The sequence below is a fragment of the Streptomyces sp. NPDC001858 genome (genome assembly GCF_053594615.1).
The window spans coordinates 276,241-323,637 of the sequence record NZ_JBSFEV010000008.1 but is presented as its reverse complement, the minus strand read 5'-3'; the positions used below and the strand labels follow the sequence as shown (position 1 = coordinate 323,637).

Genomic DNA, 47,397 nt, shown 5'->3' with positions numbered 1-47,397 from the left:
CAATGTCAAAAGCAACCGTCGTCACCGCCAACAAACGGTCAGACCCCACCAGCCCACAACACTCCCCCACCCCCACCAGGAAACCCACCAACGCCCCATGCCCCACCACCACACCCTTCGGCCGCCCCGTCGACCCAGAGGTGTAGATCACATACGCCGGATGCTCCAACACCAGCCCACCCAGCCGATCAGCGTCCACCAGATCACCGGCCGCCTGACCGGCCACCGCGCCCGCAACAGCCGGCTCGTCCAGCACCACACAACCCGCCACCGCAGGCAACGCCGACACCGTCACAGAGTCCGTGACCACCAGGACCGGATCCGCATCCTCAAGCATGTACGCGATGCGGTCCACCGGATACTCCGGATCCACCGGCACATACCCCGCGCCCGACTTCAACACCGCCAGCAACGCCACCACGAGCTCCACCGACCGCGGCAACGCCACCGCCACCAACCGCTCCGGACCCGCACCCCGACCCACCAGATACCGCGCCAGCCGATTCGCCCGCGCGTTCAACTCGCCATACGACAGCTCCACGCCATTGCTCACCACGGCGGTCGCCCCGGGAGTCCGCGCCACCTGCGCCTCGAACAACTCCGGAACCGTCACCCCCGGCACCTCACGAGCAGTGTCATTCCACTCCACCAACACCCGCCGACGCTCATCAGCACCCAGCACATCAATCTGACGCACCGGCTCATCGGGACGGGCAGTCACCGCTTCCAGCACCCGCACCAAACGGTCCGCCAGACCCCGAACCGTCTCCTCGGCGAACAGGTCAGTGCGGTAATCCACCCGACCGTCCAGTCCGGCAGCCACCCCGTCGACATGGGTCTCGCCCAAACTGAAGGACAGATCGAACTTCGCCACCGCGTCCTGACTGGGTTCCAGTGCCACCCTCAGGCCGGGCAACACCACCTCTGCGTCAGCGTTGTTCTGGAAGGCGAGCATCACCTGGAACAGCGGATGCCGGGCCATCGACCGGGCGGGATTGAGCACCTCCACCAGATGCTCGAAGGGGACGTCCTGATGCGCGAACGCCGCCAGATCCGCCTCCCGCACCCGCTCCAGGATCTGCCGGAAGCTCGGGTCACCCGACACATCCGTGCGCAGCACCAGCGTGTTCACGAAGAAGCCGACGAGTTCGTCCAGCGCATCGTCGGTGCGGCCGGCCACCGCAGTACCCAGCGGGATGTCCTCACCCGCGCCCATCTTCGACAGCAACACCGCCAGCGCAGCCTGCACCGCCATGAACACACTCACGCCGCACCCACGCGAGACCTCAACCAACCGCGCATGCACCCCAGCCGGCACACACAGCGCCACCGAACCACCCACATGCGACGCCACCGCCGGACGCGCGAAGTCCACCGGCAACTCCAACTGCTCCGGCAGCCCCTCCAACGCCTCACGCCAGTAGGCCACTTGACCGGAGATCACACTCTCCGGATCGTCCTCACTGCCCAACACCTCACGCTGCCACAACGTGTAATCCGCATACTGCACCGGCAACGGCAACCAGGCAGGCACACGCCCCTCAGACCGCGCCGCATACGCAACGGACAGATCGCGAGCCAGCGGAGCCATCGACCAACCATCGGCCGCGATGTGATGCACCACCATCACCAACACCCACTCACCGGAGCCCTCCACCTCCAGCAACCGCACCCGCCACGGCAGATCCGACTCCAGATCAAACCCCGCACCAGCAACACCCGCCACCACCCCGGCAACCCGCTCCGCCGCCACCGACTCGACGACGACATCAGGCACACCCGCCCGACCCTCAACGACCACCTGCCGCGGCTCACCATCCACCTGCGGAAACACCGTCCGCAGACTCTCATGCCGACCCGCCACATCACCCAACGCCGCCCGCAACGCCCCCACATCCAGCGCACCCGACAACCGCAGCACCAACGGGATGTTGTACGTCGCCGACAGTCCCTCCAACTGCCCCAAGAACCACAGCCGACGCTGCGCGAACGACACCGGCAACCACTCCGGACGCTCCCACACCCCCAACCTCTCCCGAACCCGACCACCCACACCGAGCCGATCGAACAACCCGGCGACGGTCGGCGCCTCGAACAACGCGCGGATACTCACCTCCACACCCAGCACGGACCGGACACGGCTCACCAGTCGCGTGGCAAGGAGCGAGTGACCTCCGAGGTCGAAGAAACTGTCATCGATCGACACCGCGCCGACACCCAGCACCTCCGCGAACAGCCCGCACAGGACCTCCTCACGGGGCGTGCGGGGAGCCCGCCCGACGGCCTGCGGGGTGAAGTCCGGGGCGGGCAGGGCCCGCCGGTCCAGCTTCCCGTTCGGCGTCAGCGGCAGCCCGTCCAGGACCACGAACGCCAACGGAACCATGTAGTCCGGCAACCGCTGAGCCAGGTAGCCGCGCAGGCCGGCCGGATCCATGGTGGCGTTCGCCGTGGGGACGACGTAGGCCACCAGGCGCTTGTCACCCGGCTGGTCCTCACGCACCACCACCACAGCCTGGGCCACGTCCTCGTGACCGATCAGCGCCGCCTCGATCTCACCCAACTCGATACGGAAACCCCGCACCTTCACCTGAGCGTCCGCACGCCCCACAAACTCCAGAACACCATCGGCACTCCACCTCACCAGGTCCCCGGTCCGGTACATCCGCGCCCCCGACGGACCGAACGGATCCGCGACGAACCGCTCCGCCGTCAACCCCGCACGACCCACATACCCCCGAGCAACACCGGCGCCCGCCACATACAACTCACCCGCAACACCCACCGGCACCGGACCCAACCCGGCATCCAAGACGTAGGCCTGGGTGTTCCACACCGGCCGGCCGATCGGCACGGGGCCGTCCGCCACCACCTGACCCGGCTCCAGCAGCTGCTCAACCGCCGTCACCGTCGTCTCCGTCGGACCATAGGCGTTGATCACCCGCACACCCGGATGCGACGCACGCCACCGCTGCAGCGCCTCCCCATGCAGCGTCTCCCCCGCCACCAGCAAGGTGCCCGACGGCGAGGCCTGCTCCGGCAGGGTCTCCAGCAGCCCCAGATGGGACGGTGTCACCTTCATCAGCGACGGCCGCGGCGCCGAATCCGACTCCGACTCAGCCACCTGTTCGTCCAAGTCCGCCACCCGCACCGCACCGCCCGCAACCAGCGGCGTCCACAACGCGGTCACCGTCAGGTCAAAGGCCACCGACGAATGCAGCAGCGACACCCCGCCGGCATCCGCATACGTCTCCCGTGCCCGGACCAAATAGCCGCCCAGCGAGCGATGTTCGACCACCACGCCCTTCGGCCGCCCGGTCGACCCCGACGTGAAAATCACATACGCCGGCGCCGCCAACCCCACCGCAGGCAGGTTCCCAGCGGCATACCCCGATGAGTCCGCCCCGGCCAGCCACTCCGCATCCACCACCAGCGTGGGCTGGGTGTCGGCCAGCATCCGTGCGATCCGCTCGGCCGGATACTCCGGGTCCACCGGCACATACGCCGCCCCCGACTTCGCCACCGCCAGCAACACCGCCAGCAGCTCGGCCGAGCGCGGCAGCTTCACCGCAACGAACCGCTCAGCACCCGCACCCCGCTCAACCAGCAGCCGTGCCAAACGGTTCGCCCGCGCGTTCAACTCCGCATACGACAGCACGACGCCGTCCTCGAACACCGCCGGAGCATCCGGGGTGCGCGCCGCCTGTGCCTCGAACAACTCCGGCAGGGACACCTCCGGCACCTCACGGGCAGTGTCGTTCCACTCCACCAGCACCCGCCGACGCTCACCGGCGCCCAGCACATCAATCTCACGCACCGGCCGATCCGGATGGGTGACCAGCGCTTCCAGCACCCGTACCAACCGATCCGCCAAACTCCGAACCGTCTCCTCGGTGAAAAGGTCGGTCCGGTAGTCCAGCTGCCCCTCGAGCCCAGCAGGAGCACCGACTTCCGTATGGTCTTCCCTCAGCCTGACCGAGAGATCGAACCTCGCCACCGCATCCTCAATGGGCTCCAGTCCCACCCTCAGGCCGGGCAACGCCATCTCTGCGTCAGCGTTGTTCTGGAAGGCCAGCATCACCTGGAACAGCGGATGCCGAGCCATCGAGCGCGCCGGGTTGAGGATCTCCACCAACCGCTCGAAGGGGACGTCCTGATGCGCGAATGCCGCCAGATCCCGCTCCCTGACCCGCCCCACCACGTCACGGAACGACGGATCCCCCGACACATCCGTGCGCAGCACCAGCGTGTTCACGAAGAACCCGACCAGCTCGTCCAGCGCATCATCCGTGCGGCCTGCCACCGCAGTACCCAGCGGAATGTCCTCGCCCGCGCCCATCTTGGACAGCAACACCGCCAACGCGGCCTGCACCGCCATGAACACACTCGCCCCGCACCCGCGCGAGACCTCAACCAACCGCGCATGCACCTCAGCCGGGACCGACAACGGCACCGAACCACCCACATGCGACGCCACCGCCGGACGCGCGAAGTCCACCGGCAACTCCAACTGCTCCGGCAGACCCTCCAACGCCTCCCGCCAATAGGCGACCTGTCCGGCGATCACACTGTCCGGATCATTCTCACTGCCCAGCACCTCACGCTGCCACAACGTGTAATCCGCATACTGCACCGGCAGCTCACGCCACCCCGGGGCCCGCCCCTCACACCGCGCCGCATACGCGATCGACAAATCCCTCGCCAGCGGAGCCATCGACCAACCATCCGCTGCGATGTGATGGCCCACCATCACCAACACCCACTCACCGGAGCCCGAGCCCGAACCCTCCACCTCCAGCAACCGCACCCGCCACGGCAGATCCCGCTCCAGGTCAAACGCCGAAGACACCACCGCCGAGACCACGGCAGCAACCTCACGCTCCGCGACCTTCTCGATCACGCACTCCGGCACCGCCTCGTCGCCGTCCAGGACCTTCTGCCACGGCTGCCCATCCACCTGCGGGAACACCGTCCGCAGACTCTCGTGCCGACCCGCCACATCACCCAGCGCCGCCCGCAGCGCCTCCACGTCCAGTGCACCCGACAACCGCAGCACCAGCGGAACGTTGTAGGTCGCGGACGGGCCCTCCAACTGCCCCAGGAACCACAACCGACGCTGCGCGAACGACACCGGCAACCGCTCCGGACGCTCACGCACCCCCAACCGCTCCCGCACCCGACCACCCTCACCGAGCCGGTCGGCCAGGGCAGCCACACTCGGCGCCTCGAACAGGGCCCGGATGCTGACCTCCACACCCAGCGTCGAGCGGATACGGCTCACCAACCGTGTGGCGAGGAGCGAGTGACCGCCGAGGTCGAAGAAACTGTCGTCGATCGACACCGCGTCGACACCCAACGCCTCGGCGAACAGCCCGCACAGGACCTCCTCGCGCGCAGACCTCGGCGCCCGACCGGACCCGCTCACGGCAGACTCCGGGGCGGGCAGCGCCCGCCGGTCCAGCTTCCCGTTCACCGTCAACGGCAAGCCGTCGAGCACCACGAACGCCGACGGAACCATGTAATCCGGCAAGCGCTCCGCCGCATGGCCACGCAGCGCACGAACATCGAGATCATCGCCAGGCGCATCCGCGCCAGGCACGACATACGCCACCAGACGCTTGTCACCCGACTGGTCTTCACGCAGGATCACTGCGGCTTCGCCCACCTGCTCGTGGCCGGTCAGCACCGCCTCGATCTCACCCGGTTCGATCCGGAAGCCCCGCACCTTGACCTGGTCATCGACCCGGCCAACGAATTCCATCGTGCCGTCGACCAGCCAGCGGACCACGTCTCCCGTGCGGTAGATCCTCGTGCCGGGCCGTCCGAACGGGTTGGCCACGAAGCGGTCTGCGGTCAGTTCGGGTCGGTTCAGATAGCCCCGAGCGAGGCCGTCACCGCCGATGTAGAGCTCGCCGCTCACGCCTGTGGGGACCGGCCGCATCGCGTCGTCGAGAACGTACAGCTGTGTGTTCCACAGGGGACGCCCGATGGGCACGGCGTTCTGGGGGACCTCCGCCGGGTCACGGAGGGGATTGACTGCGGAGAAGACGGTGGTTTCCGTCGGGCCGTACTCGTTTGCCACGACCGTGCCCGGGCAGGCCTGGAGGACCCGGCGGACGGCAGCGGGCGAGACGACGTCACCGCCCGCCCAGATCTCGCGTACGCCACGGAAGCAGGCGGGGTGTTCCTCGGCGAGCACCCGGAACAGGCCGGCGCTCACGAAAAGACCCGTCACCTCCTGCTCGGTGATCACCTGGGCGAGGTCGGCGGCATCGAGCGGGCCGGCCGGTGCCACCACGACGCGACCGCCCGTCAGCAGCGGTGTCCAGATCTCGAAGGTGGACGCGTCGAAGGCGTACGGAGAATGCATGAGCACGCGCTCGTGGCGGCCCGAGCGCCAGTAGCTGTCCGCGGCCAGATGCACGACGTTGCGGTGTGTATTGGCGACGCCCTTGGGCTTGCCGGTGGACCCGGATGTGTACATCACGTACACCAGTTGCTCGGGATCCACCGTCGCGGCCGAACGACCCTCCGTCGGTTCGGTGTCGACCTCAGCCTCGGCCTCGGCCTCGCCCCCGACTTCAACCTCGACCCTGACCCCGGCAGCCTCGCCTCCCAGCGACACCCGGATCACAGGAAGGTCGACCGTGAACGGGATGTCCTCGGGGTCCCGGTCGGTGAGCAACGCGATCGCCGATGTGTCGCTCAGGATGAACTCGGATCGTGCGGCGGGCTGGTTGGCGTCGATGGGGACGTACGCACCACCGGCCTTCAGTACCGCCAGGGAGGAGACCACGACGCCTACGGAACGCGATTGGAGGACCGCGACTCGGCTCTCGGCCTCCACACCGCAACGCAGCAGCTGGGAGGCCAGGCGATCGGCCCGGGCATTCAGTTCGGCGTAGGTCAGGACGCCGTCGTCGCCGGTGACGGCCACGTCGTCAGGGGTCTGCGCCACTTGCCTTTCGAAGAGTTCATGGACTGCCACGTTCTGCGGATAGTCGACGCCGGTGTCGTTCCAGCGGACGAGGATCTGTTCCCGCTCATCGGATCCCACCAAGTCGGCCTGGCGCAGGGCGGCCTCGGGGTTCTCGATCAGCTGGTCCAGCAGGCGGCGGAAACGGGCCTGGTGTCCGGCGAGTTCGGTGCGGTCGTACAGGTCGGAGTTTCCGTCGAAGTCGAAAGTCAGGCCCTGGCCTCCCGGCGTGTCCCGAACGACGATGCACAGGTCCGCGACGGGCCCGTTGGAGAGGTTGTGCGGTACACCGTGGACGTCGCCGAGGGTGATTCCATCGTTGAAGGAGATGATGTTGACAACCACGTTCCAGATACGCTGGGTCTGGTTTCCCGCGCGAATTTCGCGAATCAGATCCTCGGAGCGGAAGCGTTGGTGTCTGAGCGCCTGGTTGACCTCGGCGGTGGTCAAATTCAGCAGTTGAGCGAAGGATTCCTCGCCGGATACGCGCAGACGGAGGGGCAGCACATCCGAGAGCATGGCGGGAATGCGCCTGGCCTGGGCCGACTTCCGGCTCATGACCGGAAGTCCGAGGACAATGTCCTGTTCACCCGTCATACGGCTCAGGTAGACAAAGGCGGCTGCTATGAGGACGGCCGAGCGGGTGGTGCGGTGGGCGTGCGCCAGGTCGTCCAGTTTGTCGCGGTCGTCGTCGGCCAGTTCGGTGGTCACGCGGCCGAATCGGCCGTTGATCTGGGGTTCGCGTCCGACGAGGGTGGTCGGATGCGGGCGATCGGCGAACTTGCCGAGCCAGTACTCGCGGTCGGCGGAGTACCTCGGCGAGGCCAGGTATTCCTGGTACTCCTCGAAGAGCGGGGCGAGGTTCTTCGGGCTCGTCGTCACGGCCGGCTCCCGGCCGGCCAGCGCTGACGTTCCTTCGTGACCCTCGTGGCCCTCGTGGCCCTCACGGCCTTCGCGGCTTTCGTGGAAGGCCGTGTACAGCTCTCCCACCCGTTGTTGGAACAAGGCGCCGCCATAGGCGTCGACAAGGATGTGGTGGAAACGGACGTACCAGAAGTAGCGCTTGCTCGATATCTCGATGAGGGCGAAGGCCGAGAGTGGATCGGTGAGGAGGTCGACACGCCGGAACAGATCGGCGTGCATCCAATCGTGGGCCGCGGCTTCGGGGTCGGACTCGCCGGACATGTCGAGGAACTGAATACGCGGAACGGTGTCCGTGGCGACGCTCTGTCGTATGTCGCCGCCCAGGTCACTGAATCGCAGGTTGAGCGCCTCGCACTCGTGGAACGCCTGAGTGCAGGCTTCCTGGAGAAGAACGGGGTCGATCTCTCCATGGAATTCCACGTATTCGGCGATGTTGTACGCATGGCCCGACGGGTCCAGCTGATGACCGAACCAGATGCCCGTCTGAGCAACGGACAATTCCCTGTGTGCGCTCTGACCCTCAGACACAGTAATCACCTTGATCTCGAAGCTCTTATCAGGAGCAGACAGCGAATCGGGCCCGGCACATCAGGCGTGGACGGCACGCGCCTCGATCACGCTGTAGAAAGACTCGGCAAGCGGAGTGACGTTCGAAATCTCCAAGCCGGCGGGCCAAAGGAGGGTGCGGTACTGGGCGAGGGTGCGCTCTCGGCCTCCCAGGAGGACCATCATTCCGAGATCGCTCCAGCGTGCCGGATGGGGTTCACTCGACTCGGGGGTGATCATTTCGCAGATCAGTACCCGGCCTTCGGCAGCCAGTGCTTCCCGGCTTCTGCGCAGGATTTCGACTGCTTCATGGTCCTCCCAGTCATGCAGGACGCTGCACATCAGATGTGCGTCCGCACCGGTGGGGAGTTCATGGAAGAAGTCGCCCGAAGCCGTGCTGCAACGGTCCCGCAGCGAAGTGGGAAAGCCTGCCTTCTCCGTTCGCTCCACGACCGCGGGGCGGTCGAAGAGGATGCCCCTGAGATGGGGATTCGCTTCGAGCACCGAGGTGAGGACCGCGCCCTTGCCTCCGCCGATGTCGAGTACACGGCGTATGCCCTGCCAGGCCGGAAGCGTGGCGAGGCCGCCGTACAGACGGGTCGCCCGTTCCTGCATGCGTTGGTCGAACGACGCGCCGACCTGGTCGTCGCCTTCCTTGTGGACGAAGAACTTCGTTCCGAACTCGCTGTCGAAGGCGGGCCGGCCCGTGGCGATGGTGTCGACCGCGCCGAGCCAGGCGCGGTAGGAATCGACGTTGCTGAGGGTTTCCCGCATGGATACCGAGGAATCGCTCAGCAGCAGTTGACCCAGCTCGGTGAGAGCGAACCAGCCCTCGTTCTCCTCCTGGAAGAAGCCGCAGCCGGCGAGCGCGCGCAGCAGTCGTTCGAGCGCCCCGGGCGCCACGTTGAGCACCCGGGCCAAGTCCTTGACGCTTCGTGCGGAGTCGGAGCACTCGTCCGCGATCGCCAGCCGCGCTGCTGCCGACAGCGCGTACGGCAGGACGGCGACGATGCTGTCGTCGGCCATGCGGAGGAAGTCACGGACCACTGGGTCGGTCGCGGTGGCTATGACGCGCTCTCTGTCCGTACTCACCGCGGGTTCGCCCTTCGTTCGCGTCGTCAAATGATCGGGGTGGGAAGCAGCTTGGTCAGGAACCGGCTTCGCTCATGGCGTCCACCAGACTCTTCGGACGCATGTCCACCCAGTTCTCGTTGATGTAGTCGAGACAGGCCTGGCGGGTGTCCTTGTCGTGGGCGACGGCCCATCCGGCCGGCACGAGGGCGAAGGCAGGCCAGAGCGAATGCTGACCCTCGTCGTTCACCAGAACGAGATAGGTGGCCTCGGGGTCCTCGAAGGGGTTGGTCATGAGTCGGCTTCCTTCCGTGTTGTGGATGCTTGTGCGGGTGCCTGTCGAGCCGGCTGCGGGATGCGGAGCACGGCGCTGGCCACTCCTCCGTCGGGATCGGCGGCGGTGACGACCGCGATGCGGTCATGGTCAGCGGGGGTGCTCCCGGCCGTGCTCAGCAGTGCGGCGATCTCGAAGACGGAGGCCGCTGCGGAGGTGTCTCCGATCAGCGCGGCGACGTCGGGTCGGGACACGGCCGCCGCGCCGAAGGTGTCGTGCAGCAGCCGGCTCTCCTCGGACCTCGGTGTCTCGCGGCTGCCGCTCGGCATGGCGGCCCATACATCCGCCGCCGATACTTGGGCCGCCTCCAAGGAGGCCGCCAGGCAGGCGTGGAGGGCGGCGCTGGGTTCGCCGTCCACGTCGATGCGCGAGGAGATCGACAGGAGCTCGGCCAGGACCGTACGTCCGCCGGACACCGACTCCGGTCGCTCCAGCAAGAGCACGGCGCTGCCTTCCCCGAGTCCTCTGTCGACGTGCTTCCCGAGCCTTCTGTGGTGCTCGATCCAGGAGCGGGCCTGGGAGTACTCCTCGGTGCCGCCGACCACCACGCGGTCCGCTCGGCGCTGGGCCAGCAGCCGTCGGCCGTAGGCCAGACACATCAGTCCCGATACCCGTCCTGCGGCGATGGTGCTGTTGGGCCCCCGCAGCCCGTGCCAGATGGCACTGGCCGAAGTCGCCCTGTTCATCGCCATGTTGGGGACGGCCACGGGTGGCACGTCCTGCGGGCGGCGGCCTTCGAAGGAGGCGCGGGTCACGTCCGCGTATCCCTGCGCGCTGTGTGTCGTGGTGCCCAGCACGAGTGCGGTGGTCAGGCCGTGGTCGGCGGCGAGGTCAGGTGCGTAGTCCAGCAGGTCTCGCACGGCGGTGATCGTCAAGCCGGTGGCCCGGTCGAGCCCTCTGGTGCCGGTCCTGCCCAGGGTCTCCCGGACGTCGAAGCCCGGGACCAGGTGGGCGCGGCCGTCGGCGACGACGCCCCAGCGCGTGGTGTCGGGGCTATGCGCGGTCTCATGCCCGGAGAGGAGTCCTTGTTCGAAGGCCTCGCGGCCGACGCCGAAGGGTGACACCGCCGACCAGGCGGTGATGACCGGGTGCTTCGTGCGCTCCGCGGTGGTGGTGGGCATGCCTGCTCCTCTCTGGCGTCGATGTGGATGTCGGTGTCATGGCTGTGCTGGGTGCTTGTCGGCGGGCCGCTAGGCGCGGTGCCTCCCGAGCACGAGGACGGCGTTGTTGCCGCCGAATGCCAGTGCGTTGTTCTGCACGATCCGCACGTCGGCTTCCAGTGCACGGTTGGGTACGCAGTCGACGGGGCATTCGGGGTCGGTCTGCCGGTGATTGGCGGTGGGCGGGATGAACCCGTGCCTGATGGCAAGGACGCTCGCCACCGCGCCGAGCGCGCTGGCGGCTCCCATGGTGTGTCCGATCATGGACTTGATGGCCGTGGTGCGTGGCATCGCGTCGCCGAACACATCGCGCAGGGCCTGGACTTCGGTGATGTCGTTGGTCGGCGTGCCGGTGCCGTGGGCGGACACGAGATCGACGTCCTCGGGCTTGACTCCGGCGTCGTCGAGAGCCAGTCGTATGCATCGGGCCACGCTGTCCCGCTCGGGTGCCACCGGGTGGTGGGCGTCGCAGTTCAGGCCGTAGCCGAGGACTTCCGCGTACACGTGCGCTCCCCGAGCGAGCGCGGACTGTTCGTCCTCCAGGACGAGCATGGCGGCGCCCTCGCCGACGAGCAGGCCGTCGCGTTCCGTGTCGAACGGGCGGCACTCCTCGGCGGCGACCAGCCTCAGCCTGGTGAAGCCGACGAGGGTCTTGCGGCAGAGTGCGTCGGCTCCGCCCACCAGGGCGTAGTCGCTCTCGCCGGACCTGACGGCGTCGAATCCGTTGCCGATCGCGTAGTTGCCGGCCGCGCAAGCCGTGGCGATGGTCGTCGCTTCGACATCGTCGAGGCGCAGTTCGCGTGCCACGTGCACCGAGAGTTGTGCGGCGGAGACCCTGCGCGCCGGCAGCGCCGGCATGTCCTCGAGACCGCCCGGCAGAACGGTCTCCACGATGCGGTCGAGGTCGGGCACTCCGCCGTCGGTCGTGCCGACGGTGATGACACCACGGCGTGCGGCCGGTCCGGGGCTGTCCAGCCCGGCATCCCGGAGGGCCATGCGGGTTGCTGCGATGGCGAATTGGGACGCCCGTCCCACGTCTTCGAGCGGCAGGCGCCGGACCCAGGCCTCGGGGGTGAAGTCCCGTACCTGATGTCCGCGTCGGTGCGGGAAGCCCTCGACGTCGAACTGTGTGATCTCAGCAGTGCCGGTACGGCCCGCCCGTAGCGCATCGGTGAAGCATTCGACGCCGTTGCCGATGCTGGACAGGACGCCGATGCCGGTGATGACCACCCGCCGACGGTCGCCCGAGAGCGCCTCCCCCATGAATGCGTTCACCTTGCCTTGGCCGTTTCCAGCACTTGGAGAACCGTCCGCAGGTCGACCATGCGATTCAGTTCCCTTCGTTCGATCTCGACGCCCAGGCCTGTCTCGATATTGCTCAGGATTTCGATCGCGTTCATGGAGTCGGCGCCGTACTCGTCCCCGAACCTGGCGTCGAGAGTCAGCTCGCTGTCGTCCAGTTCGAGGACTTCGCAGATGATTTCACGAACTCTTGCCTCGCGCTCGGCAGGAAGCACTGTCTCTCCTTTTTCTCACGGCCCCGGGCAGATCGCTTGCGATGGAATATCACTTGCGGCGGAAGGCGCTTTCGTAGGCGTCGCTGTGCAGACCGTGCCGATAGGTTTCCACCCTCAACAGCTCTTCCAGCCGTACGTTGCCCAGAGCCACCTCGGATCCGAAGTGGTCGAGCAGCGCGAACTGACTGGGCTTGGTCGGCGCTTCAAAAATCAGGCGATGCAAGCCGAATTCATCGGCGAGCGTATCGGCAAGGGCGCCGTTGAGACAGCCGTCGGCGTCGAAGAGACCTACGTCGGCCGCGTTCTCTCTTCCTTCGACGACCAGGTGCGTGGCGCCTTCGTTGAGCCACTGCCCGCCGAGCGCCACAAGCTCCTTGGTCGTCGTCTCGTCAAAAGGTCCGTCGTGCTTCCCGCCTATTTCATAGATGACGGTGAGACTGCGTGCGCTCGCGGCTTCCATCACCCGCCCCGGGTGCAGATCCGAGCGGGTGAAACCCTGGCCGGCTTCGATTCCTGTCACGCCCAGCCGCCGGCACAGATCAAAGTATTCTTCGAGAAGCCCCTGATCCGCAGCTATTTCGAACATCCCACCGCCGACGGTGACCGCCAGGTCGTGGTCCCTCGCGGTGTGAACCTTCTCCCGCAGGCTGCCGTCCTCGATCAGGAGCCAGGTAGCCATGGAAAGCTTGAATCCCGCCATCAGGGAATGACTCTGTCTGATGTGGCTTGCCACCGTCGCCACATCGTAGCCGGGATCGAAGGGGTAGGTTCGGGGGGATTGTCGGACAACGCCAAGAGATTCCAGGAAGTCCCATTGCGGGGATGCCGCTTTGCTCTCTTCGGACACTGATAGTCTTTCCGTCACAGAAAAGGGCTACCTTTCCAGGTGTATTCCTGCTCCTTGCTCGACCGCCCGTCGATAGACGGCGGCAGCGCAGGCGATATCTCCGATGGCTTGCCCGATGGGATTGAAGAAGATGGTCTCTTCGGACGACTCCCGTCCCGGACGGGATCCGGTGACCAGATCCGAGAGATCGGCATGGCAGCGGTCAGGCCCGAACGTGCCTTGCTCGGCCATGCTGTGCAGCAGCTTCCCCGGCCGCATCACCTGCTCGTAGCAGTCGACGACGATCTTGTCGCTGGCGAGGACGACGTCCGGCATCGGATCGGCGAGGGAGACGTTCAGGAAGAGGGACCCGCGTGGAACCCACCGCGCCGGGATCCATGGCTCCGGCGCCGTGGTGACCGCGAGGATCACCGTTGCGTTGCGCAGGCATGCGGCCGGGTCGGTGTGCACGGTGACCGGCAGTCCGTGCTCGCCGCCGGCCCATCGGGCGAACGCGTCCGCCTGCCGTGCGTCGATGTCGAAGACGTCGAGGCTCTCGGGTCTGCCCCATGACGTGCAGAGGAGCGAGACATGGGTCCTGGCGAGCAGTCCGGCTCCCAGGACGGCCAGGCGTCGGCCGGCCGGCGCCAGGAACCGGCAGGCCAAGGCGGAGACGGCTGCGGTGCGCCAGGCGCTCACGACGGAACCGTCCATGAGGACGAGGGGGTAGGCGCTGTCCGCGTCGTTCAGCACGATGACCGCCGAGGCCCTGGGCAGGCCGCGCGCCTCCTGGTTGTCGTGCGCGCTGCCGATCCACTTGACGCCGGAGAGCCTGACGTCACCGCCGACGTAGGCCGGCATGGCGATGATGCGATCGGTGGGGTGGGGCCGCTCCGGTCGTCTCAGATAGGGCTTGAGCGGCTGCACGACGTCGCCCTTGGCCTGCGCGCGTAACGCGGACTCCAGTGCTTCGACGAAGAAGGCGTGCTCCGCACCGACGAGCCCTTCGACGTCGGCGGCCGATAAGTACAGCAGGGAAGAATTCCCAGCGGAACCCGACGTGTTCAAGATTCCTCCTGCACCCGGCTCGGTGACAGATGACCCGTCTGGTCATGGACGCTCGGATTCACCTGTGGAACGGTGGACGCATCGCTGGCGGCCAGCCAGCCAAGGGTACGAATCAACTCGCGCGCAAAATCATCCTCATGTTCAGCCAGATAGAAATGGCCGCCGGGGAGAGTACGCGATCTATACGCTCCCCTTGTGGCATGAAGCCAACCGTCCACCTTCTCCGAAGGGACATCGGAATCGTCTGCCCCACGTAAGGACACAATGGGCACAGAAACCCTTCGAAGGGGCCGTGGCGAATATTCCTTGACAAGTCGGAAGTCGGCTCGGATGGCAGGCATGACGAGTTCTCTGAGTTCTGGTCGCTCTATGGACTCGATATCCATGCTGCCGATCCTGTGCAGTTGTGCGATCAGTTCCTCATCACTGCCGGTCGACCATTCTCTCTCGGCCGGCAGGTGAGGTGCGATCTGCCCGGACACGATCAGCCCGAGCGGTTGGCGGGCGAAATAGGACTCCAGGTAGCGGGCGACTTCGAAGGCCACCCAGGCGCCCATGCTGTGACCGAAGAGGACAAGAGGGGTCGGACCACTCAGATGCTGTCGTAGCGCCTCGGCCACTTTCGGAGCCAGCTCGTCCATCCGGGAGACACAGGGGTCACCGATGCGATCCTGCCGACCCGGATACTGGATGGCCAGCAGCTCAATCCCGTCGGGCAGCCACTTGGCCCAAGAATAGTAAGAACTGGCCGCACCGCCGGCGTGCGGAAGACACACCAGGCGAATGCGTGCTTGCTGACACCGCTTGATGCAGCGGACCCACTCGGCAGGTGCAGTGACAAGGTCAGGTGAACGCACGCCCACCGCCAAGACTCACGCGGGTACATCGATATGCGGAGAGCAACTCATCCGCACCTTCGGCGTGCCCCTTTCCTGACTCCGCGCGATGAGACATGCCAGTACTTGCCCAGCAGAAAACCACGCCATTCACCCCCGTGACGAATCAGCGTTTGCAATGTTAGTAGCCCGTGCCCACGACGGTTGAGGCAGTTCCGTCCAGCGGTGCCGGCGACGGCCAGTCACGGCTCGCCGGGCCCCCGCCTTCGTGCCGCCCTGCACACATGGAGAAGGCCAAGGCTCAGGCCGCCGACGCGACGACCGCGGAGACTCGCATGATCATTCTTGTGGACATGTCGGTGAGGCCCCTCTGCTTCGCGTAGGTGTTCCCGTCGGCCGGATGACTGGATCAGTATGCGAGCGACTGGTGGGGCTGTCGTTAGCAGTGAGTCCACAGTGACACTTGACGGTGCGTCTACTCCCGCAGGAACAGCGCCTGATGCCGAGGCCGTTGCGCCAGCTCATGGACGCCTGCTGCCGGGCCCGGCCGGTCACCCACTTCGTTGCTCGCACCGGCCGAGACCGTGCCATCGGGACGACTCAGGCAGGAGACCGTCGGCGAACTGTGGGCCTCCTACGAGTCCCGACGCCCACCGTGACGCCATCGAATACGTCAGTGACTCGCCCTTGCCGACCCACCCTTGACCATCCGGCGAACCGTGGGTCAACGTTGGGGTGCTCCGGTGGCGACCAGTTCCCAGTTGCCCAGGCGTCTGCCTTCCAAGACATGACAGCCGGCCCATGACTTGACATGGCACATAAGGGCCGCACCGTACACGACGAAACAACACCCTTTTATCGGGCGTTCCGGGCGCGACATGCCTCGACAGGCGACCCGGTCGCGGTCAGGCCGGTCATGAATCCGCCTCTTGTCGGTTGTGATGTCGGCCTGTTTCTGTGATCACTTGCAAAATGCCTCGACCCCAGTCCAAATCAAGGAGCTATGGTGCGATCGGCTACGGGGGCATGCCAAGGGGGCCGATCCGATGTGACTTGCCGGAGCACCACAGGGGGAATCGGGGAAAAGGTGGATCAAAGCAGCAGACAGCTGGGGGAAGCATCGGCTCCGATACATCACGGTGAGGTATTGCAGGGATTGTTCCGTGATGCCGGAACGCTGCGCAGAGCGCTCGTCACCCTTCCTTGTCCCCTGCACTCCGTCCATGCGACCTACACCACGAACGGCCGCTCCGAAGTTTCCGTCTCGCCGACCTGGAAGACCAAGGCGCAGACAGCCGCCTGCCTTACCCTGTCCTTGTTCGATCTTCCCGTGGGCGGACACCTGGAGATATCGAGCAGCGTACCTCTCTCGCGCGGCTTCGGGTCTTCAACGAGCGATGTATTAGCGGCCATAGGCGCGATCCAGGACAGATTCTCCCTACCGTTGTCCGCGGAGACGGCCGCCCACTTGGCTGTTCGCGCCGAGATCGCTTCGGACTCCCTGATGTTCCGCTCCACTGCCGTTCTCTTCGCGCATCGGGACGGCGAAGTGATCGAAGACTTCGGCTATCCTCTGCCGTCGGTTCACGTGCTGGGTTTCGGGTCCAGACCCAGTCAGGGCGGCCGCGGTGTGGAAACCCTGAACCTGACGCCCGCCCGCTACACGCACGACGAGATCCGACAGTTCGACGAACTGCGCAGCATGCTCCGCGAGGCGGTCCTGCACAAGGACGTCAACCTGTTCGGCCAGGTAGCCACCGCCAGTACCAAGCTCAACCAGCGCCACCTCCCGATCCCGCATCTCGACCGCATTCTGGCGATCGTCGGGGAATCCCAGGCTGTTGGCCTTCAGATATCGCACAGCGGTGATATCGCGGGGCTCCTCTTCGACCGGGACGACCCTGCCCTGGATGCCCGCACGACCTACGCTGAGGAGTTGCTGCGCCACACCGGGATAGTCGAGTTGTGGGAGTTCGCTACAAATGAATGAACGGGGATATGTCAATCCAGCAGTCGAGCATCTATCCGTCGATCATCGAAGCGATCGAGCTACCCCGAATCATCCACATCGGCGAGAACCTCTACGCTGCCGCCTTCACCCTGATGAAGCTGTTGCCTGCCCGCTACATCATCGACAAGGCCATCGCCGCCGGTGAGCTCACCCCCGGCACTCCGGTCATCGAGACGTCCTCCGGTACGTTCGCGCTCGGGCTCGCCATGGTCTGCCGGCAGCGGGGGCTCCCCCTCACGATCGTCGGTGACCGGTCCATCGACGACGACCTGCGGAACCGCCTTGCCATGCTCGGCGCACAGGTCGAGGTCGTCGAGGACCGGGGTCAGCCCGGTGGCATCCAGGGAGCACGCCTGGCAAGGGTCGAGGAGTTGCGGCGTGCCCGTCCGGAGAGCTTCGTCCCCGAGCAGTACACCAACCCCGACAATCCGGCGGCCTATGCGACCGTGGGCCAGCTCGTCTCCCAGGTACTGGGGAGGGTCGACTGTCTGGTGGGCCCGGTCGGCTCGGGCGGCTCCACGGGCGGCATCGCGTCCTGTCTGCGGACCGACAACCCCGATGTGCAGTTGGTCGGAGTGGACACGCACGGCTCCATCATCTTCAAGGCGCCGGAAGGACCGAGGCTGCTGCGTGGTCTGGGCAGCAGCATCATCCCCGGGAACGTGACGCACTCGGCCTACGACGAGGTCCATTGGGTGACACCCGGTGCGGTGTTCCACGCCACCCACGAGCTGTACTGCCGTCACAACCTCTTCATGGGGCCGACCAGTGGCGCGTCCTTCCTGGTCGCCGCCTGGTGGGCCGGGCAGCATCCCGAAAGCAATGTGCTGATGGTGCTGCCGGACGAGGGCTACCGCTATCAGTCGACCGTCTACAACGAAGCCTGGCTGCGCGAGCAGGGTGCCGAGCCGGCACCTGCCCTCGATGGCCCGCGGCTCGTCGAACGACCCGGCGAGGCCGAAGGAAGCTGGTCGAGGCTCCGGTGGGCCCGGCGGAAGTACGAGGATGTCGCCGGCTTCACCGCCGCGGACATCGAGGAGACGGTCACATGACGCACCTCATGCTGCTTCTGGTCGAGAGCAACACGACCGGAACCGGCCGGCAGTTCGTCCAGCGCGCCCGAAGTCTGGGCATCGAACCCGTCCTCCTCACCGCGGACGCGAGCCGCTATCCCTACGTCGCTCAGGACGGGGTGCGGACGGAGGTCGTCGACACCGCGGACGACAGCGCGGTTCTCGGCGTCGCCCGGCGACTCCTGAAGGACGGCAGCGTAGCCGGGGTCACCTCCAGCTCGGAGTACTACGTCGCCACCGCAGCCGCCACCGCATGCGCTCTCGGACTTCCCGGACCCGACGCCGCCGCCGTACGCGACTGCCGGGACAAGGCGCGCCAGCGACGCCTGCTGCGTGCCGGACAGGTTGCCGTCCCTGAGCACAAGCTGGTGCACAGTGTGGAGGAGGCGCTGGCCGCGGCCGAGAGCATCGGTTACCCGGTCGTCCTCAAACCGGTCCAGGGATCGGGGAGTTCGGGGGTACGACTGTGTGAGGGCGCCGACGCGACGGCCGCGCAAGCCGCCGCTCTGGCGACCGCAACCGTGAACGAGCGGGGCGTTCGGGTGCCGTCCGGCTTCCTGGTGGAGGAGTACGTGCGCGGCGCCGAATACTCCGTGGAGGTGTTCGGCCACAGGGTCGTGGCCGTCATCGCGAAGCGTCTTGGGCCGCTGCCGGACTTCGTCGAGCTGGGTCATGACCTCCCGGCCGAGCTGTCGCCGGCCGATGCCTCCCGCTTGCAGGAGCAGGCCGTGCGGGCGGTCGAAGCCCTGGGGCTGGGCTGGGGCGCTGCGCACGTCGAGCTGCGCATGGACCACGAGGACGTCCGCGTCATCGAGGTCAACCCCCGGTTGGCCGGGGGCATGATCCCGGAGCTGATCAGGCATGCCATGGACGTCGATCTCGTGGGCGGTCAGGTGCGGGCAGCTGTCGGGCTGGATCCGGGCATCGAGTCGACGAAGGCCACCAGGTCTGCGGCCATCCGCTTCCTCACCGTGGATCGCCGGGGCCGCCTCGGCGACCAGGCGCGCACCGAGAGAGCGCTGGCCACGGCTCTGGACACGCCGAACGTGGAGTCGGCCACGCTCTACCGCGCTCCCCACGAGCCGGTAGAGCCCGCACGCGACTTCCGCGGCCGCCTCGGCCATGTCATCGCAGCGGCAGAGGACGCGGCCGTCGTCGGCCGGTCGGCCACCGCCGCTCTGCACGCGCTGGCCGCAGCGATCCGCCCGACGACCGGGAGGTCACCGTCATGAGCAGTCAGTCTTCGCCCGGTGCGGCCGAGGTCCCGGCGGACGCCGGTGTGAACACCGGGCGTCTGCGCACCGGCCTGGATCCCGAGGCTCACGCGATCGTCTACGACCAGTACCTGCCCGAGGCGCACGAGTCCAGGGAACCGGGCGAAGAGCTTCGGCTCATCAGCGAGGTGGACCGGGCCCATCTGGTGATGCTCGCCGAGCGTGGCATTGTCGCCTCCCGGCATTCGGCGGCCTTGCTTCGTGCCATCGACGAACTGCGGAAGGTGGACTTCGCACCGGTGCGGGCCCGACCGATGCCCCGCGGTGTGTATCTCGCCTACGAAGGCACGCTGACCGAGCAACTCGGCGAGGAGATCGGCGGGGTGCTGCACACGGGTCGTTCCCGCAACGACCTCAATGCGACCACGGCCCGGCTTCGGGGGCGGCGGCACTTCCTGCGGCTGGCCGAGGCCGCCGAGACGCTCGCCGTCGTCCTCCTCGACAAGGCCGAGGAGCATCGGGCGGTCACCATGCCCGCGTACACGCACGGTCAGCCGGCGGTTCCCATCACCTACGGCCATTACCTGGTGGGAGTGGGCTGCTCCGTCGTCCGTGCGCTCGCCGACCTCCTGCATGCCGGGCGGGAGCTGGACGTCAATCCGTTGGGCGCCGGAGCCGTGGGCGGCACCTCGGTGGCCATCGACACCGCGCGCACAAGCGCCCTGCTCGGCTTCGCCGCCCCCGCTGCCAACTCGGTGGATGCCGTCGCGTCGCGAGACTTCGGGCTCCGGCTCCTCGCCGCTTCGATCACGCTGGGCGTCACCGCCGCACGTGTCGCTCGCGACTTCTCCTTCTGGACCTCCGAGGAGGCCGCGCTCGTCCGCCTCGACGACGATCTGGTGGGGTCCAGCTCGATGATGCCGCAGAAACGGAACCCGTTCCTGCTGGAGCACGTTCAGGGCCGGGCGACCGCCGGTCTCGGCGCTTTCACGGCCGCCGCCTCGTCGATGGTGACCGCGTCCTACACCAACGCCATCGCGGTCGGCAACGAGGCACTGCGACACGTGTGGCCCGGACTGCGCACGACCGCGGACGCGGTGACACTGCTGCGTCTCGTCATCCAAGGCGCCGCACCGGAGACGGAGCGTATGGTGCAGCGCGCCGTCGACGGCTTCACCCCGGCCACCTATATGGCAGAGCGGCTCGTGGCCGCGGGTATGCCGTTCCGCAGCGCGCACCATCTGGTGGGCACCACGGTGTTGCACGCCCTCGACACCTCCCGGTCCCTGGCCGCAGCAGCTCGGGACGTCCCGGAAATCGCGGCCATCGGCCGCAGTGACCTCCTCGTCGACGACGAGGAGGCGGACTGGCTGAACCCGACGGCCGTAGCACAGGCCTGCGCCTACGGCGGCGGACCCGGCGGTGACTCCCTCTCCAGCGCGCTGGCGGAGTTGCGCGCAGACCTCCAGGACGCTCAGGCAGAGCTGGAGCAGCGCCGGGCACGTTGGGCTTCCGGCGCAGTGGCACTGGACCGAGCCGTGCAACGACTGGTGACCAGCTCCTCGGGCACGCCATCGACGGGGAACGTGTGACTGCGCCCATGATCAGCACGACAGATCTCACCAAGTCGTACGACGGCGTGCACGCCCTGCGTGGAGTGAGCCTCGATGTGGCGGAAGGCACCGTACTGGGGTTGCTCGGCCACAACGGTGCGGGAAAGACGACCCTGGTGAACATCCTCGCCACCCTGTTGCCTCCGACCGGAGGAAGGGCGGTCGTGGCGGGCCATGACGTGGTCCGAGCGGGCCAGGCGGTGCGCCACCACATCGGCCTCACCGGCCAGTTCGCCACGGTCGACGAGAAGCTGTCGGGCTTCGACAACCTGGTCCTCATCGCACGGCTGCTCGGCGCCACCCGACAGCAGGCAAGGAACCGGGCCGGCGAACTGCTCGACGCATTCGACCTCGCCGCAGCGGCCGGCCGGCCCTGTCGGACGTACTCGGGCGGGATGCGGCGACGGCTCGATCTGGCAGCGAGCCTGGTGGGCCGTCCCCGGGTGATCTTCCTCGACGAGCCGTCCAGTGGCCTGGATCCGGCCAGCCGCCTGTCCCTGTGGGAGACCGTCGAGGCTCTGGTCGCCGAAGGCACCACGGTGCTGCTGACCACGCAGTACTTGGAAGAGGCGGAGCGGCTCGCCGACACCGTGGCCGTCCTGTCCGAGGGCGTCGTGGTGGCCGCCGGCACCCCGGCGGAGCTGAAGTCCCGCGTCGGCGAACGCCGTGCGCATCTGTCGGTGACCCGCCGTGCGGACGCGGCGAAGGTCGCCGAGGCGCTCCGCCGATACGGGCTGACTGCGGTGGAGACACCCGAAGAGGGCACGGTGAGCGTGCCGGTGACCGGGTTCGGTGATTTCGCGCAGGTCGTCCGCGCTGTCGAGGAAGCGGCGGTACTCGTCTCCGGACTGACCTTGTCGGAGCCCTCGTTGGACGACGTCTATCTGTCGCTGGCCACCAAAGCGGCTGACTCCGCAGCCCGTTGAATCGAGGAGCGAGCACCATGACTGTCACCGTCCCCGCCGGCCGCACCGGATCCACCGTGCCCGATGCCGCGCGCTGGAAGCCGGCCGGGCCCGGGGCGCAGTTCGCCATCTTGATGGAACGCAGCCTGCGCGGGCTGGTCGCCGACCGCAGAATGGTCCTGCTCGCGCTGGCTCAGCCGCTGATCCTGCTGGTCATCTTCAGCCAAGTGTTCGGCAGCCTGGCCGGCCCCGACCGCATTCCGGCAGGCGTGAACTACATCGACTACCTGATGCCCGCCATCTTGGTCACCAGCGGGATCACCTCAGCGGTCAGCTCCGGCTCGGAGCTGATCCGGGACATGGACAACGGGGTGCTGACCCGCTTTCGTGCCCTGCCGGTGGGGCTGCACTGGATACTCGTCGCCCGCGCCGTCGCGGATGTGCTGCGCAGCGCGGTCCAGACGGTGCTGCTCCTGGTGTGCTCCGCGCTGTTCTTCGGCTTCGACCCTGCGGGTGGTCTCCTGGGCGTCACAGCGGCCCTGGCGCTGGCGCTCCTCGTCGTCGCCTCGCTGACATGGGTCTTCATCGCCCTGAGCGCCTGGGTGCGCAGCGCGCGGGTCATGCAGAGCATCAGCGGGCTGACGCTCTTCCCTCTGATGTTCGCCTCCAGCGCGTACGTCCCCCTGGACGCGCTTCCCGCCTGGCTACGGGCGGTAGCGGTGGTGAACCCCGTTTCGTATGCGGTGGATGCCACACGGGCGCTCGCGTTGGACTGGCCGACGGACGGCGATGTGCTCGGTGCGGTCGCCACGAGCCTGCTCATCATGGCTGTCGCGCTGTGGGCGGCCATCGCCGGCTTCCGCAGGCCGCTCACCCGCTGACCACTCCGGCCCCTGACGGGGAGAGACGAAGGTCACGAATACGTATCGGACATTTGGCCCTTCAATCTTCACATCAGTCACACATGTTGGCTAGGTTGACGCCTAGCCGTTTTGATTGCCCTTCAGGGCACGGGGCTTGGGGCACCCGCACCAGGGGTCGCCCGGATTCCGCCGCCGACAGGCGGCGGAGCACGGAAGGAGTACGTCTTCCATGGCGACGGATCGCAGCCCGCGTTCCCCAGGCAGCAGCGACGAGCCGAGCCGGGCGGAGATCCAACAGCGGGTCAGTTCCCTCTACGACCGCGCCGAAACCGACACGGGCACCTTCAACGCGACGCGCGCCGCGTCGAGTCGTTCCCGCAAGGGCGGCGGGCGCGGGACGGGCGATCAGTCCCTCGAAGCGGTGGCCAAGCAGTGGTTCGACTCGGCGCGCAGCAAGGTCGGTCCGATCACGCCCGCCGTGCTGCCGGCCGATCGTCAGCCCGCGCGACCGGCCCGGACCGAACGCCCGGCGACCGCACCGGAGCGTTCGGCCGACAACCCCGTGGTGCGGGAGTTGGAGGCCGCCACCCGGCGGAGTCCCGAGGCGACCGGCCGGGCCATCGCCGCCCTGCCCGCCGTGCCCCAGCAGCGCCGCGACGAGCCGAAGGCCCTCGCGCCCGCCGCCCTCGCCCTTCCCGCCGCCCCTGCCGCGCCCGCATCACCGGCCTCGCCCGCCGCCGCTCCCGCGAACCGGCAGGCCGCGCTCAAGAACAGCAAGGAACAGAACGGCCGGAAGCTCGCCACGGCCCGGGAGGTACTGGCCCGCGCCCTCGCGCAACCGACGCAGCCCCAAGCCATGCAGGCCCAGCCCCTGCAAACCCAGGCCATGCAGACCCAGGCCATGCCGACCCCACCGATGGCGTCTCAACCCATGCAGGCCCAGGCCATGCAAACCCAGGTCATGGCGTCCCAACCCATGCAGGCTCAAGCCATGCAGACCCAGGCCATGCAGCCCCAAGCCATGCAGGCTCAGCTGATGCAGACCCAGGCCATGCAGACGCTGCCCGCGTCGGCCATGCCCACGGCTGTCCTGCCGGTGGTAGAGGCGCAGCCCGCCCAGGCGCAGCGGCAGCCGGCCGAGCCGCAGCCGGTGCAGCAGCCCTGGGACACGGCGGAACAGCAGGCGTTCCGGGCGGAGATCACGGCCGCCTGGGCGGGACGGCCGACCGGCGCGGCGTCCGGCACGGCGGCTCCGGGCGACACGGGGAGCTTCCGTACGACCGGTGAACTCGGCTTCGCCACACCGGCGTCGGGCTTCGCGACCCCCGAAGTCGCGGTCCCGGCACCCGCACCGGCACCCGCTCCCACTCCTGTACCTGACTACCGTGCGTCGGAACCCGCCTTCGGCACACCGCCGTTCGGGCTGCCGATACCCGAACTCGGCCTGGCCGCCCCGGGTATCGCCTTCCCGCCGCCGGGTGCGGGCCCCGCCCCCTCCGGCTATCAGCAGTCCGAGCCCAACGGGTTCACGCCGCCCCACGGGTTCGCGATGCCCGAGCAACTCCCCTTCATGGCACCGGAGTCCGGCTTCGCGGCGGCGCCCACCGGATACGCCTCCGGTTACCAGACGTCCGAACTCGGCGTGATGGCACCGGCGTCGCACCTCGGGACGAACGGCGCCGGTTTCCAGGCCGTTCCCGTGCTCCCCGCCGAGCCGGTCCTCCCGGCCGCCGTTCCCCAAGCCGCCGCTCCGCAGGCCGCCGCTCCCCCGGTCGCGGTCCCCACCGACGTCACCGCCAGCACGACCGGCACCGCCTACCTCGGGAAGGCGGACAAGGCGCTCGCCTTCGCCCGGGCCCAGATCGGCCGGCCGTGCGTGTGGGGAGCGACGGGGCCGGAGTCCTACGACTGCTCCAGCCTCACGCAGGCCGCCTGGAAGACCGCCGGGGTGACCCTGCCGCGGGCCGCCATCGACCAGGCCCGGGACTTCACCCGGATCAGCCTGGCCGAGCTGCGCCCGGGCGATCTCGTCTTCTTCTTCGACGACCTCAGCCACACCGGGCTGTGCACGGGCAACGGCATGATGATCCACGCGCCGGGACCGGGCTCGTACATCCGCGAGGAGGCGATCCTCCCGTTCGGCGAGGGCGCGCTGCGGGGCGCCGTCCGCCCCTTGTGAGGGTGCACGCGCGCGAGGGTGCGCGTGGCCGGTTTTCGCGCATCGCGGGAGCGGGCGTCGCGGGGAGACTTGGCGTCCGGTGCTGCGAAGCGGAGGACGCCCGATGGGGGACTCGCCGGAAAGCGTGCGGAAGGTCGAGCGGGGGACCGCCCGGCCGGGCTGCCCGGTGCGCCGCGCGGCGGACGGGACCTGGGAGGTCCGGGGCTACGCGGCCGCCCGTGAGGTGCTGCGCGGCGCCGAGACGGTGCAGGCCGGTCTCGGGATCGAGACGGTGGAGAAGATGCCGTCCCGCATCCGCCGCCCCGTGCTCTACCAGGACGGCCCCGGACACCGTGAGCAGCGGCGGCAGACCGCCCGCTTCTTCACGCCCCGGCGGGTGGACGAGCACTACCGCGAGCTGATGACGCGCGTCGCCGAGGAGCAGGTGGCGAAGGTCCGGGCCGCCGGTACGGCGCAGCTGTCGGAGCTGAGCTTCACCATGGCGATCGAGGTGGTGAGCGACATCCTCGGGCTGACGCACAGCCGTCCGGGGCTGAAGTCCAGGCTGGAGCGGTTCTTCCCGGAGGAGTTCGGTCAGCCGGGGCTGACCAGCCTGCGGGGCCTGTACTGGCTGGTGCGCCAGCACGCGAACTGGCTGCGCATCCATCTCGCCGACGTCCGCCCCGCGATCCGTGCGCACCGCCGTCGGGAGCGGGACGACCTGATCTCCCATCTGCTGGCCGAGGGGTGCTCGGACGCGGAGATCCTCGGCGAGTGCCTGACGTACGCGGCGGCGGGCATGGTGACCACCCGTGAGTTCATCTGCGTCGCCGCCTGGCATCTGTTCGACGATCCGCGGCTCCTGGAGCGGTATCGCGCGGCCGAGGAGCCGGAGCGGCTGGAGCTGCTGCGGGAGATCCTGCGGCTGGAACCGGTCGTGGGACGGCTGTCCCGGCGGGCGACCGGGCCGCTGCGGGTCGGGGAGGCGTCGGTCGCCCCGGGTGAGCTGATCACCGTCTTCGTCGACGAGGCCAACGCGGACCCGGACGTCGTGGGCCGCGCCCCGGGCCGCCTGCGTCCGGGGCGGGTGCTCACGCAGGGTGCCGGGGCGGCCGGGCTCGCCTTCGGGGACGGCGCTCATCGCTGTCCCGGCGCCGGGGTCGCCGTCCTGGAGGCGGACGTCCTGCTGAGCCGGCTCTTCGCGCTCGACGGTCTGCGGATGACCGGCCGACCGCGGGTCTCGTTCAAGGACGAGATCGGCGGCTACGAGATCCGGAACCTGACGGTGACCACGGCCGCGCCGGGGTGAGTCGCCTCAGCGCGTCGCCCCACCGCTTCGGCTCAGCGCGTCAACTCGCCGAGCGCATCGCGGAGTCGGTGCGCGGCTGCGCCCTTCGGGCGTTGTTGTAGGCGCGCAGGAGCAGTTTGGAGACGGCGCAGGGCGACCGGTCGAAGTGGCACTGCCGGCAGGTGCGGGCGTGCTCCTCGTAAGCGTTGCGGGCCTCTTGCAGGGCATCCTCGGGAGAGGGCATGGGGGGTCCTCCGAACGGAACGACGGTTACCGGGGGCTTAGCTACTCACCAGTAGGGCCCCGCCAGGAGGATTGGACCATGTTACTCACGGTAGCGGAAAATGCGTGGGCGAACTCCCGCTGGAGAAAGGCTCGTTGCACGCGGTCCGTGAGTGGTTCTCGCCGCTCGGCTCAGCCCTGGTTACGGGCGGCGAGCGCCAGGACCAGCGCCGCCGAGCCCGTGCCCAGCAGCGCGCCGGCCACCACGTCGCCCGGGTAGTGCACGCCCGTGTGGATCCGCGAGTAGCCCACCGCGCAGGCCAGCAGGCCCAGCGGGACCGCGGTGACCGGCAGGGTCGGGCCGACGGCCGCCGCGAAGGCGACGGCCGAGGCGGTGTGCCCGGAGGGGAACGAGGCGGAGTGCGGCATCGGCACATGCCGCCCCGGGAACGGCGAGTCGTCGGCGCGGTGCGGACGCGGGCGGCGCACCAGCTGCTTGCCGAGCAGGTTGGCGGTGGCCGAGGCGATGCCGATGGCCGCGACGCCCATGGCGGCGGCGCGCCGCTGGCGGCCGCCGCGCACGGCGAGCGCGGCAGCGACCGCGAACGACAGCTTGGAGTGGTCGGCCGCCGCGGACAGCCGACGCAGCGCGGTGTCCAGGGTCGGCGTCCTGGTCACGCTGACCGTCTCGTACAGCGCCTGGTCCAGGGTGGCGAGGTCACCGACCAGGCGCGGGGTGAAAAGCTTCGGGCGGCGGTCAGACATCGTAGGCCTCCTTGATCGTGCGGGGGTCGTGATGGCCGAGCGCGAGGCGGAAGACGCGCCGCCAGTCGACCGTGGGGGGCGCGTAGGCGGCGCCGGGGCGGTGCCGGGGCACCCGGACCCGCAGCGCGGCGGGCCGTACCGTGCACACGACGGGGGCGGTCAGTTCGAGTGCCTCGCCGTCGACGGCGACCGCGATGCGCTCCCGGTCGGCCTCGACGACGACGCTGCGGGAGGTCACCGAGGTGATGCTGCCCGCGCGCTCGCCGAGCAGGGCGAGTTCGGCGGCCTGGGCCGCGCCCTCGACCCGGATGCCGATCACGCCGAGCAGTCCGGCGTCCAGCCGGGGGCGGCGGCCGCCGCCGAGCGGATCGGCGCGGGCGTAGGCGTTGTTGCTGACCAGGAGCGCCTGCGGCGCGTGCAGGCCGGCGTCGTCCGTGCGGACCTCCAGCGTCGGGCCGGATCCGCCCAGCAGCAGGTCGGGCAGGTGGTCGAGGGCGGTGGCGGCCTTGGCGTCGCGGTACTCGGGGCTCTGCACTATCTCCGCGTACGCGCCGAAGGAGACAGTGTTGACGAAGGCCCGGCCGCCGACGTCGCCGAGGTCCACGCGCAGTTCGACGCCGTTGGTGAGGGCGTCCAGGCTGCGCACGGGATCGGTGCGGTCGAGGCCGAGGTCCATGGCGAAGTGGTTGCGGGTGCCCGCGGCGACGACCAGGAACGGCACGTCGTGCTCGGCGGCGACGGCCGCGACGAGTGCCTGGGTGCCGTCGCCGCCCGCGACGCCGATCAGGTCCGCGCCCTCGGCGATGGCCCGGCGGGCCTCCACCGCCGGGTCGGTGTAGGTGTCGTCGGTGCCGAGCAGGATCACCCGGGCGCCGAGCGCCTCGGCGTGTCCGACCAGGCCGTGCTTGCCGACCTTGCCGCCGCCCGAGCGCACGTTCATGATCAGCACCGGCCGGCGCGGCGGCGGGGTCCTGCGGCCGTGGGTGCCCTTGGGGCGGCGCACGCTGCGCAGCGAGGCCCGGGCCGAGGCCAGGGCGCCCGCCCACAGCGCGATCGCGCCCACCGCCACCAGCCACAGACCGGAGGTCGCGTACAGCACCAGCACGCCCACCGGCGCGGTGACGGCGACCAGTCCGCCGACCAGCCGGGGTCCGCCCCGGTGCGCCAGCATCCACCAGACGCCCGCCCCGGCCAGGGCGAGCAGGGCGAATCCGGCGAGCAGGATCAGCCAGCCGCCCGAGCCCGCGCCCGCCATGACCACCGCGACACAGGCGGCGACCAGCACCAGCGCGATGCGGGCCCAGCCCCGCGCGCGGGCGACGGCGTCCAGCTGCGCCGGGCGCAGATGCGGCAGCGCCCATTTCGTCCTACGTGTCTCGTTCACCGTGCGCCCGCCATGCTCCGAAGCTCCTGTCGTGCGTCTACAGCGCCAACGATCTCTGTCAATTGTCCATGCCGCAGCACTCCGATGTGACCTCGCCCGCGCCGTCCGCGGTCGCGTCGGCGACGGCGTCGAGCCGGCAGAAGCAGGACGCCCGCACGGGTACGTCGGCCAGCGCGGTCGCGAGCTTGAGCTGCTGGGCGACGATCTGCGCCTCCGCGTCCTTGCCCAGCCGGACCAGGCACTCGTGGAAGCCGTGCAGCGACCAGACGTTCCCGGGGTGCTGGGACGGGCGCGGCAGCGTGTCGTCGAGGCCGAGATCGGCGCGGTAGACCGCTTCGGCCTCGGCGATCCGGCCCTGTTCCAGCAGCAGCGCGCCGTAGGCGTGGCGGGTGGGCTGCATCCAGCCCCAGGGCTCGTCGTAGGGGAGGGCGTCGTCCAGTGCGATGGACCGCTCCAGCGCGGCGAAGGCGAGGTCGTGGTTGCCCTTGCGGTACTCCAGTTCGCCGTCGAGCATCGCGGACGCGATCGCGAGGACGTCCTGGCAGGTGTTGTTGAAGAGCATGCGGGTCTCGGGCACGCGGTCGACCGCCGAGCGGAACAGGACGCGCTCGGCCTCGGCCTCGGGGACGCGGCCGGTGGCGGAGAGGGCCACGCCGCGGGCGTAGTGGAGCATCGCGGTGGTCACGCTGTAGAGGACCGGGTCGGCGGGCGGCGGCACGTCGAGGACGTCCTGCCAGCGGCCGAAGCGGATCAGCACATGGAAGCGCATGGTCAGGAAGGCCTCCAGCCAGTCGGCCATCGGCGGGCTCGGCACGCGCAGCAGGTCCTCCGGGATGGAGGCCTCCAGTCGTTCCACGGTCTCCAGGGCGGTCCCGGCCTGGCCGAGGAACATCGCGCCGTAGATCTTGAAGTGGTAGTTGTGCGACCGGTACAGGGTGTAGAAGTTCATGGCTCCGGACCGCGCCCGGTACTTCTCGTCGGCGGTGATCGCGGCGGTGTTGTCCGTGACGACGCGCCGGTAGTCGCCGCACAGCACGTCCAGATGCGAGGGCATGTGCTGGAGGTGGCCGGCGTCGGGCACGAGGTCGCGCAGCCGGTCGGCGACCTGGAGAGCGGCCTCGGGGGTGGGCGACATCTCCATGAGGTGGATGGAGAAGTGCAGCAGGCCGGGGTGGCGGGCCGCGGCCGGGGCGGCGAGCGCGCGGTCGAGCACCGCCTTCGCCTCCCGGGTGCGGGCGCCCTCGGCGGGCTCGCCGGTGCGCAGGTCCCACAGTTGCCAGGGGGTGAGGTTCATCAGGGCGTCGGCGTACAGGGCGGCGACGTCGAGATCGTCGGGGGCGAGTTCGTGGACGGCCCGCATGGCGTCGGCGTAGGGCTCGTTCCAGACCGAGCAGTCCTCGGCGGGGCGGGTCTGCGGGTAGCGGGCGCGCAGCGCGCCGATCAGGGCCCGTTCGACGGGGGTGGCGGCCGCCGCCTTCTCATGGGCGAGCTCGACGGCGGCGTGCGTCCGGGCGACGGTCGTCGTCAGGTCGGCCTCGTCGAAGAACTCCCACGGCTTGTTGTAGTTGGGGCCGAGGGCGTAGGCGATGCCCCAGTGCGCCATGGCGCAGTCGGGGTCGGCGCGGACGGCGGCCTCGAAGCAGGCGACCGCCTCCTCGTGGTGGAAGGCGTACGACCAGACCAGTCCGCGGTCGAACCACCGTTGGGCCTCGGGGGACGAGGTCGTCACGGTCCGGCCGTGACTGCCGAGGTCGTAGTACTCCCCCGGGTGTTCGCCGGCCTGCTCCCCGCCGTCATTGCCGTCTTTCATGGGTCTCCCGTCGTCGCGCGCTGTTCGAGTCGAGCGACGTATACCGCGTGGTCCGCCGCGGGGGCGGCTTCTTGCCTGCGGGAGCACCCGTACGGGGCGGCGACGGCGCGAACGAGGGGCCCGCCGGTGGTGCGGCGGGCCCCTCGTCGTCGGTCCGGTCCGGAGCTCAGTTGCCTCGGGTGCTGCGGCGCAGGACCACGAAGCCGCCGATCACCAGCAGGGCGCCGAGCACGCCGGGCCACACGTTGGCCCCCGTCTCGGCGAGGTCGCCCTGGACGGCCTGCGGTTCGGTGCCGCCGGGGAGGTTCCCGGCGCCCGTGTCGGCCGGCGGCGTTGTCTGCGCCGGGGTGGACGCCGGGGCGGACACGGTCGGCGGAGCGGTCGCGGGCGTGCCGATCTCGGCACCGGCCGCGGGCGGCGCGGCGGCGGGCGCCGAGTTGGCGGCCTTGGGCGTCGGCTTGGTGCCGCGGGTGGGGTCGGTGGTCACGGGGACGTCACCGGCGCCGCCGTCGCCCGTGTCGGGCTCGGTGTCGACGGGGTCGGTGGTGGCGGGTGCAGTGTTCGCGGGCTCGCTCGCGGGCGCGTCGGGGCTCTGCGAGGGCTGCTGCCCGCCGTCGTCCGAACCGCCGTCGCCGCCGTCACCGCCGTTGCCGTTGTCGCCGCCGTTGTCGCCGCCGCCGTTTCCGCCGTCGCCGTCGTCACCGCCGTTGTCGCCGTTGCCGTTGTCGGCGCCCGCTCCGCAGGTGCGGCCGTCGTTGATGCAGCCGACCATCTCCCGCATCAGCTTCTCGTCGAAGACGTTGATGAAGTCGCCGTGGTCGGTCACCGGCTTGTGCAGCTGCTCGGGGAAGGAGTCCACCGCGAACAGCGGAACGGTCTTCCCGCCGTCGTCGAGGCTCGGCGCGTCGACGTCGTACACGATGCGCTGCACCAGCTGCGGAACGGCCTTGAAGCCCGCCGGGCAGGTGCCGTCGGCGGCGGCGAAGGCCACGTGGGTGCGGTGGTTGGCGCTGTCGATGTTGGCGCCGTCCCAGCAGCTCTGGAAGCGGAAGGTGCGCACCACGTCGCTGCCGGACGGGCACAGCGGGTACTTGTCCTTGAGCTGACGGTCCTCGAACCCGGTGCAGCTCCAGGACGCGTTGGCGTTGGCCGTGCCGTTGACGAAGGCCTTGGCGTCACCGGTGATGACGCGCAGCAGCCGGGGCATCTCGGTCACCTTGGAGCTGGGGTTGCCGACGAAGGTCAGCGTGACCTGCTTGGCCGTGACGATCTCGCCCGCGTTGCCCTCGATACCGCCGCCGGGGCTGTTCGCGTCCTGCTCCTGGGCGCCGTTCTGCAGGCGCAGGACGGGCCAGTAGTAGGTGGACTTGTCGCTCTGGTCCACACAGCTCGTCTCGGCCTTCGCCAGGTCGTCGTCGGAGGCGAAGGCGTTGTTGGACTGGTTGCCGATGTAGTCGTGGAAGTGGTGGGCGCCGTTGGTGACGCCCGGCGCGACGATCACGTTGTCGGAGTTGAACAGCCCGTTGGCGTTGACTCCGCAGCTGGTGACGAACGTGCCGCGGGAGGGGCCGGAGCGGGGGTCGGGGAGCTGCTGGGTGGCCGGGGCGGTCTTGATGTCGGCGTAGTCCCCGGCGACGGGGCCGTTGCCGGCCTGGCCGCCGTTGCCCTGCTGGCCGTTCTGACCGGGCTCCTGAGCCGAGCCCTGTCCCTGGCCTGCGTTCTGCCCCTGCTGTCCGTCCTGCTCCTGCTGCCCGTCCTGCCCGTCCTGTCCCTGCTGCCCTTCCTGCTCCGGCTGCTTCTGCTCCTCGGTGATGCGCAGGGAGCAGGCGGCCAGGGCGTCCACGCCGTTCGGGCGGTCGCCGTCGCGGTCGATGGCCTCGGCGATGCGGCCGATGGTCGCGCCGCGCTTCTCCTTCAGCGGGTTCATCACCGCGTTGTCGGCGAAGCCGGGGTCCTGCCGTACCGCCTGCGCCTGGTCCTGCAGTTGCCGGTAGGCGGCGGCGATCTGCTCGTCCAGGGCCGCGAGTTCACGGTCGACCTCGGCCCTGGCGCTCTCGGAAACGCTGGTGAGGCTGTTGCCGACGTCGGGACAGTCGATGGTGACCGAGCCCCCTCCGGTCAGCTCCACCTCCTCTCCGTTGGAGGTGGCCGAGGCATAGACGTTCGCCGCCATCAGCCCGCCGCCGCCGAGGATCAGGGCGACCGCGGCGAAGGTCGCCCGCCGCCCGCCCGTCTGGCGTCTGCGTCTGTTCTGTACCAAGGAATGCTCCTACGCGTAGTCGGCGGCCCACGGACATGAAATCCCCCTGCCCCCATACGCGGTGGGACGCGGGAGTGTTCAACCGCCCGACGTATTCATAGCAACATCTCAGGCAGGCACCGCATCCCGCCCCAGCGAAGCGGCCGTGACCTGCCTCTTGCGGCGGGCGCGTTCGTGCAGCAGGCCCATGACGACGGCGGCGGCCACCGCGATCAGGTGCTCGCGGCCGGCCAAGTTGGGCTCGGCGACCGACTCCAGCACCATCGAGCCGCCGGTGAGCGTGAACACGATGGGCGCGCGGCGGACGACCGACAGATACGTGAAGAGTCCGACGACCGCGGCGGACGGGCCGGTGTCCAGCACCCGGCCGATCTCGGGCGGCAGTCCGAGCCCCCCGTGGCCCGGCCCCATCGCCAGCATCACCCGCACGGTCAGGGTGCCGGCCAGGGTGGACGCGTAGGCGATCAGCAGGGTCCGGCGGCGGCCGAGGGCGAGCTCGGCCAGGGCGAAGGCGAGGAAGAGCTGGGTGAGGCCGGCCCACACCGGCAGGTCGAGGGCCGGGACGTAGAGGGAGACCGGGGTGCGCAGCAGGGTCAGCCACAGGGGCAGGTCGCCCTGGACCCCGCCGAGGATGCGCACCGCCGTCGCGCCGGTGGGGTGCTGGGCGATGGCGTGGAAGAAGATGACGCCCGCGCAGGCCACGAACGCCGGCAGCAGCGCGCCCGGTCCGCGTCGGCGCAGCTGCCGCAGCGGATCGACGACGATGCCGTGCCACTCGCCGCGCAGCGTCCGGCCGGCGAACGCGGCCAGGCGCGCCGGCGCCGCGGCGCGGCCCCGGCGCGGCTCGTGCTCCACGCGGTCGCCGTGCGACCGCTCCGCTTCCTGACGCAGGATGCTCACGGTCGACCCCAAACACCGGTCGCACGAGGTTTCGTACGAGTCATGTCCAGGAAGACGAGAAGACGGCCCGGCAGGATCATTCGTCCGGCGGCCAGGCTTCCTGACTGCGGGTCACGCCGCTGTAACTCAAGTGGGCTAATGTCACTTCCGTGGAACGCACTGACCAGCGGAACATGAGCCCGGCCAGGTTACGCGGCACGGCGGGACCGATCGCCTTCGAGCCCGTGCCGGCCCTGCTCGCCGACGGCGTCCTCACCGAAGAACTGGCCCTGGCCGTGCCCGAGGGCACCCGGCTCGCGGTGGCGAACTACGCGATTCCGCCCGGCGGTTCGCTGCCCTGGCACTACCACGAGGGCCGGGTCGTGGCCGTGGTGACGGCCGGCGTGCTGACCCGGACCCTGGCGGACGGCTCCGAGTGCGTGACGCCGGCCGGCGGGTGCATCGTCGAGCCGGTGGGGCCGCAGGGGGTGCACATGGCGGAGAACCGGGAGCCGGAGCCCCTGCACATCTGCGCCCTGTTCTTCCTCGCGCAGGGCAGTGCGCTGTCTACGCGCGCAGAACCCCCCGAGGCGCTCGCGTACGGCTGACCGCGGCCGGAGATCGGCGTTCCGGTCGGCGCCCCGCCTCCTGGGCCGGGAAATCTCGGTGGCGGGGGCCATGTCCTCCTCGGTTACAGTGCCCCGCCGGCATCGCGCCGGCGTCGAGAGGAGACTCAGCGGTGCGTGGTGGGGCGGGGAACGTGGGGAACGTCGGCCGGGGGCTGACTCTGGCGGCGCTGTTGGCCGGGCTGGTCACGGGCTGCGGGGACGGGGACGCGGGCTCGGACACGGCGGCGGGGGCGTCGGCAACGGCGACCGCGAAGACGTCGGCGAAGGTCGCGAAGCGCGGCGGGTCCGTGGGGGCGACCGGCTCGGCCTGCGAGCTTCCGGTGAGCTTCGACATCGCCGAGTCCTGGAAGGCCGAGGCCGTCGACGCCGCGGAGGCGACCGCGGCCACCGGCGAGCTGGCCGAGCTCGCCGATCTGTTCGTGCGCCAGGGCCCGGTCACCATGGCCTGCGAGATCGACGCCAAGCCCGCCGGGAAGATCGGGTTCCTGAGGGTGTGGACCGGCAAGCCCGGCGACGCGGACGCCCGCTCCGTGCTGGAGGCCTTCGTCGCCGCCGAGCAGGAGGCGAGCGGGGCTAAGTACAGCACGGTCGAGATGGGCGGCCTCACCGGCACGGAGGTGGAGTACGTGACCACGAGCAAGGTCATGGAGGAGTCGAAGACGGAGCACGCCGTCGCCGTGACCACGTCCGCCGGTCCCGTCGTCCTGCATCTGGGCGGTCTGGACACCGGCGAGCACAACGCGATGCTCCCGGCCTACGAGCTCGCCAAGAGCACCCTGCGCGCCACCGCCGGCTGACCGGCCCGGGGCCGCCGCGCCGCCTGCCCGGATGCACATGCGGGCAGGTGTGGCGCATTCTTGCTGTGTGGCACACGCGGCGGCGCACGGACGAGGTAGGGCCGATGACTGGGAGCGCCGAGGACGAGCGGAAGCCGTCCGGACCGCCGCCCGCGCTGCTGACCGGGGCCGTGGCCGATGCGCTGCGGGCGGCGGGCGGCATCGCAGGGGGCGTCTACCTGTGCTCGGCCACGGCCGGGCTGCTGCGCCTCGCCGTGCTGGCGGGGCTGCCCGGGAAGCTGTTCCGCCCCTGGTGGCGGCTGAACGCGGACCGGCCCTTCCCGGTGGCCGACGTGCACCGGACGGGCGTCCCGGTGGTGCTGGCCAACGCGACGGAGAGCATGCGCCGCTATCCGCAGTTCGCGGCGGGGCTGCCCTTCCAGTTCGGTTCGCTCTATGTGCCCGTCGTGGCCGACGGCCGGGGGTTCGGTGTGATCACCGTCCTGCGTCCGGCGGCGGGCGACGCGGCGGAGATCCTGGCGGAGCGTGAGCGGCTGACGGCCGTCGCGGACACCCTGGCCGCGGCCCTGCTGCGGCTGGCGGCCGACGGCGGGACCGTCACCTGGGACGACGAGCCGCTGTGCGTCCGGCCGCCGGCCGCCGGACCGGCCCCCGGGCGCGTCGGGCGCCTGTCGTGGGATCCGGCGACCGACGCCGTCACCGTGGACGAGCGGGGCCGGGCACTGCTCGGACTGCGCCCGGGCGACCCCGGCACGCTGGACGCCCTGACCGGGGCCCTCGACCCGACGGACGCCCATCGGCTCCCCGGCCTGCTGCACCGGACGGCCCAGGGGCGGCCTCCGCCGCTGCCGATCCAGCTGCGCACCACCGAGGGCGCGCTGCGGCTGCTGGAACTGTGGGAGCAGACCGACGCGGCGACGGGCCCGCAACCCGGCCGGCCGGCCGACGCGCCCGCGCCGCCCCGCCCGCTCGTCGGCGTGCTCCTGGACCCGGGCCCGGGGTCCCTCGCCGAGGGAGCCTCCGATCTCCTGCCGGTGGGCGTGTTCTGCCTCGACCGGCTGGGGATCGTCGTCTACGCCAATCCTCGGGCCGGGCAGCTGCTGGGCGTGCCCCACGACCGGCTGGTCGGCCGACCGCTGTGGGAGGCCGTGCCGCTGCTGAACCAGCGCACCTACGACGAGTACCTGCGCGCCGCCCTGCTGTCCCCGGAGCCCGCGCACTTCCATGTGCGGCTGCCCGCCGTCGCCGACCGGCCCGCCGTCCCGTCGGCGTACGAGGGCGACTGGCTGCGCATGTCCCTGTATCCCGGCGCGGACCTGGTCACCTGGACGGCGGTCCCGGCGAACCGGGTGCCGGACGACGCGGCCCCCGACCCGGTGGACCCGGAGGACGTCCCGGTGCCGGGCGGCGCCGCCACCGCTCCCCTGTACCGGCCCATCGTGCTGGCCATCGCGCTGACGGAGGCGGTGACCGCCCGGCAGGTGTCGGCGGTGGTCATGCAGGAGCTGCTGCCCGCGTTCGGCGGCCGCATGCTGGCCATCTACCTGCTCCACGAGCGGCATCTGTACCTGGCGTGGGAGTCCGGCTTCCCCGACGGCTTCCTGGCCCCCTTCGAAGGGGTCGGGCTGGACGCCCGGCTGCCCGGCGTGGAGACGCTCACCACGGGACGGCCGCTCTTCTTCGACTCGATGCAGAAGCTGGCCGCCGCCTATCCGGGCATCGAGCTCGACTCGCCGGTGGGCGCCCGCGCCTTCCTGCCGCTGATCGCCTCGGGCCGCCCGGTCGGCTCGTGCATCCTCGGCTTCGACGGTCCGCGCAGCTTCAGCACCGAGGAGCGCACGGTGCTGACCGCGCTCGCCGGACTGATCGCCCACGCGATGGAGAAGGCCCAGCGCTACGACACCGAGGCGGCCCTCGCGCGCGGGCTGCAGCAGGCCCTCCTGCCCCGGCGGCTGTCGCAGCACCCGCGCGTGGAGACCGCCGGCCGCTATCTGCCAGGCACCAAGGGCATGGACGTGGGCGGCGACTGGTACGACGTCGTGGAGGCCGGCGACGGGCTGGCCCTGGTCATCGGGGACGTGCAGGGGCACGGGGTGCAGGCGGCGGCCACCATGGGGCAGCTGCGCAGCGCGGTGCGGGCGTTCGCGCTCGGCGACCGGCCGCCCCAGGAGGTCATGGGCGGCACGAACCACCTCCTCATCGACCTGGACCCGGGCCAGTTCGCCAGCTGCTGCTACGTCCGACTGGATCCGGCCACCGGGGTGGCGCGGGCGGCCCGCGCCGGGCATCTGCCGCCGCTGCTGCGCCATCCCGACGGCCGCACCCAGGTCGTGGAGCTGCCCGGCGGGGTCGTCCTCGGGGTGGACGCGCGCGCCCAGTACCCGGTGACGGAGCTGCGGCTGGAGCCGGGCGCGATCCTCGCCCTGTACACGGACGGGCTCGTCGAGCGGCCCGGCCATGACATCGACGAGGGCATCACCGCCCTGCGCGAGGCGCTGGCCGCCGCCGACACCGCCCCGGGCCGTTCCCTCGGCGACGTCGCGGACCGGCTCACCGCGACGGCCCGGCAGACGGCGGACCGGCCCGACGACATCGCCCTGCTGCTGGCGACGCGGCGCGACGGCAAGGCGGCCGGCCCGGCGCCGGGGCAGGGCGAGGGCGAACGACGCGGCCCGTGACGCTCTGTGATGCCTCTCGCCTCACGCGGCCGGGCAGTGTAGACATGGCACATGGTCCGACTCCTGGGGCGCTCGGATGCCCGGCCGGCCCGTCGTCCCCGGGGCCAGCGGGGCCGGCGCACGCCCGAGTCCGCGCTGGGCAGGCGCAGTCTCGCCGCGCAGGTGTTCGTCCTGCAGGTCGTCATCGTGCTGGTGCTGGTGGTGGCCGCCGTGGTGGCGCTGCTGCTCCAGGTGCGGCACGACACGACCCAGGAGGCCCGTAACCGCTCACTCGCCGTGGCGCAGTCGTTCGCCAACTCGCCGGGCATGGTGGCGGCGCTGGCGAGTCCGGATCCGACGGCGATCCTGCAGCCCCGGGCGGAGGCCGCCCGCGAGGCCTCGGACATGGACTTCATCGTCGTGATGAACACCGACGGCATCCGCTACACCCACCCCAAGACCGACCGCATCGGCAAGAAGTTCGTCGGGAACATCCAGCCCGCGCTGGAGGGCGGCGTCGTGGTCGAGGAGGTGACCGGGACCATCGGCAGGCTGGTCCAGGCCGTCGTGCCGGTGAAGACGCCCGGCGGACGGGTGGTCGGGCTGGTGTCGTCCGGCATCACCACCGAGCATGTCGGCGGCACCGCCGACCGCCAGCTGCCGCTCGTCCTGGGCAGCGCCGCGGTGGCCCTCGCCCTGGCCACCTTGAGCACCGCGCTGGTCAGCCGCCGGCTGCTGCGCCAGACGCACGGACTCGGACCGCGCGAGATGACCCGGATGTACGAGCACCACGACGCGGTGCTGCACGCCGTGCGGGAGGGCGTGATCATCGTCGGCGGCGAGGGCGACCTGCTGCTCGCCAACGACGAGGCGCAGCGGCTGCTCGACCTGCCCCCGGACGCCGAACGCCGGCAGGTCGTCGATCTGGGCCTCGACCAGGACACCGCCGAGCTGCTGGCCTCGGGGCGGATGGTCACCGACGAGGTGCATCTGGTCGGGGACCGGCTGCTCGCGATCAACCAGCGGCCCACCGATCTGACGGGCGGACCGGCCGGCAGCGTCGCCACCCTGCGCGACTCCACCGAGCTGCGCGCCCTGTCGGGCCGGGCGGAGTCGGCGCGCGAGCGCCTCGACCTGCTGTACGCGGCCGGGGTGGGGATCGGGACGAGCCTGGACGTGGCCCGGACCGCCGAGGAGCTGACCGAGCTGGCCGTGCCGAGGTTCGCGGACTTCGCGGCCGTCGACCTGTTCGACGCCGTCCTGGACGGCGAGGAGCCGGAGGCGCGGGGCGCGCTGCGGCGCACGGCGATGAGCGGGATCCGCAAGGGCGCGCCGCTGTATGCGGTGGGCGAGCGGATCCGGTTCGTGGCGTCCGCCCCGCAGGCCCGCAGTCTGCAGTGCGAACGGGCCGTGCTGGAGGCCCGCCTCGCCGAGTCGCCGGGGTGGCGCGCGCAGGACCTGGAGCGGACCGAGCAGGTCATGGAGTTCGGCATCCACTCGCTGATCACGGTGCCCGTGCGGGCCGGGGCGCTGATCCTGGGCGTGGTCAGTTTCTGGCGTTCGGAGCGGCCCGACCCCTTCGACCCGGACGAGGTGGCGCTGGCGGAGGAGCTGGTGGCGCGGGCCGCGATCTCCATCGACAACGCGCGCCGCTTCACCCGCGAGCACGGTATGGCCGTGACGCTGCAGCGGAGTCTGCTGCCCCGCAGCCTGCCCGCGCAGAACGCCCTGGACATCGCCTACCGCTATCTCCCGGCGCAGGCGGGCGTGGGCGGCGACTGGTTCGACGTGCTGCCGCTGTCGGGGGCCCGGGTCGCCCTGGTCGTCGGCGACGTGGTGGGCCACGGGCTGCACGCGGCGGCCACGATGGGACGGCTGCGCACCGCGGTCCACAACTTCTCCGCGCTGGATCTGCCCCCCGAGGAACTCCTGGGGCTGCTGGACGAGTTGGTGGCGCGCATCGACCAGGACGAGGAGGACGACAGCGCGGGCGCGCCGGTGTCCGGGGCGACCTGTCTGTACGCCATCTACGACCCGGTCTCGCGGCGCTGCACGATCGCGCGGGCCGGCCATCCGCCGCCGGCGCTGGTCCATCCCGACGGCCGGGTCGTGTACCCGGACGTGCCCGCCGGGCTGCCGCTCGGGCTGGGCGGGCTGCCGTTCGAGACGGTGGAGCTGGAGCTGGCCGAGGGCAGCTCGCTGGTGCTGTACACCGACGGGCTGGTGGAGGACCGGGAGCGGGACATCGACACCGGCCTGGAGCTGCTGCGCACGGCCCTGGAGCACGGCTCCGACGGCTCGCCCGCGCAGACCTGCCAGGCCGTCCTGGACGCGATGCTGCCGCCGCGCCCGAACGACGACATCGCTCTGATCGTCGCGCGGACCCGGGCGCTGGACGCCGACCGGGTCGCCGAGTGGGAGGTGCGGGTGGATCCGGCCGCGGTCGGCGAGGTGCGGGCGGCGGTGGCCCGGCAGCTGGCGCGCTGGGACCTGGAGGAGCTGTCCTTCACGACGGAACTGATCCTGAGCGAGCTGGTCACCAACGCGATCCGCTACGGCAGCGGGCCGGTGGGCGTCCGGCTGCTGCGCGACCGCACCCTGATCTGCGAGGTCTGCGACGGCAGCAGCACCTCGCCGCATCTGCGGTACGCGGCCATGACCGACGAGGGCGGGCGCGGGCTGTTCCTCGTGGCGCAGCTCACCGACCGCTGGGGCACCCGGTACACCCCGACGGGCAAGGTCATCTGGGCCGAACAGCCGCTGCCGTGAGGCGCGTCGGACCGGCCGTCGCAGGGCCGTCGGGCCGGTCGCGGCAGGGCCGTCGGGCCGGTCGCCGCAGGGCCGTCGGACCGGTCGCCGCACGCCGGATGACTCATCAATGATGTTTATGAGCTCATAGACCGGACCCGCGTACCGGGTAAGGATTGCCTTAGTTTAGGCTTCCCTCGAGTTGATCTGTCGTCGCTCGAAGGGAACCTGATCATGCCCCGCCCCCTGCGGGTAGCCATTGTCGGAGCCGGCCCCGCCGGGATCTACGCCGCCGACGCGCTGCTCAAGTCCGATGTCGCCGCCGAGCCCGGTGTCTCCATCGACCTCTTCGAGCGCATGCCGGCCCCGTTCGGTCTGATCCGCTACGGCGTCGCCCCGGACCACCCCCGCATCAAGGGCATCATCACGGCCCTGCACCAGGTCCTCGACAAGCCGCAGATCCGTCTCTTCGGCAACGTCGACTACCCGACCGACATCAGCCTGGACGATCTGCGCGCCTTCTACGACGCGGTGATCTTCTCGACCGGCGCGACGGCCGACCGCGAGATGGCGATACCCGGCATCGACCTCGACGGCTCCTACGGCGCCGCGGACTTCGTCTCCTGGTACGACGGCCACCCGGACGTGCCGCGCACCTGGCCGCTGCACGCCGAGAAGGTCGCGGTCCTGGGCGTCGGCAACGTCGCGCTCGACGTGGCCCGCGTCCTGGCCAAGACGGGCGACGAGCTGCTCCCGACGGAGATCCCGGCCAACGTCCACGAGGGCCTGAAGGCCAACAAGGCGCTGGAGGTCCACGTCTTCGGCCGCCGTGGCCCGGCGCAGGCGAAGTTCTCGCCGATGGAGCTGCGGGAGCTGGACCACTCCCCCAACATCGAGGTGATCGTCGACCCCGAGGACATCGACTACGACGACGGCTCGATCGCGACGCGGCGCGGCAACAAGCAGGCCGACATGGTCGCCAAGACGCTGGAGAACTGGGCGATCCGCGACATCGGCGACCGCCCCCACAAGCTGTTCCTGCACTTCTTCGAGTCGCCCGCCGAGATCCTCGGCGAGGACGGCAAGGTCGTGGGGCTGCGCACCGAGCGCACCGCGCTGGACGGCACCGGCAACGTCAAGGGCACCGGCGAGTTCAAGGACTGGGACGTCACGGCGATCTACCGCGCCGTCGGCTACCTCTCCGACAAGCTGCCCAAGCTGCCCTGGGACATCGACTCGGGCACGGTCCCGGACGAGGGCGGCCGGGTCATCCAGGAGAGCGGCGAGCACCTCCAGTCCACGTACGTCACGGGCTGGATCCGGCGCGGGCCGGTCGGTCTGATCGGCCACACCAAGGGCGACGCCAACGAGACGGTGTCGAACCTGCTGGCCGACCACGCGAACGGCCGTCTGCACACGCCGGCTTCGCCCGAGCCGGAGGCCGTGGACGCGTTCTTCGCCGAGCGCGAGGTCCGCTTCACCACCTGGGAGGGCTGGTACAAGCTGGACGCCGCCGAGAAGGCGCTGGGCGAGCCGCAGGGCCGCGAGCGCGTGAAGATCGTCGAGCGCGAGGACATGCTGCGCGAGAGCGGCGCGTAACCAGCGCTTTCGGGGGCTCGGAAAGGCCTCGGCCCGCCGGGCCCCCGACTACCTTGCGCCGCTGGGAGTGCCGCGAGGTGCCGTCGTTTAGCTGCGGCGCCGTCGTGGCTGGTCGCGCAGTTCCCCGCGCCCCTTGAGGGGCGCTGCCGACTTCGCCGGGCCTGCTAGCTTCCCGGGGTGTTCTCTCTCCACGAGCCTCCCCTGTTCACCCGGCTGCGCGAGGCGCGCCGGGTGCTCGTCGCCGGTGCGGGCGGCGGCTTCGACGTGTACGCCGGCCTTCCGCTGGCGCTCGCCCTGCGGTCGGCGGGCAAGGAAGTCCACCTGGCCAACCTCTCCTTCGCCGACCTGTACGGCCTGCCCACCGAGTTCTGGCTGCAGCCGGACGTCGCCGCCGTCGGGCCCGGGGTCCCCGCCCACGGCGACTACTTCCCCGAGCGCACCCTGGCCCGCTGGCTCGACCGGCACGACCTGCCCGCCACGGTGTACGCCTTCCCGCGCACCGGCGTGGCGCCGCTGCGGGACGCCTACCGGGCGCTCGTCGACCACCTCGGCGGGGTGGACGCCGTCGTCCTGGTGGACGGCGGCACGGACATCCTGATGCGGGGCGACGAGCACGGTCTGGGCACGCCCGAGGAGGACATGGCGAGCCTGGGGGCGGTGCAGGGCCTCGACGACGTCCCGCAGCGGCTGGTGGCCTGCCTCGGCTTCGGCGTGGACGCGTACCACGGGGTGAACCACTCCCTCGCCCTGGAGAACCTGGCCGCGCTGGACCGCGAGGGCGCCTACCTCGGCGCGTTCTCCCTGCCCCGCGAGAGCACGGAGGGCGCCCTCTACCTCGACGCGGTCGCCGACGCCCAGGCCGCCACTTCCGGCCACCCGAGCATCGTCAACGGCTCGGTCGCGGCCGCCGTCCGCGGCGACTTCGGCGATGTGCGCTTCACCGAGCGGACCCGGGACAGCGAGCTGTTCGTGAACCCGCTGATGGCGGTGTACTTCTGCGTCGACGCCGTGGGGCTGGCCCGCCGCAACCTCTATCTGGACCGGCTGGCGGACACCGTCCTCATGCGTCAGATCAGCACCCGCATCGAGGAGTTCCGGGACGGGCTGCCCGCGCTGCGGCAGCCCCGGGCGTTCCCCCACTGAAAGGGGCGGGCGCCGCTCAGCAGGACACCCTGCGCGGTCAGGCGTTCAATGGTCGGTATGAGTGTTCGACGCGGGACGCCGTACCGCCGCGGGAAGCTCCGGACGGCGGCCCTGGCCCTGGCTCCGCTCCTCGTCGTCCCGGGCGCACTCGCCGCCGCTCCCCCGCCCCAGCCGCCAGCGCAGCTGACCGGGTCCGAGGTGGACGCGGCCGTCGGCAAGCTCGACTCCCTCGTGCGGGCCGGGATGGACCGCACGGGCGTGCCCGGGGTCGCGGTCGGCGTCGTCTACAAGGACGAGGTCGTCTATCTGAAGGGCTTCGGCGTCCGGCACGCCGGGCAGCCCGCACGGATCGATGCGAACACGGTGTTCGAGCTGGCGTCGCTGTCGAAGCCGCTGACGTCGACCGTCATCGCCGGAGCGGTGGGCGACAAGACCATCGGCTGGGACGACCCCGTGGCCGGCCATCTGCCCGGCTTCGCCCTGAAGGACCCCTGGGTCACCCGGCAGGTCACGGTGGCCGACCTGCTCTCCCACCGCAGCGGCCTGCCCGACCACGCGGGCGACCTGCTGGAGGACCTCGGCTACGACCGCACCTACATCCTGAACCACCTCCGCTACGAGCCGCTCACCCCGTTCCGCGCCTCGTACGCCTACACCAACTACGGGCCGACGGCGGCCGGGCAGGCGGTCGCCGAGGCCGCCGGCACGACCTGGGAGAAGCTCGCCGAGGACACCCTCTACAAGCCCGCCGGAATGGACTCCAGCAGCTACCTCTTCGCCGACTACCGGGCCGCGAAGAACCGGGCCGACGTGCATGTCCAGGCCGCCGACGGCGCCTGGCAGGCCCAGTACGTGCGCGACGCCGACGCCCAGTCCCCGGCGGGCGGCGCCAGCTCCTCCGCCCGTGACATGACGCGCTGGCTGCGCCTGCAACTGGCGAACGGCAAGCTCGACGGCGAGCAGATCATCCCGGCCGAGCAGCTCGAACACACCCACGTCCCCGCGATCGTCTCCCAGCCGCCGCCGGCGCCCGCGGGCCGCACCGGTTTCTACGGCCTCGGCTGGAACGTGAGCTACGACGACCTCGGCCGGCTGCGGCTGAGCCACTCGGGCGCCTTCGCGCTCGGCGCGAACACCAACGTGACGATGCTGCCCGGCGAGGAACTGGGCATCGTGGTCCTCACCAACGGCAAGCCCGTCGGCCTCGCCGACTCCATCGCGCAGAACTTCTTCGACACCGCCGAGCACGGGAAGCCCACGACCGACTGGCTGGACCTGATCGGGAAGATCTACGCGCAGGAGGAAGAGGCCCAGCGCTCGCCCACCGACTACTCCGAGCCGCCCGCCGACGCGGCCGCGGCCCGCCCCGACGCCGCCTACACCGGGACGTACGCCAACCGCTACTACGGTCCGCTGACGGTCTCCGCGTCGGGCGGCGAGCTGACCATGCGGCTGGGCCCGAAGCCGACGACGTTCCGGCTGACCCACTACGACGGGGACACCTTCAGCTTCGCGACCGTCGGCGAGAACGCCGTCGGACTGTCCGGCGTCACCTTCCGGGGCGACCGGGACGGCAAGGCGACGCAGGTCACCGTGGAGGCCTTCGACGAGAACGGGCTCGGCGTCTTCACCCGATGACGGAAGGGTACGGAAGGGACCGGGTCAGCCGTCGTCGCGCGGGTGGGTCTCTATCACCCGGCCGTGCACATCGGCCTCGATCCAGGCGCTGCCGTAGTCGTCGGACAGGTAGACGCTCATCGACGGATCGCTGTCGAAAATGGTGGAGGCGGGGCTGATCGACAGATAGCGGGTCGTGGGCTCCGCGATGTTGAGGCTGCTGTCGGCCTTGGCCAGCAGCGCGGGCACGGCGTCCCAGTCGTAGACGCCGAGGTCGACGGGGACCGCTCCCCGCATGATCGTGCCGCCCGCTCCCTCCTTCACCGCCACGTCCCCGCCCCGGTAGGTGTACCGGTCGTAGAGCTTGGGGTGGCCGGGGACCGGGGCGTTCGCCATGGCGTAGTCCCCGTACACGGTGAAACTGGTGACCTTCGTGCTTCCGATGACCGCGGTCAGCTTCGCGACGGCCGTCTTGACGCCCTTCGCGTTGAGCAGGTCGACCTTCGCCGCGGAGACGCCGTCGGAGGATCCCCCGGAAGATCCGGACGATCCCGATGATCCCGCTGTCTGCTTCGCGCTCGGCGAGACCGGGGCGCTCGCCGTCGCCCGGCCGCCGCTGCCGCTCTCACTGCCGCTGCTCTTGTCGTCGGACTTCGTCTGCGAGAGCAGCGACCAGGCCAGGGTGCCCGTCAGCGCGGTGGCGACGACGGCTCCGGTGACGGCCAGGACCCGGGCCCGGCGCGCTCGTGGCGCGGCGCCGGCGTTCGGGGCGGTGGTGAGGTGGGGGTGCGGGGCGGGCGTCACATCGGCGACGGCCGCCGCCGCGGGCGGGGAGAGCGGGTAGGACGTGGGCGTCGACGACTGCGGCTGCGGCTGCGGTTCGCCGTCGATCACGGCCGTGAGCATCCGGTCGACCTCCGCCGCGTCGGGGCGGGCCTGCGGGTCCCGGACGAGCAGTGCCGTCAGGACGCCGGTCAGCGGTCCGGCCAGGCGCGGGGCGGGAACGTCGTCGCTGAGCACGGCGGCCAGCGTGGCGAGCGTGCTCTCGCGGCGCAGCGGATGGTGGCCCTCGACAGCGACGTACAGCAGCATCGCCAGCGACCAGAGGTCGGCGGCGGGACCGCCCTCCTTGCCCCTGACCCGTTCCGGGGCCATGAAGTCGGGCGAGCCGATCACGGCGCCGGTGGCGGTCAGGCTCGCGGACTCCCGGATCGCGGCGATGCCGAAGTCGGTGAGCACGGGCCGCCCGTCGGGGCGCAGCAGGACGTTGGCGGGTTTCACATCCCGGTGCTCGATGCCGACGGCGTGCGCGGCGCGCAGCGCGGACAGCACCTCGCGCCCCAGCCGTGCCGCCTCCAGCGGGGTCATCGGGCCCTGCTGGAGCCGGTCCTGGAGCGAGCCGCCCTCGACCAGCTCCATCACGATCCACGGATACGTGTGCTCGCCGCCGTCGACGATGTGATGGATGGTGACGACGTTGGGGTGGTCGACGCGGGCCAGCGCGCGGGCCTCCCGCAGGACGCGCTCGCGCAGAGTGCGGGCGCCCTCGGGGTCGTATTCGGCCAGGTCCGGGTCCGGGGGCCGCACTTCCTTCACGGCGACATCCCGGTGCAGGGCGAGATCGCGGGCCCGCCACACCAGGCCCATGCCTCCGCCGCCGAGTCGCCGCACCAGTTCGAAGCGGTCGTCGACGACGCGTCTGTGGGGTCCCCCTGTGCTCATGGGAGGGAGCTTAGGGGTACCGACCGACAGTCGGTGTGTCGGCCAGAGGGGGCACACCGCGAATGGTCCGCGGGGCCACGGGCATGCTGTGAACGAGGTCACATCCAATGGCTCGTGCCGCGCCGGGCTACGCCCCGACCCCGGACCGCTCCCTGCTCGCTCCCCGCCCTCCCCTCTGCCCACGAAGGACAAGTGCTTTGGCTCTTATGCACCCTGACGTCCCCTCGGCCCGCCGACCGGGGCGCTGCTGGACGATCCGTGTGGTCGGGCACCGGGACCGCACCGCCTCCGTCACCTGCTCCTCCGCGTGCGCGATGCCGCCGCGCTCGCGGGACCTGCCGGCCCTGCGCCGCTTCGCGGTGGCCCACGCCGCCGCGCACGCCAAGGCGGCGGAGGTGCATCCCGACGCCGCCTGCTGGTGCCGCCGTCAGCGGTGCGCGCTGCACGAGGGCGCCCGGGTGGCCTGCGCGGGCGCGGTCGTCCTCGTGCTGCGGCACGACCCTGCGGTCGGCCAGGTGTGGACGCTCAGCGAAGTCTGCTCGGCGTGCGCCGCGTCGCTGCCGCACGCGCGCGTGCTGGCCCGGGGGGCTCCGCCGCGCCCCCGGGTCGCGGACGCGGCCCGGGACCCGCAGCCGAGGCCCCCGGCCGCGCGCCCCCCACGCCTGATCCCCGGCGGCTTCAGCGCACCCGCCCCACAACCACAAAACGGCGCAGCCTGACGGCCGCCGGAGGCCTAAGCGGGTCGCGCGAAGTCGGCTGCGGTTCGGCAGCGCCCTGAAGGGGCG

32 protein-coding genes are annotated in these 47,397 nt (G+C 70.4%); 16 read left to right on the top strand and 16 right to left on the bottom strand.

Features of this window, described 5'->3' with window-relative positions; translation table 11 throughout:
* The 9 genes from ACWCPF_RS15035 to ACWCPF_RS14995 all read right to left on the bottom strand — a co-directional run.
* Nucleotides 1–8,425 (bottom strand): amino acid adenylation domain-containing protein (locus ACWCPF_RS15035; protein ID WP_451045440.1); only part of this gene is annotated, 8,425 nt, incomplete at its 3' end.
* 60 nt (nucleotides 8,426–8,485) lie between these two features.
* Nucleotides 8,486–9,535, bottom strand: coding sequence for a methyltransferase (locus tag ACWCPF_RS15030; protein ID WP_451045439.1), 1,050 nt, complete (start codon nucleotides 9,533–9,535; stop codon nucleotides 8,486–8,488).
* Between the two features lie 55 nt (nucleotides 9,536–9,590).
* Nucleotides 9,591–9,809, bottom strand: a complete 219-nt coding sequence (locus ACWCPF_RS15025; protein ID WP_451045438.1) for an MbtH family protein — start codon at nucleotides 9,807–9,809, stop codon at nucleotides 9,591–9,593.
* Nucleotides 9,806–10,969, bottom strand: a complete 1,164-nt coding sequence (locus tag ACWCPF_RS15020; protein WP_451045437.1) for a beta-ketoacyl synthase N-terminal-like domain-containing protein — start codon at nucleotides 10,967–10,969, stop codon at nucleotides 9,806–9,808. Before ACWCPF_RS15020 ends, ACWCPF_RS15025 begins: the two co-directional genes overlap by 4 nt.
* Nucleotides 10,970–11,038: 69 nt before the next feature.
* On the bottom strand, nucleotides 11,039–12,271 hold the full coding sequence (locus ACWCPF_RS15015; protein WP_451045436.1) for a beta-ketoacyl-[acyl-carrier-protein] synthase family protein: 1,233 nt from the start codon (nucleotides 12,269–12,271) through the stop codon (nucleotides 11,039–11,041).
* An 8-nt stretch (nucleotides 12,272–12,279) separates the two neighbouring features.
* On the bottom strand, nucleotides 12,280–12,525 hold the full coding sequence (locus ACWCPF_RS15010) for an acyl carrier protein (RefSeq protein WP_451045435.1): 246 nt from the start codon (nucleotides 12,523–12,525) through the stop codon (nucleotides 12,280–12,282).
* Between the two features lie 49 nt (nucleotides 12,526–12,574).
* Nucleotides 12,575–13,372 (bottom strand): phosphosulfolactate synthase, encoded by a 798-nt coding sequence (locus ACWCPF_RS15005; RefSeq protein WP_451045434.1) that lies wholly within the window; start codon nucleotides 13,370–13,372, stop codon nucleotides 12,575–12,577.
* A 27-nt stretch (nucleotides 13,373–13,399) separates the two neighbouring features.
* The gene (locus ACWCPF_RS15000) at nucleotides 13,400–14,419 is read right to left on the bottom strand and encodes a hypothetical protein (RefSeq protein WP_451045433.1); all 1,020 of its coding nucleotides are present in this window, start codon (nucleotides 14,417–14,419) and stop codon (nucleotides 13,400–13,402) included.
* Nucleotides 14,416–15,282: a thioesterase II family protein gene (locus ACWCPF_RS14995; RefSeq protein ID WP_451045457.1), complete on the bottom strand. Its 867-nt coding sequence runs from the start codon at nucleotides 15,280–15,282 to the stop codon at nucleotides 14,416–14,418. Before ACWCPF_RS14995 ends, ACWCPF_RS15000 begins: the two co-directional genes overlap by 4 nt.
* 1,120 nt (nucleotides 15,283–16,402) lie before the next feature.
* On the opposite strand from ACWCPF_RS14995, the gene ACWCPF_RS14990 reads away from it, so the two are divergent.
* The 8 genes from ACWCPF_RS14990 (at nucleotide 16,403) to ACWCPF_RS14955 (ending at nucleotide 26,401) form a co-directional block, all read left to right on the top strand.
* Entirely contained in the window at nucleotides 16,403–17,245 is an 843-nt protein-coding gene (locus ACWCPF_RS14990) for a GHMP family kinase ATP-binding protein (protein ID WP_451045432.1), read from the top strand.
* A gap of 8 nt (nucleotides 17,246–17,253) precedes the next feature.
* The gene (locus ACWCPF_RS14985; RefSeq protein WP_451045431.1) at nucleotides 17,254–18,318 is read left to right on the top strand and encodes a PLP-dependent cysteine synthase family protein; all 1,065 of its coding nucleotides are present in this window, start codon (nucleotides 17,254–17,256) and stop codon (nucleotides 18,316–18,318) included.
* Complete coding sequence (locus ACWCPF_RS14980) at nucleotides 18,315–19,571, top strand: ATP-grasp domain-containing protein (protein ID WP_451045430.1); 1,257 nt, start codon at nucleotides 18,315–18,317, stop codon at nucleotides 19,569–19,571. Before ACWCPF_RS14985 ends, ACWCPF_RS14980 begins: the two co-directional genes overlap by 4 nt.
* Nucleotides 19,568–21,145: an argininosuccinate lyase gene (locus ACWCPF_RS14975; protein ID WP_451045429.1), complete on the top strand. Its 1,578-nt coding sequence runs from the start codon at nucleotides 19,568–19,570 to the stop codon at nucleotides 21,143–21,145. The genes ACWCPF_RS14980 and ACWCPF_RS14975 overlap by 4 nt, the downstream gene beginning before the upstream one ends.
* Before the next feature lie 8 nt (nucleotides 21,146–21,153).
* Nucleotides 21,154–22,092, top strand: a complete 939-nt coding sequence (locus tag ACWCPF_RS14970) for an ATP-binding cassette domain-containing protein (RefSeq protein WP_451045428.1) — start codon at nucleotides 21,154–21,156, stop codon at nucleotides 22,090–22,092.
* Between the two features lie 17 nt (nucleotides 22,093–22,109).
* Nucleotides 22,110–22,952 (top strand): ABC transporter permease, encoded by an 843-nt coding sequence (locus ACWCPF_RS14965; RefSeq protein ID WP_451045427.1) that lies wholly within the window; start codon nucleotides 22,110–22,112, stop codon nucleotides 22,950–22,952.
* 211 nt (nucleotides 22,953–23,163) lie between these two features.
* Nucleotides 23,164–25,113, top strand: a complete 1,950-nt coding sequence (locus ACWCPF_RS14960; RefSeq protein ID WP_451045426.1) for an NlpC/P60 family protein — start codon at nucleotides 23,164–23,166, stop codon at nucleotides 25,111–25,113.
* Nucleotides 25,114–25,216: 103 nt separating this feature from the next.
* Nucleotides 25,217–26,401 (top strand): cytochrome P450, encoded by a 1,185-nt coding sequence (locus ACWCPF_RS14955; RefSeq protein ID WP_451045425.1) that lies wholly within the window; start codon nucleotides 25,217–25,219, stop codon nucleotides 26,399–26,401.
* Nucleotides 26,402–26,441: 40 nt separating this feature from the next.
* On the opposite strand, the gene ACWCPF_RS14950 is transcribed toward ACWCPF_RS14955, so the two are convergent.
* From ACWCPF_RS14950 to ACWCPF_RS14925, 6 genes are all read right to left on the bottom strand, one after another.
* A complete protein-coding gene (locus ACWCPF_RS14950; RefSeq protein WP_451045424.1) occupies nucleotides 26,442–26,624 on the bottom strand; it encodes a hypothetical protein in 183 nt (60 codons plus the stop codon).
* 170 nt (nucleotides 26,625–26,794) lie between these two features.
* The gene (locus ACWCPF_RS14945) at nucleotides 26,795–27,367 is read right to left on the bottom strand and encodes a phosphatase PAP2 family protein (RefSeq protein ID WP_451045423.1); all 573 of its coding nucleotides are present in this window, start codon (nucleotides 27,365–27,367) and stop codon (nucleotides 26,795–26,797) included.
* Nucleotides 27,360–28,751 carry a diacylglycerol/lipid kinase family protein gene (locus tag ACWCPF_RS14940; RefSeq protein ID WP_451045422.1) on the bottom strand — a complete coding sequence of 464 codons (1,392 nt, stop codon included), beginning with the start codon at nucleotides 28,749–28,751 and terminating at the stop codon, nucleotides 27,360–27,362. The genes ACWCPF_RS14945 and ACWCPF_RS14940 overlap by 8 nt, the downstream gene beginning before the upstream one ends.
* A gap of 58 nt (nucleotides 28,752–28,809) precedes the next feature.
* A complete protein-coding gene (locus ACWCPF_RS14935) occupies nucleotides 28,810–30,561 on the bottom strand; it encodes a hypothetical protein (protein ID WP_451045421.1) in 1,752 nt (583 codons plus the stop codon).
* A 166-nt stretch (nucleotides 30,562–30,727) separates the two neighbouring features.
* A complete protein-coding gene (locus ACWCPF_RS14930; protein ID WP_451045456.1) occupies nucleotides 30,728–32,734 on the bottom strand; it encodes a DUF1996 domain-containing protein in 2,007 nt (668 codons plus the stop codon).
* 195 nt (nucleotides 32,735–32,929) lie between these two features.
* Complete coding sequence (locus ACWCPF_RS14925; RefSeq protein WP_451045455.1) at nucleotides 32,930–33,676, bottom strand: hypothetical protein; 747 nt, start codon at nucleotides 33,674–33,676, stop codon at nucleotides 32,930–32,932.
* 194 nt (nucleotides 33,677–33,870) lie between these two features.
* Here ACWCPF_RS14925 and ACWCPF_RS14920 point away from each other — a divergent pair, with 194 nt between their 5' ends.
* The 7 genes from ACWCPF_RS14920 to ACWCPF_RS14890 all read left to right on the top strand — a co-directional run bounded on the left by ACWCPF_RS14920 (nucleotide 33,871) and on the right by ACWCPF_RS14890 (nucleotide 44,911).
* A complete protein-coding gene (locus tag ACWCPF_RS14920; protein ID WP_451045420.1) occupies nucleotides 33,871–34,308 on the top strand; it encodes a cupin domain-containing protein in 438 nt (145 codons plus the stop codon).
* A 131-nt stretch (nucleotides 34,309–34,439) separates the two neighbouring features.
* On the top strand, nucleotides 34,440–35,126 hold the full coding sequence (locus tag ACWCPF_RS14915) for a lipoprotein (protein WP_451045419.1): 687 nt from the start codon (nucleotides 34,440–34,442) through the stop codon (nucleotides 35,124–35,126).
* A 104-nt stretch (nucleotides 35,127–35,230) separates the two neighbouring features.
* Nucleotides 35,231–37,804, top strand: coding sequence for a SpoIIE family protein phosphatase (locus tag ACWCPF_RS14910; RefSeq protein WP_451045418.1), 2,574 nt, complete (start codon nucleotides 35,231–35,233; stop codon nucleotides 37,802–37,804).
* 51 nt (nucleotides 37,805–37,855) lie between these two features.
* Entirely contained in the window at nucleotides 37,856–40,552 is a 2,697-nt protein-coding gene (locus ACWCPF_RS14905; protein WP_451045417.1) for a SpoIIE family protein phosphatase, read from the top strand.
* 213 nt (nucleotides 40,553–40,765) lie between these two features.
* Nucleotides 40,766–42,130: an FAD-dependent oxidoreductase gene (locus ACWCPF_RS14900; protein WP_451045416.1), complete on the top strand. Its 1,365-nt coding sequence runs from the start codon at nucleotides 40,766–40,768 to the stop codon at nucleotides 42,128–42,130.
* A gap of 177 nt (nucleotides 42,131–42,307) precedes the next feature.
* A complete protein-coding gene (locus tag ACWCPF_RS14895) occupies nucleotides 42,308–43,273 on the top strand; it encodes a DUF1152 domain-containing protein (protein ID WP_451045415.1) in 966 nt (321 codons plus the stop codon).
* 48 nt (nucleotides 43,274–43,321) lie between these two features.
* Nucleotides 43,322–44,911: a serine hydrolase gene (locus ACWCPF_RS14890; RefSeq protein ID WP_451045414.1), complete on the top strand. Its 1,590-nt coding sequence runs from the start codon at nucleotides 43,322–43,324 to the stop codon at nucleotides 44,909–44,911.
* A gap of 24 nt (nucleotides 44,912–44,935) precedes the next feature.
* Here the strand turns inward: ACWCPF_RS14890 and ACWCPF_RS14885 are convergent, their stop codons facing one another.
* On the bottom strand, nucleotides 44,936–46,612 hold the full coding sequence (locus tag ACWCPF_RS14885; RefSeq protein WP_451045413.1) for a serine/threonine-protein kinase: 1,677 nt from the start codon (nucleotides 46,610–46,612) through the stop codon (nucleotides 44,936–44,938).
* 206 nt (nucleotides 46,613–46,818) lie between these two features.
* Here ACWCPF_RS14885 and ACWCPF_RS14880 point away from each other — a divergent pair, with 206 nt between their 5' ends.
* Nucleotides 46,819–47,331, top strand: coding sequence for a hypothetical protein (locus ACWCPF_RS14880; RefSeq protein WP_451045412.1), 513 nt, complete (start codon nucleotides 46,819–46,821; stop codon nucleotides 47,329–47,331).
* Nucleotides 47,332–47,397: the final 66 nt, after the last annotated feature.

Coding starts and splice junctions, on each gene's coding strand:
- ACWCPF_RS15025 (WP_451045438.1), bottom strand. CDS start 9,809: ATGACCAACCCCTTCGAGGACCCCGAGGCCACCTATCTCGTTCTGGTG.
- ACWCPF_RS15020 (WP_451045437.1), bottom strand. CDS start 10,969: ATGCCCACCACCACCGCGGAGCGCACGAAGCACCCGGTCATCACCGCC.
- ACWCPF_RS15015 (WP_451045436.1), bottom strand. CDS start 12,271: ATGGGGGAGGCGCTCTCGGGCGACCGTCGGCGGGTGGTCATCACCGGC.
- ACWCPF_RS14985 (WP_451045431.1), top strand. CDS start 17,254: ATGTCAATCCAGCAGTCGAGCATCTATCCGTCGATCATCGAAGCGATC.
- ACWCPF_RS14980 (WP_451045430.1), top strand. CDS start 18,315: ATGACGCACCTCATGCTGCTTCTGGTCGAGAGCAACACGACCGGAACC.
- ACWCPF_RS14975 (WP_451045429.1), top strand. CDS start 19,568: ATGAGCAGTCAGTCTTCGCCCGGTGCGGCCGAGGTCCCGGCGGACGCC.
- ACWCPF_RS14970 (WP_451045428.1), top strand. CDS start 21,154: ATGATCAGCACGACAGATCTCACCAAGTCGTACGACGGCGTGCACGCC.
- ACWCPF_RS14965 (WP_451045427.1), top strand. CDS start 22,110: ATGACTGTCACCGTCCCCGCCGGCCGCACCGGATCCACCGTGCCCGAT.
- ACWCPF_RS14960 (WP_451045426.1), top strand. CDS start 23,164: ATGGCGACGGATCGCAGCCCGCGTTCCCCAGGCAGCAGCGACGAGCCG.
- ACWCPF_RS14955 (WP_451045425.1), top strand. CDS start 25,217: ATGGGGGACTCGCCGGAAAGCGTGCGGAAGGTCGAGCGGGGGACCGCC.
- ACWCPF_RS14950 (WP_451045424.1), bottom strand. CDS start 26,624: ATGCCCTCTCCCGAGGATGCCCTGCAAGAGGCCCGCAACGCTTACGAG.
- ACWCPF_RS14945 (WP_451045423.1), bottom strand. CDS start 27,367: ATGTCTGACCGCCGCCCGAAGCTTTTCACCCCGCGCCTGGTCGGTGAC.
- ACWCPF_RS14935 (WP_451045421.1), bottom strand. CDS start 30,561: ATGAAAGACGGCAATGACGGCGGGGAGCAGGCCGGCGAACACCCGGGG.
- ACWCPF_RS14930 (WP_451045456.1), bottom strand. CDS start 32,734: ATGGCGGCGAACGTCTATGCCTCGGCCACCTCCAACGGAGAGGAGGTG.
- ACWCPF_RS14910 (WP_451045418.1), top strand. CDS start 35,231: ATGACTGGGAGCGCCGAGGACGAGCGGAAGCCGTCCGGACCGCCGCCC.
- ACWCPF_RS14905 (WP_451045417.1), top strand. CDS start 37,856: ATGGTCCGACTCCTGGGGCGCTCGGATGCCCGGCCGGCCCGTCGTCCC.
- ACWCPF_RS14900 (WP_451045416.1), top strand. CDS start 40,766: ATGCCCCGCCCCCTGCGGGTAGCCATTGTCGGAGCCGGCCCCGCCGGG.
- ACWCPF_RS14890 (WP_451045414.1), top strand. CDS start 43,322: ATGGTCGGTATGAGTGTTCGACGCGGGACGCCGTACCGCCGCGGGAAG.
- ACWCPF_RS14885 (WP_451045413.1), bottom strand. CDS start 46,612: ATGAGCACAGGGGGACCCCACAGACGCGTCGTCGACGACCGCTTCGAA.
- ACWCPF_RS14880 (WP_451045412.1), top strand. CDS start 46,819: ATGCACCCTGACGTCCCCTCGGCCCGCCGACCGGGGCGCTGCTGGACG.